Below are 53,569 nucleotides of genomic sequence, written 5' to 3'. Positions count from 1 at the left end.
CGATCGTGTCGGTAGGGTAGAAGAGACTGGCCGACTTGCCGACCATTTCCGCTTCGGTCCAGCCGATCAGGCGCTCGGCGCCATGGTTCCAGATCGTCACGCGGCCTTCCGGGTCCAGCATATAGATCGCGTAGTCCTCGGCCCCATCGATCAGGAGGTTCAGTTCCTCTGCGACGGCTGCGTCACCGCCAGCTTCGGGTGGGGATTGACGGACTAAGGTCTTGCGGCTGGCAAGAAGCCCGAGGGCGACAAGAAACGCGACGCCGCCCATCCACCCGCGCGGCGTCGCAATTTCGCCTTCGGAGGTGACGACGCCAAGGAACGTGATCGCCGCGACCGCGGCGAGGAATGGAAAGGCGAGCGGCAAGCGCAGGCCGATCAGGCCCGTGAGTGCGAGCGCGGCCAGAAATTGCAGCAACGGGTCGCTGAAAACCGGCGGAAGCAGGCGCAGCGCCAGGAAAATCGCGGTAAAGACTATCACCGCAAGCAGGACGGAACCTCGCATGCGGCCCAACGAGGCACCATGCGTGATGTCCGGCAAACCGGATTGGTTCTCTCCAGCTTCGCGGCGTGCTTTGAGGATGTGGCGTCTCCCTTTGCGATAGTGGGAGCGAGCCAGCATTCGAACTCGCCGTCCCCCGCTTGCGATAGTAGCAATCGGGGCGCGGGTCGGCCAAGAGATGTTATGGGATCGCTATGATTTAGCGCGCAAGCGGTGCCCGCCCGGCCGACCGTCACCCGGCGGAGGAGCGGGATTCCGGTGCCACGCGGACACCCGAACGATCACACGGCTTTGCTGAAGGCACCTTCCCCTTCGGCGCGGTGACCATCGAGGAGATAGGCGAGCGCCCGCGCGTAGGGCCGCCCATTCTCCGTCAGCGCGATTGTGTCCCCTTCCCGCGTCGCCAGCCCTCGCGTCAGGAAAACGCCGAGCGGCGGACCGATCACGGCGTTGAGGTCCGCTGGAAGGCTCACGGTCCCGTCGCATAGGATACGCTCGATCAGCCGCCCCCGGCGCTGGTCTTCCGGCCCGCGTAGCACGCCCCGGCGAATGGGCGCCCGGCCGTCGGATACCAGCATGCGATAGCGGCCGGCATTCTTCTCGTTCTGTGCAAGGAGGTCGGGGAAGCTGCTGATCGCGCTCGCCCCGAGACCGATCAGGACATCGCAATCATCGTCGGTGAACCCCTGGAAGTTTCGCCGGAGCCCTCCGGCACCGGCTGCGCGGGCAAGAGGATCGTCCGGCTTCGCATAGTGATCGAACCCAACTCGAACATATCCTGCCTCGAGCAGCAGCCGATCGGCCAGCATGGCCTGCTCGAAGCGCTCCCTGCTTCGAGGCAGCGCGTCGCCTTGAATGCGCCGCTGCCGGGGTATTGCTGCAGGCAGATGCGCGTAGCCGAACACTGAGAAACGGTCGGGTTGGAGCGTCAGCGCCATGTCGATCGTGTCAGCGAGATCCGCGCCCGACTGGTGGGGCAGCCCGTACATGAGATCGAAGCCCAGCGAGCCGACACCGGCACGGCGCAGAAGCTCCACGGCGCTCTCGATCATCTCGAGCGGTTGATGCCTGCCGATCGCCGACTGAACGTGCGGCGCCAGGGTCTGGACGCCAAGGCTTGCGCGCGCGATGCCCAGGCCGGCGATGGCATGCTCCCAGGCGGAGTCGAGTCCCCGAGGATCGAGCTCGAGCGAGAACAACGGACTGAACGCGCGAAAACGTGTCATCAGATGATCTGCGAGGCGAATGAACTGGAGTGCGGACAGGGCGTTCGGGCTACCGCCGCCAAAAGAGATGCGCGCAACTTCGACGCCTGGCGGAAGCGCCGCCGATACGAGGTCTGCCTCCGCGCACAGCGCGTCCAGATAGGCTTGGAGGCGCCCGGCCCGCCCCGCCGCGCCGGTGTTGCAGCCGCAGTACCAGCATATCTCCCGGCAGTAGGGAATATGGACGTAGAGCGAGACTGGCTGTCGTGGATCGACGGCCGCGAGCTGGCGGAGATAGGGCTCCTCAGCCATACCTTCAGCGAATTCAGCCGCCGTGGGATAGCTCGTATATCGCGGGACGGCGCGGTCGAGGAGATCGGGGAAATAGGGCCACATGCCGCGGATATGGCCCCTCTTCCCGGCGCTTGCCTTGATGGCAATCAAATCGGGACGCGCGGGCAATAGGGTAGCGCCCGAATTGACATCCTGTGGCCGGGCCAATCATTGCAGACCGCAGTAACCAAAGCGCGTGAGGGCGCAGGAGCAAGTCACGACGCATGACGCTGTTCGACGATATGATCTTCCGCGGGCTGGCAGCCGCGCTCGCCGTCGGGATACTGATCGGGATCGAACGCGGGTGGCGCCAGCGCGATGCCGCCGATGGCAGCCGCGTGAGCGGGCTGAGGACATTCGCGCTGCTCGGACTGGCCGGCGGGATCGCCGGCTATCTTCCCGACATCGTCGCCGCCGTCATGGCCCTTGCGATCCTCGCCAGCCTGGTGATCGGCTATCGCAACGCGCTGCTGCGGGAAGCCAGCCTGTCGGTGACGAATACGCTGGTCGGAGTCGTGACCTTTGCGCTCGGGATGCTGGCAACCAGGGGCATGGTGACGGAGGCGCTGGCGGCAGCGGCCGTGACGACGCTCATCCTCACGATGCGCAGTCAGGCCCACGCGATGCTGAAGGGCATGTCGCAGCAAGAGGTCGAGTCGATCGCCCGGTTCGCGCTCGTCGCCCTGGTCGTCCTGCCGCTCCTCCCCGATGGCCACTTTGGCCCCTTTGGGGCTTGGAACCCTCGGCAAATCTGGCTGGTGGTGGTCATCGTCCTCGGCCTGTCCTTTGTCGGCTATGTCGCCTCACGCCGTCTGGGATCGGCGAGAGGGATCATGATTACCGCGCTGTGCGGTGCGCTCGTCTCATCCACGGCGGTGACCGCAAGCTATGCGCGGCGTCTCAAGCAGAATGACGGCCCCGAGGGCGCCTTGGTGGCCGGTATTGCGCTCGCGTCGCTGGTGATGTTCGTGCGCGTTCAGGTACTGGCGACGGCGTTGGTGCCTCATGCCGCGGTCTCGCTGGCGATCGCGATGGTGCCGGCATTCATGGTCGGCGGTCTGACGACATTGCTGGCTCTACGCCATCGCCGCGACGAAGCGAACGCCGGCGACATCAGCCTCGGAAACCCGCTCGATTTTCGTCCGGCCTTGATCCTTGCCGGTCTGGTAGCGGCTATGGCGGTCGCGGCGCGCTGGGCGATGCGGCAATATGGCGATCAGGGCATCGTCGTGGTGCTCGGCCTGACAGGGATGATGGACGTCGATGCGGCCGTGCTGACCCTGTCGGGCATGCCCGAAAACACGCTCGATGGCACCGCAGCGGGACTTGTCCTGGCCGTTCCGGTCCTCGCGAACACAGCGTTCAAAGCTGTGCTCGCCCTGGTCCTGGCCGGCCCGCAGCACAAGGGATGGAAGGCCGCGGCTCCTCTCGTGGGCTCGGTGGTCGCCTCGGCAGTCGGCATCGCCGGCGTCCTGGCCGTGCGGTGATCACAGCGTGCCGGGAATTTCGGTCGGAGAGACGTCGGGCTGATCGAAATCGGGTTGATCTGGCAGGATTTCAGGGCCGCCCGGCTGCGGACGTTCTCCCGGATCAGCTGGCGCTGGTCTCTCGGGTGGGGATTGCGGTCGGACGATGTCTGGCTCCGGAGCGCCGGGTTGGGTCGCCATTGCATGCTCCTGCTTTTCGGGTTGAGGGTGCCGGACCGTCCACTGCCGCGCGGACACGGCCGGCTGTTGGGCGCCCCGCCGTCCTCGCGCCCTGGACCGAGTTCGGTCCGAGACGGGAGGGAATCCCGGGTTGGCCGCTTGGCTTCTCGCGCCGAGAAAGAGTGTGACCGGCAAAGCGAGCGCGGCGACGGTGCCGCTCCCCTCGCGGCTGCGGATCAGCAGCCGCCCGTGAGCGGCTTCCGCGAAACGGCGCACCCGCCGAAGCCCCGAGCCGTTCGCGCCGGCCTTCGTCTCGCCCGCCAGGATGGCGTCGAGCCTGGCCCGGCTTGCACCGACGCCGGTGTCTGCGACCAGAATCCAGACACGCCGGCCGATCCGCTTGGTTCGGACATGGATGGTCCCGCCTGCCCGAACGGCCGTCCGGGCATTGGCCACAAGCTCCAGGATGGCGGCGTCGAGGGAGGCAGAATCGAGTTTGACCGGCGAGCGCGAGGTTGAAATGTCGAGGTAGATATCCAGCCCTGGCGCCGCCTGCGCGGCAAGAAGCCCTTCCAGTTTTCCCAGATGTTCATTGAGGTCGAACGGCTTGAGCATGGGATTGGCATCCTTGGCGAGGAGGGCTGTCGTCAAATGTCCGCCACGTCGCGCAGCATCCGAGATCGCATCGAGGATGAGCGATCGCTTTTCGGGAGGCAGCCGACCCTCAAGAAGGTGGCTTGCCGACGCGACGATTCCAAAGAGGTTGCGCAAATCATGAATGTTTTCGCGGCTCGAGATCTGCGTTGCGGCGTCCAGCATGAGGCCCCTCCTCTCTTGCTTGAATCGCGCGCGAACAGTTGGAGGTGAATTCGGGAAGTTACGTAACTCTATCCTCAGCGACGGTCCTAGTAGACTTCCTGATGGAGCCGAACGGCGCGCCACCGTAATCTCGCCGTGACCCGAGGGTCGACGGAGCGCGACATGACGGCATCGACCATCCCGATGGATCCAAGCTATTCCCAGGCCGATGCCGTCGCCTATCTGGAGGCACCGGGGACGCTCTGCCCGGGCGAAGGAGCGCGCCGCATCGATACTCATGCAGCCTATGTTTTCCTTGCCGGCGATCGCGCCTGGAAGATGAAGCGCGCCGTTCGCTTCCCCTATCTCGATTTTTCGGACGTGGGCCAGCGCCATGCGGCGCTGGCGGCCGAACTCGAACTCAATCGCCGGAGCGCGCCTGAGCTCTACCTGGCGGTCCATCCGCTGTGCCGTACCGGGTCTGGCGCGTTTCGGATCGGCGAGGGCGGTGAGGTTGTCGACTGGCTGCTTGAAATGCGCCGCTTCCCCGACGACGCGCTCCTCGAGCATGTGGTCGAGCGCGGAGGGCTCGACGATGCACTCGTTCTGAAGCTCGCGGACACGATTGCCGCCTTCCACGAGACTGCGCCGCCGTCAGTCGGGCAAGCTGGACACACGGTGATCGAGGCGGTGATCCAGGGCAACCGCGAGAGCCTGGCGCGGTATCCGGAGCTTTTTGCCGCAGAAGAGAGAGATCGCCTCGTCGATCGGCAGTTGCTACTTGGCGGGCAATGGTCGGCCCTGCTGGACGCTCGCAGCGAAAGGGGCCGGGTGAGGCACGGCCACGGCGACCTTCACCTCGCCAACATTGCGGTCATCGGCGACGAGCCGGTCCTGTTCGATTGCCTTGAATTCAGCGAGGCACTGGCCACCACCGATGTGCTCTACGATCTCGCCTTCCTGCTGATGGATTTGTGGGAGCGCGGGCTACGGCGCCAGGCCAATGGCCTTTTCAACCGCTATCTGGATATGTCGCCTGGCGACGAGGACGGACTGCCTCTCTTGCCGCTCTTTCTCTCCATTCGCGCGACGATCCGGGCGCACGCGCTCGCCGCCCAAGGCAAGGCCTCTGACAACCCTCAGCCGCTCGTGGCGCGTGCGCAGGCCTATTTCTCGCTGGCGATCGGCCTCCTCGACGCACCCCCACCGCGTCTGGTCGCGATCGGCGGTCTTTCCGGCACGGGAAAATCCACCATCGCGCGGATCGTCGGCGGTGAGCTCGGACGCGCGCCTGGCGCGCGCATCGTCCGGTCGGATGTCTTGCGCAAGCGAATGGCCGGGCTGAAGCCCGAGGATCCGCTCGGCAAGGGCGCCTACACCAAGGAGGCCAGCGACGGTGTGTACCGGGAGATGGGCATGCTCGCGGCACGCGCGCTTGAGGCCGGACATTCGGCGATCGCTGACGCCGTATTCGCCGACCGCGCGGAACGCGACGCGATCGAAGGGACGGCCAGGGACCTGGACGCCTCATTTGCGGGCATATGGCTCGAGGCGCCCCCGGCAACGCTTCAGGCGAGGATCGAGGGCCGAAAGAACGACGCTTCAGATGCGGACCTCGCCGTCGCCCGTCTGCAGGAGCGTTACGATATCGGAGAGCTTGGAACCTGGCACCGTGTGACCGCGGCTGGCCCACGCGAAGACGTCGCGCAGAACGTCCGGGCGCTTCTTCGTGAATAAGGCGCTCCAGGCGGTCTGGGTACCGTCGCCGACACACCAGAGTTTCATGGAAAGGATGGGTGCAGGCAAACCCTCTGCAAGATGACAAGCGGCGCGCGCGAAGGCGCCTACTCCGTCGTCCGACCGTCGAAATGCTCGTGGTGCGTCTCGGCGTCGGCCTTGGTGCGGTGGACGGTTCCGTCGACATGTTCGGGAGGGCCGTAGATCGTATAGAGCTTGAGCGGCGCGTCCCCGGTATTGATCACATTGTGCAGAGCACCAGCCGGGACGATGATCCCGTCATTATCGGCGATCGGGGTCTTTTCGCCGTCGATCAGGACTTCCCCGGCCCCGCTCTCGACGCGGAAGAACTGGTCGCGGTCGTCGTGGGTCTCGAGGCCGATTTCCTCGCCGGGCTTCAGGGACATGACGACGAGCTGAAGGTTGCGGCCCGTGTACAGGACACGCCGGAAGTCGCCATTGTCCGTGGTCAGATCCTCGATATCCGCGACAAACCCTCGCATGGATTTTCCTTTCGCAAATGCGTCAATCGATGCCGTCGGGCGGTTTCGGATCGAGCCCGCCCCTGCACCACACAATTTCGCGCGGCAGCCGGGAAAAGTCTGTCCGGGATGCTACGTAGACGCCTGTCGCCGCGGTCCCGCTGCGTGAGGCCGGCTTGGCAATCGATGCGATCATCTTACCGATCGCGCTTCCTTCCGCAAAATTACGAATGGGGGCGACCGTAAGATTCCCCGAAGGTTGCACGGCGACGACAAAGGACGAGGACATGACCGCCTTCCTAATCAGAACCGCTGCTGCGCCCGTGCGTCGCGCCAGCCAGCCGCAGCTCCGCATGATGGTCGGGCTGGCGCTTCTGTCGCTGATACTCGGCGTGCAGGCGATCTGGTCGCTCGCTGTCCGTTGACCCCTGCGGTGCCCTGCCCCTTTGGGTGGACATGAGACGGCGTTCGGCATAGGTTGCCGACGCCGTTCCAATCTTGATCGTGAGGTTCGGCCCGCTGTCGCGCGGGAAACATAGGCTCTCGACTTCGGTCGGGCGGCCTGCGGAATATAATACCTTCGGGAAATACGCGGGGCGCGTTTTTTCCTTATGTTTGCGCGCGATCAACCGTCCCGACTGGCGGCGGGGGAAACACAAGGTGTGTCGTGTGCGCTGTCTGCCGTCCGAATTTTGAGCATTATCTCGTCGCTCGCCGGCTCGGCCACGGCAAAGCCGATGCATCCATGCTGCCTGTGGAGCTCGCTGACGCGGCAGTGGCGAGGAATGTGTGACGGAGCGGCGGATCGCTTATATCGTCGATGACGAAGACTCTATCCGACGCTCGATCAGTTTCATGCTCAAAACGTCCGGCTACCGGGTCGCGACGTTCGCAACAGGTGCGGCCTTTCTGAAAGAGGTCAAGCATCTCGAGCCAGGCTGCGTCCTTCTCGACATAAGGATGCCCGACATCGACGGGCTGCAGGTTCAGGAGGTCATGATTGAGCGCGGCATCGCGATGCCGATCGTCTTCCTGACAGGACATGGCGATGTCGCGACCGCGGTGAAGGTCATGAAGCTGGGCGCGGTCGAGCTCATCGAAAAGCCGTTCGAAAAAGAGGCCGTACTTGGCGCCCTCGACCAGGCATTCGCGCGCCTGGGCGAACAGCGGCTGCGAGATCTTCGCGCGCAAGAGGCAAGACTGCTCGTCGCGGGTCTATCCACGCGCGAGCGCCAGGTCCTGCGTGGGCTGGTGCAGGGGTTGGCGAACAAGGCCATTGGCCTCGAACTCGGTATATCGCCGCGCACGGTCGAAGTGCATCGCGCGAACCTCATGGTCAAATTCGGCGTTCATACCCTCTCGGAGGCGCTCAGGATCGCCTTCGCCGCTGAACTGGACCGACCCGAGACATGAGACGTTCCTGAGCGATGCTCAGTCTGCCGCGATGGCCTTGAGGCTGTCGGGCTCCTCGACAACCAGCCGTCGTCCGCCGGGCAGCGAGACCACCCCCTTGTCCCGGAGCGCGGTGATCGACCGGCTCACGGTCTCGATGACCAGGCCGAGAAGATCGGCCATCTGCTGCCGCGACAGGGGAAGCATGACCGTTCGGTCCGGTCCGGACGGGCAACGGTCCCACATGTCCAGCAAAAGGCTTGCGACGCGCGCGCTCGCCGATTTGCGGGCGAGGAGAACCATCCACTGGCGTGCCCTGTCCAGATCGTCGAGCGTGCGCCGCAAGAGCGCTTGTCCAAGCTGCGGATGGGTTTCGGCAAAAGCATCGAAGGCCCGCCGGGGAAAGACGCAAATGGTGGAATCGACCAGCGCGGTCACACTGTGGCCGGCATTGGCGCCGAACGGCCTGCCGATGAAGTCGGATGGATAGGCGAGACCGACGATCTGCTCGGTCCCGTTGGCGCTGATGATCGACAGTTTGAGCAGGCCTTCGATCACATTGCCGACCACGAGCGATTCATCGCCCTCCCACACGACCGTCTGCCCGCGTGACACTTCGATACGCCGGCCGAGCCGATGGATCGTCTCGAGCTCGTCGGGGGTCTCGAGGGCCCCGCAAAGGGCATCGATGCGGACCGGGCACGCGGCACAGCCGTGGATCGCGGGATCCTGACAGGTCTGGGCGGGCGCGAGAGCAAGCGCGGTCATGAGCGAACGGCCTGAAGCGGCACCAAGCTCGTGGCGGGTTCAAGGGTTCTTGTCGGCATGAACCGGGGGTAGCTTCGGCTCATGCGGCTCGACATTGGGAACTATACGTAACGAGCCGCTGCTGTGCGGCGACCGCGAAGATCAGGCGATGTCGATCTCGTTCCGGACGTCGGTCACGCCGGGGGCAGCCCAGGCCGTTGCCGCCGCGACCTGCCGATCATGCGGCGTGTGAACCGTCCCGCTCAGGAACACCGTCCCCTCATCGACGCGAACGTCGATCGTCTTGGGATCGAAGAACCAGGAGCGATGCAGCGCATGCATGATGTCGTCGCTGATATGACCGGCGTCGATCTGCTTCTTGATGGCGATTTCATTGGAAATGCCCGTAACCCCGTAGAGCCGCTGCAGCGCCTGCTCTGCATTTTCGCGCTGATAGTGCCAGTCGACATGGCCTCCGAGTGTGACCCATCCATCCTCGACGGTCAGATGGATCGTCCCGTCGGGAATGGTCACGTCCCAGGCCAGACGTTCGAGCGCTGCGGCGGCGATGTCCTCGTCGGTGCGTTGATCATCGGCCGGCAGGCGAACCTCGACGTCGTTCGCGACCGCGTGAACACCTTTGACCCTATGGACGGCGACTTCGGCCGCATGCTTTTGGGCATAGGTGTCGACGTGCCCCGTGAGCGTCACGACGTCGTCATGGACAATCACACCAAGATGCGCCGCTTCCAGCCGAGGCTCCCAGCGCAGTTCATCCAGCACGGCCTCTTGCAGATCGAGATCATCGGACATGAGGTTCCTCCTGCCCGAAAGACCTACGCGGCCGATGTGACAATATCATGAGAAGCCGTCTGCCTCCGCGCATTACAGCGGCGCGGGAGCGCTCCAGTTTGGCCGCGTCGGCAGGTTGCCGTTCGGACGCCTGTTGAGGTCGATCTGGTGGCCCTCCAACTCGGTGAAGGTCATCAGCTGCGCGACGACCTCGTAGGTGGTGGATGACCCGAAGAAGTCCTTCGGCCCATGCCAGCGCTGCCCTTCGACGATCTTCATTCGATAGGTTCCGGGCGGGACGACCGTCGTCGTCTGCTCGTTCTTGCGAACATAGAGCGAAAGGATATGCCGCCCGCTTTCCGGTTCAAAGAGCTGGACGACCGCATTGGCATTTGACGTCGTCACGGTCAGGCGGGCGGTGGCGCTCTTTGGTCTGACCCCAGGGCCTATGGTGACGCTGCCGCTCTCGGGGAACGCAAGGCCCGGCCGGGTATCGGGCAGCCAGCCTTCGCGCTTGAGCGAATAATAGGCGGGGATCGCGATCAGCAGCAGGCTCAACGCGAAAGGCAACCAGCGTAGGAGGCTGCCCCGGCCACGCCGGGCCCCTCGAAACCTGCCCTTCTGATAGTCGAAGCCCCGGTTGACAGGATCGAACCAAGCGCCTTCGACGCGCCCGGCACGATCGCTCCACTTCGTGGCCCCGGAGCGCGCGCGGTAGCGCTCGCGCATGTAGTCGCGATCGTCGAGCCCCATAGCGAACTATCCCTGGTACGCGGCGTCGGCCGCGTTTTCGCGAAGAACGCCAACGACGCCGAGCACGTGCTGGACCGTCGGTCTTGCGCCTGCCGGTATCCGCAGGGTCAGATAGCCCGCCTGCGCCGTCATCGCATCGCGCAACCGATCCTTGTCGGCATCATGCGAGCGGTCGTCGATCTCGATCAATGCGACCACTCTACCCGTTGTGGGATCCTCGATCACGAAGTCGACGATCTTACGGGCGAAGGGATTCCAGTCCGCCGGCGTGACCCTTCGGCCAGGCACGGCAGGCACTTTGAGGAGTGCGCCCATCGCGACCTGCGCGTGAATGCGGTACATCGGCAGCACGTGCTCGAGCGCGGCCAGCATAGCCTGCTCGCGCTGTGTCATGAACGGCCGTGCCACGGGCTCCAGGGGCTTATGCGGCCCGAAGCCCCGGGACATCTTCGACCAGCCAAGCGCCACGATGACGGCCACGAACAGGAGCGAGGCCAGAAATTCGGAAGTGCTCATTGTTGCCTCCCTTCAACCCCAGCCGTCCCGGCGGCCCTCGCCATTGTCGCGAAGGTTGCGGCCATCGACGGCCGATCGGCGGATATTGAGCTGCACCTCGTCGCCCTTGCGCGTGATCTGGACATCGCGCGGATCGAGATTGTTGCGGCGGGCATAGTCATCCGCCGCCTTTTCACTGCCGAACTTTCCGGCTTCTTCAAATTCCCAACCCATCGTTCGTCTCCTTCTCCTTGCCACGGGCACTCCGCCGGCGGCTTTCCAGTTCACAGGTCGAGGCCCAGGCTGCGCTCCGGCAGCGGCGGCAGCGGGTCACCGCGATCGGGCTTCAGATCCGGCGGCGGCTTCGGGTCCCTGGCGGTTGGCGCGGGCGCAGCGCTGTCCGGCAATGGCGGCAAGTCGGTCGGAAGCGGCGGAAGGTCCGAGAGATCGACCCCGTCGATCGGACCGGGGTCGAACTTCTCGCGGGGCTGAGCCCCGGGCCCTTTCTTGCCGTCGATGTCGAGCCGGCCCAGCGTTTCGAGCGCGGATGTCTTGTTGCCGGGATTCATGTCGAGCTGGCGCTCGAGCTTCTCCCGGTCGTCGACGATCATGGTGAGCTCATCGCGCACGCGGGTGACGCCGACGTTGAACAGCCGCTGGTTCGACAGATTCCGTTCATGCGCCGACATGACCGTGATCGCCTTGTCGGTGGTGATGCCCTGCGCCATGTGCATGTTGAGGCTGTAGGCAAGGTCGAGTCTGGACAGCATGGGATCACCGAGCCCTAGCGTCAGGACCCCCTTGTCTGCAGTCTCGACCCTGACCCCGTCGGTATCGCCGCCGATGATCCGCGCGAGCGCGGCATTGTGGAGGCCGCGCTCCTTGTCGTTGGCGGTCCAGCGGATGCGGTCGCCTTCGCGCAGCTGAAGGTCCTTCTTCTCGGAGAGCTGCAGCCGATCGCGCTGTTCCGTCGGCGAGAGCTTTTGCGGATCGAACCGAATCTTGCGTCGGCCGTCCGACAATTCGATCTTGCCGTTGGAGTGGACCTTCAGGACATCGTAGCGTCCGCCCGCCAGGCCGATGTCCTGCGCCCCGCCCCGACCCACTTCGAGCGTCTGGCCCGCCCGGTAGGTCGAAGCGTAGCGCAGCTCTTCGCGGGTGGTGTTGACCCGCTCATAGACAGTGAGATGGATGGCGACGCCCTTGACGCTGCCCTCGGCGATGAGCCCATCCTGTATCGCCGAATTGATGATGGCGCGTGCGTCCCGGCCCGAGGCGAAGACGGCGGTCTGCTCGCGCTCGGCTGGGTCCAGCGCCAGCCACATGTCGGCCGCGGCGGCGGCAGGCTCGGACGCCTCGACGACATGGTCCCCCAGCACCTTCATCGCCGCACCGGCCTTGCCGATATTGGCGAGCGCGGCGACCGTGCGCAGCTGATCGGTGCGCTGGCGGATATTCTGGTCCATGCGTGCCATGGTGCCGCCGCCCGCCTGAATCATGGCGAAGGCCTTCCCGGCGTCGATCGAGGAGAGCTGCTGGCGATCGCCGACCAGGACGAGCTTGTCGACGCCCAGCGCGGCGCTGATCTGGTGGAGCTTGAGCATGTCGTTCGACGACACCATCGAGGTTTCGTCGACGACCAGCATGGTGCCGCCGAGCTTTTCGCGTGCGGTATCGAAGCGCTGGGTCCCGCGCTCTTCGATGAACCGCTCGTTCTCGAGCACGAACGAAGCGATCGTCTGCGCCTTGATGCCGGCCCCTTCGCCGAGGTCCGCGACCATCTTGTTCTGGAACGCGAGGCCCGTGATCGTCCGGCCCTCCGCCTCGGCAACACGCGAGACCGCCTGGAGCATGGTCGACTTGCCGGCACCCGCGACGCCCTGGATCGAGACCGTGCGGTCGGCGGACGACAGGATCACCGTCGCGGCGGCGAGTTGCCCCGGATTGAGGGGAAGTGCGGCGGCATCCTGCAAACGCTGGGGAGCATCGGCTGGCGCGATTATCGGCTCCGCCCTCCCCTTTCCTTCCTCGACGGCCCCGAGGATCTTCTCCTCGGTCCGCAGAGCTTCCTGGGTGGTGACCATGCGGCCGGTCCGGTCCGCGGCGGTCGCGATGCCCGGTATGAGCTGACGGTTCTCGACCAGCCGGTCGATCCGCTTCTCGATCATGTCGACGGTGACGCCCTTGAGGCCAAGATCAAGCGCGGTCTTGCTAAGGAGAGCGACGGGCCAGGCGGCTTCGCGTTCGGAAAGAATGCGCACGGCCGATGCGACCGCGAGCTGAGCGCGCGCCTCTCCCGGAGATTTGACGGCGCGGGCCAGCGCATTGTCGACCAGCGGATCGCGTGGACGCATCAGGCTTCCTAGGCGATCGCGCGCGCCTTCGATGGCATCCGCAATCGCCCGGTAACCGCGCTCCAGCGTGCCTTCTGGCTGCATCATCCCGGCGCGTGCCTCGGCCGCCGCCATCAGATCCTTGCCGTTGAAGCCGAGCGCGGCCGCCCGGTCGATCCAGTCCTGCTTGAGCGCGGCGCGATCCTCGACATCGAGCTTGGGATCGCGCGAACGCTTGGTGATCTCGCGCAGGCCTTCGGGCGACTTGATGCCGAGCTGGGTCGCCCGGTCGAGGATCTCCTCGCGTCGCTGACTATACTCCTCGACCACCGCCTTGGGCACGCCAGCGATCTCGAATGTGCCGTGCTTGCCCTTGAGGTCGAGCTGGTAGCCGATCTGTTCGAGGCCCGCGCGCAGGAAGGCATGGTAGATCGAACCGATGATGCTGTTGTGGCTCCAGATCTTGTCCGCGTGGAGCGCCTGCCATTTGCCATCGGGCATCCGGGTGAGATTGGCGATGACGGCATGGATGTGGGCCTGCGGATCGAGGGCGCGGCTGGTGTCGTGCTGGAAAAGCGCGTAGACGAGGTTGCCGGTCTGGACCGGAACCTTCCGCCCCTCGACGTCGCGGCGGCCCTCGGCGAGGTTCTTTTCGACCCAGGCCATGGTCTTCTGGACGGCCGCCATATTGGCAGCGAGCACGCGCTTGTCGCCGGCGACATAGGCCATGACGGAGGCCGATTTCGGCATCGAGAAAGTAAGGTCGTAGCCGGCGCGCCGGTTCTCGACCTGAGCCACCGCCTCGCCGCTGGGAAGGATGCCGTTGAGCACGCCTTCGAAGGCGTCCTTGGAGACCTCGCCGGAGAGGCCGATCGCATCGGCCCCCTCCCCGCCCCAGGCGCTGATCTCGGACGAGCCCTCGACGGTGTAATAGTCGTCCTTCGCGAAATAGTTCGCGGCACCGGAAGCGGAGCGGACGCCGGCGACGGAGAGCATCAGATGCCCATGTCCATGCCATCATGGTCGCGGCCCGATGAGAAGTCCTGGCGCAGTTCGGCGAGTGTCTGGTCCTCGACCTGCGGTGCAGTGGCACCGTGCCGGTGGCCATCGCGCCGATCGTCACGATCGCGCGTGGCGACGGGCTGTTCCTCGCCGCCGGAGCGCGTTGCTGCCGCCTTGTCCGCGGCATGGGTGGCAGGCGTTGCCTGTTCGTCGCGATCGTCGGCGCGTTGGGCTGCGCGCCGAGCGGCATCGTCCTCCTCCTCCTCGACCTCGGCCGACAGGATCCTCGCTGCCAGATCACGCGCAAGATTGGTGGTCTCGGACACCTCTCCGATCACCTGCCCCGCGCCGTCACGCCCGCCGGCCTCCCCTGCCCCATCCTCCTCGAACGCTTCCTCTCCGCGCTTCGACCGAACGGGCTGAATATCGGGTCTTGGTACAAAGCCCTGGGCGAGCTGGGGATAGTCCTTCCACTCGAGCAGAATGCGCGCGGCGGGAAAGCCGTCGGGGAATTTCACGAAGCCGTGCATCGAGGGCAGGTTGGTGATGTCGTCGGCGATGACGAGCGGCTCGACCTGCTTGCGCGGGGTGAGCGTCGAGGCGTCGCGGGTGTTGTTGTAGCCGTAGCTATAGGCCTCATCCATCTGGCGGACCTCGCGGTTGCCGATGTAGCGCGCGCATTGCTCTGCCGTGTCGAGATCGGCGGTCGCCAGAATAAGCTTGGAGCGCGCGAGCGAGGCGAGATTGCGCGCGCCCTGTTCGCCGTAGACTTCGACCAGTTTTTCGAAGCTGTGGATGCCGAGGATCATCGCGCCGCCGAAGGCGCGGGCGGTCTGCAGGCCGTTTTCGATCGCGGGCAACCGGTGGAGCGCACCGAGCTCGTCGAACATGAACCAGGTGCGCAAGGACCGCGTGCGCGGCAGCGTCATCAGGCGGTTGATGGCGAGGTCCATCCAGAGCGTCAGGAGCGCCCGGTTCATCGGCAAGTCGACGTAGCTCGACGTCACGAAGAGGATCGAGCCGGGCTTCTTGTCGCGGGTGATCCAGTCACGGATCGAGAAGGGCTCCCCGTCATCGGGGAGGAAGCGCAGGACCTGTGCATTGGTGTTGAAGACGGCGCGGATCGATTCCGCCATGCGCGCCGCTTCCGGCGCGGTGAGCGGGTCGGCGATGGTGTTCGCGAGGAAGCGGTGGACCCGCTTGAGGTCCGCGGTCATCAGGTTCTCGGACAGAGCGAGATTGCTGGTCTGACCCCGTTCCTGAAGCCGCACGCACATTTCGATGAACAGGGTGCGCGCGGCGAGCGCCCAGAAGGGTTCGGACGAGCCCCCGTCCGACGGGATCAGCGCCGCTGCCGCGGCGGTGAACTCGCTGTGCGTGCGGCAGTCGTTGAAGATCGACCAGGCGGGGCAACGCGCGTCCATCGGGTTGAGGATGGTGTCGCGCGAGGGATCGTAGAAGGCTTCGACATAGGCGCCGGTCAGGTCGAAGATGACAGCCGTGTCCTGGCGTTCGCGCATCTGGGTGACGAGGCTTCTCAGTTCGGTCGTCTTGCCCGAGCCGGTGGTGCCGATGAGCATCGCATGCGACTGCTCGGTGCGATGCGGAAAGGGGATGCCGGCGAGCGTATAGGGATGATGAATGCCGGCTTCCTTGCGCGCGCGAAACGGCATGGCCAGTACTTGCCGCGACGACATGCCGGGGAAAAGATCGGCGGCTTCCTCCTCGAACTTGATCCGGTTGTGCTCGTTGATTTCCGCGAGCAGAACGCCGCGATCGACGAGCATGGCGCCGCGTTCATGGCGTTCCTGAAGGATCGAACGGCCGCGCCGGTGGGAGATGTCGACGAACCAGATGGCCGCCGGAATGGTGATGAAGATCGAGACCAGAAAGGCGCCGAGCAGGCCCCGCATCGCGACGGCCCAGGCCTTGATAACCTCGGGGATATAGGGGACCGCTTTCATCACGGTCCGCAAGAGCTCGCCATTGGGCAGCGTGACGTTGACGCGCTTGTTCGGATTGAGGTCGACCCAGTTCCAGATGGTCGCATAGAGCTTCATGCAGACGAGCTGGAAACCATGCTCGTCGAGCTTGATCGACATGATGATGAACCAGGCCCCCATGAAGGCGAAGAACCAGAGGATGAAAGGCAGCTTCGCGCCCGAGAACCACATCATCATCTCGTGGGTGAGGAGCTGGCTGCCGCGGGTGAAATTGCCGGCGTTGCGCTGGACGCGGCCACGCGCGGAATGATGGGTGAGCGGGACCGGGCGCCCGTCCGTGCGGATGTCCTCACGCGCCATGATATTGCTCCAGGCGCTTGTCGGTTTCGGCGATGATGCGGTCGCGATATTCGGGAAATTGCTCGCGGATGATGATGTCGAGCGCGAGCTGCTGGAACTCGCTGATGCGCGCGATCCGGCGCTGGCTTGCGCTGATCAGATTGGAGGAGGCGAGAAAGCTCTGAACCGCGGTTCGGATGACATCGGACGGCTTGCATCCGCGCTCCGCCGCGATCGCCGCGAGCCCGTTATAGTGCGCAAGGTCGAGTCTGACCGTGCAGTGCCTTGTGGGGGTTTTCAATGTCAGCCTCCTAGCAGGGAGGCTGGTGGGGTCTCAGAAACCGACCATCTCTATACCGGAGCGAGAGGCCGGGAGCAACTCGAAGCTGGGGGACCAATCAGCCGTGTTCATCGTGGGACGGCCAAGGCATTGGTATTTCGTCCTTTTAGATGGCCCAAATATCTGTCCCACATTGTCCCACAGATACGTTTCCTCGTAACGTGCTGATTTCCGTTAGGATTCCAATGCACCGAGGTGCGTTCGGTGTGCTTCTCTGCACCAGGGCTGTTCCAGTCCCCGGGGCGTCTCGTGACGCGGTCGATGTGAAGGGAAAGCGCTTCCGGCGAGGCGCCAGGCCGTCCTTCGGACGGAACCGTTGCGCAGCGGTCGGACGGATGCGCGGGAACCGGGACCGGGATACCTGCCGTCCAAGTTGCGCTTCCGGTGGCGTGGACCTGCGCCTATAAGGAACGGGTTCATAGCCCGATCAGCGTGAACCAAGAGGCCCTTCATGGCACGCACATTGGAACAGGAAAGAGCAGCGATCGTAGAGGATGAGCGCAAACTCGAGGAACGACGGCAACGGCTCGAGGAAAAGGAGCGCGAGGCCGCGGTGCAGGCGGTCGAAAAGGCTGGCCTGCTCAAGCTCGACGCGAAGCGGTTGAGCGCCCTTCTGACGCGCATTCGCAGTCTCGGCATCGACGAAGTGGAAAAGCGCCTGACGGCGTGATCAGACCCCGCCGCGAGCCTGCTCGCGGCACGGGCAAGGGGGGCTCGATGCCCCTCTTGCCCGTATCACCCTCGCAACAAAAAAAGGGAGAGGCGGCGCGCGCCCCTCCCCTGATCGGGTGTCAATATTCGTCGAGCATCCCGCCCTGCGCGGTGTAGACGATCTGGTCGATCATCGTGGTCGACAGCGCGCCGTAGTCGCCTTCATCGATGGCGAGATACCCAAGCTCCGCATCCTGGATGACGTGCTGGTCGAAGTAGCTGTGAAGCGCCCGGCGCTCGGCGCACGCGACGGCGGCGAAGTAGGCGGCGTTGTCGGCGGCGGCGGCGTTCGTGATCGTCTTCATGATGTGCTCCTGTCTGTCTTGAATGACAGGGGCAGTCGCGTCGGGCGGGCGAGGTCGGGTCAAGGATCGCCGGCTTGCCGGCGACCGCGTGAGCGGCGGTGGGGGTCACGATTTTCTTCGGCGGCCACGGACGCCGAAAGATGAGCGCCGAGCCTCGATCCGCCGAAGAAAATGGTGGGGCCCCGCCGTCCTTGAGGCGGCCTCGTCCGCCCGACATCATGGGAAGACTGTGAGAGATTTTTCCTCTCGGCTGGAGGGTTCCGGCAAGGCGTAGCGGCGCGCGGACCGACGGGTCCGTGCGGCACGCGAGCAAGCCGGAACCTCGCCAGCTTCCCCTCGTCATCGGCCCGTTAACGCAATGTGGCATGGCGCGTCGCGACCAGATCGACTTGGTCGCTGTGGGTGGCTGTGATAGGGGCCCGACTGCGCTGCGAAAACGGCGGCGCCGGGGCTTCAGAACCCTGTCAGGAACGGCACTCGGCGTGAGCTTTCACGGCCGGGGTGCCTGCGCATATGTACAGGAACCCCGGTTCTAAAAGCGTAGGCGCACTGTCCTTGACCGTGTTCTGAAACCCCGGCTCCCGCGCCCAGCGCGCGGGAGCTTCCGGGTCCGAAATGTCCGCCCCGGTGCTGACCGCATTGTTTGAGCGGGCGACAAGCGGCGGAGGGGTTATGGGCGAGCATTCGGGCGATGCGCTGCGGGCGGACCCGCTGGTGCAAAGAGCGCTGGCGGTCGTCCTGCTGCGGCAGGCCCTGCCGCTGCTCGATACGCTGGGTGAGCAGGTCGCCGCAGCGCATATTCAGGCGGTGATCGACGCGCTGTCCGGGAGCGGGACCGTGACGCCGCCACATGCCCTGTCGTGACGGCAGGGCGTTGCATTCCGCAGAGCAGCGGCGAGGTTCAGGCCCATACGAGACGCGCATCGTCGAGATCGGGCGCGCTCGCCAGCAGACGTTCGAGCCGAGGGAGATAATGGTCGACCCGGCGTACCGACGCGCGCGCGGGGGTCGACGGGTCCGACAACCGGATGCGAAGCGTGTCGAGGGCGATATCCCCGACGCTCTCCGCTTCTATTTCGAGGGCTTCGAGCAGCGCATAGGCATTGCCATAAGCGAGGTCGAGTTCGAGGCCGCAGTCGGATGTGAGCGCGACCCGCATGGTGATCGCGGCGTCGGCTTCGTCGTGGTGGACGGCAATGCGGCGTCCCCGGAACTGGGCCTCCTCGACGACGCTGATGACGGCGGGATCGTGGTTGAACTGGGCCGTCACGGCGGCAAGGGCCAGCGGGCAGACGCGCGCTTCGAAGCTGTCCCCGATATACTCGTCGGGTTCGATGAGCGCGATGCCGATCCGGTCTCCTTCCGAGCGGAGATAGCGCCGGAAGGCGGCAAGCTGGCGCGCGGTGATGACCGCCTGCGGGTCGGTCGTGTCGTCGGCGGGAACAGCGATGCGGAAGAGGACGGACATGGCCTTTGACTCCTTGAGCAAACCGCCTGTTTCCTCCCCCTCTCTTCTTGGGTCCGAGGAATTGCGCGGACGCGGCTCAACCGGGCCCAAGCGTCCCCGCGGTGCGCGGGGGTTCGATGCCCCCGCGCACCGCATCATCGGCAGAAAAAGGGAAGAGAGGCCCCGGCGGGTGCCGGAGCCTCTCGGGATGCACGATGCTCAGCCCCGGCGCGCCATGCGCTGGGGTGCGGGCGCTGCCGCGCGCTGCTGATCGAGCTTCACGACATGGAGGGGAACGCCGGCCTGCCGCAGCTTCTGCGCGAGGTTCATCTGAATGCCCGAGCCTTCGCAGACCACGGCTTCCACCGGCTTCAGGGCCAGCAGGCGATCGTTGCGGACGAAGGCGGCCTTGGCTCCCAGCCGGCGGTCGAGCCGGAACATGATGACCTTGACGCCGCGCGCCGCCGCCCATGCCTGCGCGATCGCATCGCAGCCCTTGGTCTGGGCAGTCGTAGCGAGGATCATCTCCGGGATGCGGGCCTTGATCGTGTCGAGGCCCTTCCAGAGCATGTCGTGATCTTCCCAGACCTGACCGCCCGAGAAGGCGACGACGGGGCCTTCGGGCGTGAACTGCTCCCGGCGCTCACGTCCCCTTGCGGCCAGATAATCGCGAGCGTCGATCATCGATGCGGTGACGCCGTGCGAGACCCGGCTGCCGCGCGTCGGCGAATAGGGCCGTCCGGTTTCGACGCGATAGACTTCGGCGGCATGGTCGCGCATGCATTCCATCGCATCGCGGCACCCTTGCAGCGTCTGACAGAGCAGCTGCGCGTCTTCGATCTGCGTCGCGTAGATCTCGCTCGGGTCGAAGCTGCGCGCGAGTTCGCCAAGCTCCTTGGCGGCGTCGTCCTCCCGGTCGCTGATCCGCTTCGCCACGACATGGAAGCTGTTGACGAAGCCCCAGGCGAGATCGCTCGCGAAGGGTTCGAGGCGGGTGTCGCGGAACACGTCGAACAGCGTCGCCATCACCATCTCGACGGCGGCTCGGGCCTGCTCCGGATCGGGCATTTCGAGCTGCTCGCTCTCGTCGACCGGCGACAGCTTGGCGCGCTCGTCATGCTCGATGAACGCGCTTTCGTAGAGGGGGCTGCGCTCGTCGGTTCCGGTTTCGCTGGCGATGAAGCTGGCGAAGTCGGCGAAGTTCGAGAAAGTCTTGGTCATGTGAGCCTCCATGGCTTTTGGATGTCTCATCCACGCGATGAGGCCTTGCTCAGGGCATGCGGTGGTCAGGGAGGTCGGGCACGTTAACCGGGAAGCCGGCCGCTCGCGGCCGGACCCCGGTTAACGCCGCCGCGCGGGGAGCGGGGGAGCCGATTTTTTCGGGTGGGCGCGTAGCGGCCGCGCGCAAAAATTGGGGGGACCGCTCATGCTCGACGGACCGCCAACCCCGCATGCCACACTAGGCAGACACAAGAGAGGAATAGGGGTGTAAAACCTCCCGGGCGTCATCCAACGCAAGCGGGATCGTGACCCGAACGGGCGGAGACGGGCCGGAGGCCTGGCTCCGTGAGCTTGGCCGGGGTCCGCGCCCCGCGCGGGCGGCGGCTTAGCGAATAGAGCCCCGGTCCCGCTCGCGCGAACCGCGCGGGCGGGATGCGCCGAACCTGCCTCATCATCCCGAAAAGAGCATTAGATCGGCATCTGCCACGGGCGCGGCACAAAGCGCGGCACATAGTGCGACACACCTGTGAAGCATCATGATGCCGTCCTGAGAAGTGTCTGTTCCGCAGGGACAGGTTCGCCGATCCGAGCGAGGGAGATACCCTCCCGGTCTCGTTCAGCTCTCCGCGATGATCGCCGCAGATCCGATCGAGCGAAGGTCGGGGGTCAGCAGGTCATGGGCGCATTTGATCGCAGGCGTTCCGGCGAACGAGACCAAGACCCAGCCGTCCGGATCGCACGGGTTGTCGACGAGGCCATAGCCATGATGGCCATGGAAGACCGCGCTCCCGCGCACCCATTGGCGTGAAGGCCGGGTCTCTTCATCGGGTCTGCACATAGGGACTTCCTTCCATCGCGTGAACGAAGGGAAGGCCCCTCTTTGCCCTTTGTCCGGCGAGGGCCGGTGCGCGGGGCGGCGCGGAATAGGCGATGAGGACGCATGGGTTCGAAGGCCAGGCCTCGAGGTCGGAGGCGGCCGGATTCGAGGCAGGGTTGCGAGCTGTTCGCCGCGGGCTCAGGTGGGAGCGATCCATTCGCCGCCATTGCGCCAGCCGATGATGTCGCTGCCGCTGTCGCCGACAGCATCGCCCGAGATGTCCCGCCAGGGCGAGCGCGGGCGATAGGTCGGCATGTGCCGGGCAGTCAGCACCTCGTAGACCGCGCAGGTATAGCCGCTGAGCCGGATCGCGAGCACCGGCTGGTTCTCGGGCGGGAGCGCCGAGAAGACCGAGACGAAGCCGGCGGGGACCGGATGCAATGTCGCATCGATCATCGTGCGCGCGAGCCGGGTCTCGAGTTCGCCGGCTTCCGAGCCCCAGGGATGGGCGTCTATGTCGAAGAGACCGGTCTCGGTGCTGCTCGGCACGGTGGAGAATTCGCCGGACCAGCAGCGGCTCTCGGGATTGAGCGCGGCGACATCGTCGCCGACGCCCGGATCGCCGGTTTCGCTGCGCAGCCAGTCGGCGAGGGCCGGCGTGAGCCGGCCCGAGAGCTTGCGCGCGCGCAGAGGCATGGCGTCGAGGTCGGGGAAATCGACCAGCCACCAGGCGAGGCGATGATGGAGGATGATGCCATAGCTGTGGTCAGCCGGGCGAGGCGCGGAAGATTGGGTGTGCATGGGCGAGGTCCTTGCCTTGAGGAAGCGACGGGTCAGTGGACCGACCCGTCGTGCGCGATGATCGTTTCGGGGCTGATGAGCTGATGCTCTGCGGCGACCAGCGACCAGGCGGCGGCGAGCTCGTCCTGATATTCGCAATCGACGATGGCGTCGGCGCTGGCTTCGCCGAACTCGGCCTCCTCGAAATCGCGGAGGTGCGCCGCGTCGGCGGCCTCGGTGATCGCCTGGCCCAGGCGGGTGGCGATCTCGTAGCGGTTGAGACTGTCGGCGGCCCGGCGAATACGGGCGACCATGTTGGGGTTGGTGACTTCGATCCCGTGGGCGACCCCGGCGATCTCATCGAAGCTGGCGAGATGGAACATTGTGCTGCCTTTCGCAAAAATGAGAAGGGCGGCCCGAAGGCCGCCCGGAGGGGTCAGAGGAACTCGATTTCCTCGGCGACGATGTCGGTGTTGTAGTAGGTGCGCCCGTCGCGCTCGTTGCGGCTGTAGCGGATCTCGCCGACGACCATGAGCTTGTCGCCCTTCTTCTTGTGGTTGGCGACCGACTTGCCGAGACCGTTGAAGGCCTTGATCTGATGGAACTCGTCGTAGGTCTCGGTGTAGCCGTTGTCGTCCTTCTGGACCTGGCCGTCCTTGATCACCGGCTTGGACGTGACGAGGGAGAAGCTGACGCCGCCCTTGCTGTCGGTGCCGAAGCGGCTGATGTCCGAGGTGATGCGGCCCGAGAGGAAAACCTTGTTCATGTGCGTAACCTTTCGCATCTCACGCCAGCGGGCCGATCCCGCTGGGATGAACAATCGCGAAAGCCCGTGATTGAGGGGTCGCCGCACCCGCGCGTCAGCGCGGGGGAACCCCCATTTTTCGAGTGGTGCGGGCAGAGGCCGCCAGGCCTCAACACGGTCGCAAAATGGCGGGTTGCGGTGACCCCGCACGGGCGTAGCGTTCATTCCACCAAGCGGGTGGCCAGGTGGGGCTGCGAAAAGCCGTCGCCGGACACGAGGTCGTTTCGGACCGATCGCCGGACCTCTCGCTCGGATATGCAGTCAGCGGCGTTTCTTGCCCGAAGTGACCGTTGCGGGTCGTCCGATCGGCCGGAAGACCGGGAGGATGGCGCGGCACTGCCGCTACGACAGCTGCCCGTCGCCGGGACGGGTGGGCGTGCGGCGCGACCATGGAAGGGCAATGCCATTCGTCGGCGGAGGACGTCTGAAGTGGCGCGCGCCGGGGCTTCGCCGTGCACGGCAGCGACGGGGAAGCGATCCCGCGCAGCCTCGGCCGCTCTCGCCGGTCGCTTTGCGAAAGGCAGTGGGTTGTCATGCCGGTGAGGCGGGCCGGGGCACGGGCGCGATCAACGCCTGCGCGTTAACCGTGATGCTTCAGCCGGCGAAAACCATGACATGGCCATAAGCATCGGCAGCGGTGCCGCGCGTTCCTGTTGGCGAGCCCGCACGAGACGCGACATGATCGAGAACCAGACATTCCGGCCGGCGCACGTCATTGGACCGCTCGGCGAACCGCTGACGATGGAGACGCTTCCCGCGCCGGACACGCGGCGTTGGGTCGTGCGGCGCAAGGCCGAGGTCGTGGCGGCCGTGAACGGCGGCCTTTTGACCATTGATGAAGTCTGCGAGCGTTACGGCCTGACGCTCGAGGAGTTCGCGGGCTGGCAGCGTGCGGTCGATCGCTCGGGCATGCAGGGCCTGCGGGTCACCCGTACCCAGCATTATCGCGATCTCTACGAGCGGCAGCAGCGCTATTGAGCGCTGGCTCGACACAGCGCGCCTCCAAAGTGACGACGATATCCTCACCGCCAGGACGATCCTTCCCCCATCGTCGTTGACGGGCGGAAGTGCCGCCGACAGAATTTCGGCGGGGCGGAGGAGAGGATAACGATAATGGCAAAAGCGTTTGCAGCCGCCTTGGCGGTAATTCTTCTCGGCGGCGTCGCCGGGTCGGCCGCCGCAAGGGTTTCGGACGCCGCGGTCCTTCGCGGCGAGGATGGGCAGCTGACGCTTCGCTGGAGCGCCAGCGGTCCCGTCGATGTCCTCCAGGCGAGCACGGCGGACGCACGCATCGCCGCGGCGACCCCGGTCTCGATGCGCGACGCCGACGGCACTGCCACGGTGCGTGCCGGGCCGAGCGAGCGTCGCTATTTTCTGCTGAGGGACACGAAGGACGGTTCGGTGACGCGGGTCGCGGAACGACTGGTTCCGCTCCAGCAGGGGTCGAACTTTCGGGACATCGGCGGCTATCAGGGAGCCGGCGGCAAGCACGTTCGCTGGGGCCTCATCTATCGTTCGGGCGCGACCCCGATGCTGACGGCGCAGGACCGCGAAACCGTGAGCGGACTTCACCTGAAGCAGCTGATCGATCTGCGCTCGGACGAAGAACGCGTGCTCGCGCCGACCAGGATCGATGGCGTTACCTATACGGCCTATGGCTATTCGATGCAGCGCATCTTCGAGGGGATGCGCGCGCCTGCCGGCGCGCCGCAGAACGGGAGCGCGCTCTATCACGGGTTGCCGCTTCTGCTGGCGCCGCAGATGAAGTTGCTGTTCGCGGCCTTGCTGAGCAAGCAGGGCGCGATCGAATATAATTGCTCGGCCGGGCAGGACCGGACCGGCTTCGCGACGGCGATGATCCTTTCGGCGCTCGGCACGCCGCGCGATGTGATCGTGCGGGACTATCTGCTGTCGCCGACCTATCGGCGGCCGCAGTGGGAGATGCCGCCGATCGATCCCGCGATGTTCCCGGACAATCCGGTGGCCAAGGTGTTCGCCGGCAACGGCGCGGCGCGGCAGGCGCAGCCGCTCGTCGATGCCGAGGGTCACGCGTTCCTGCTGGGCGCATTCGAGGAGATCGACAGCAAATGGGGTTCGCCCGAGGGGTATCTTCGCCAGGTGGTCGGGCTCAGCTCGGCCGATTTGGCGACGCTGCGCGCCGCCTATCTCGAATGAGGAACGGCTGCCATTAGATCCGCCGGGTTTTGAGTCTCGTCAAAGCGGCGACTCCGCATGTCGTCGCACTGTGCGCGCGGGAGCCCGGCTCGGGCACGTTCGGCGAGGGATCGATGACGGCGAGGATTGTATCGGCATGGCGGTTGGCGCTGATGGCGACTGCGCTGGCGGCCTCGGGGAGCGCCGGTTTCGCGAAGGCGCAGGATGCCGGCAACGAGATCACCGTCGAGGCGCCGCGATCCGTGCCGATCCCGGTCGAGCGTAATCCCTATACGGGCGCTGCGATCGCGACGACGACGGTGCGCATGTCGGTGCTGTACGGGGACCTCGATCTGACGACGCAGCGCGACAGCGATCGGCTGATGCTGCGGATCCGCAACGTCGCGCGCGATGCTTGCAAGCAGCTCGATCGGCTCTATCCATTGAACCCCGATGAGAGCTGTGTGGACAAGACCGTGGAAACTTCAGCGCCGCTTGGGCAAGCTGTCATCGCGGCGGCGCGTGGGCATTAGCCGTCTCCTCCTGGGCGCCGCGGCCCTGCTGGCGGCAGGTGTGGGGAGCTATGGGGCGCTTGCCGCCGGGGCGGCGCCTGCGTCCGGCTCCGCAGCGTCGGTCGCGAGGGGCAAGGCATTTGCGCAGGCGCATTGCTCGGGCTGCCACGCCGTCTTGCCCGACCGGTTCTCGCCCAATCCCGACGCGCCGCCGTTCGAGAATGTGGTTGCGAAGGAAGGGCTGACGGCCGAGACGCTGACCTACTGGCTGCGCCATTCGCACAATTTCCCCGAGATCATGAATTTCGAGGTCGCCGACGATCAGGTCGATGACCTGTCCGCCTATATGCTGACGCTGCGCCAGCCCCCGATGCGGCGGCGGTAACGCCCATCCGAACAGAAACAGGGCCCGCTTCGCGGGAGAGCGAAGCGAGCCCTGCAGGGGTGCGTGCCCGGCCTGGAGGCGTGGGACCGGGCACAGCGGGGGGTCAGCTGACGGTTTCGGGCTCCTCGACCTGCTCGGACGCACGCTGGCGACGCTGCCGGCGTCCGCCTTCCTGCGGCTCACCGCCGCCGAAGGCGTGCTCGGCGGAGGAAGCGCCGAGACCGGCCTCGGTGCCCTGGGTGGCGGGGCCGGCGGTCTCGTCGGCGCCGGGCAGCGGCGGCAGGCTGTCGTCGGTCTTGGGCGCCATCTCCGAGGCCAGATCGCGGCGGCGCGTCGGACGCGACCAGACGACGTTGAAGCTGCCGTCCTCCTGGCGGAACGCCGAGATGTAGAGCGGCGCGGCCAGGCTCGGGTCCTCGATCTTGCCGTTGAGGAACGCCTCGCCGGTGCCGTTCGAGAAGAGCTCGAAGAGCGCGCCAACCTGCACCCACGCCCGTGCCGCCGAAAGCGCCAGCACCTCGTATTTCGGCGCCTTCGGATTGGCCGAGTGCACCTCGCGCAGCGCGATCGTCATGGCAATCGTCAGAGTCGCGATCCGGCCGACGAAAATGCCGGCCTCATTCTGCTTGATCGAACCGATGTTCATGGGAAAGTCTCCTGGAAGCTGGTCTCGAACACCGTGTCCGAGCCATCTTCCCCTTCCCCACTCCTCTCCTCGGCCGTTCGGCCGAGCAGGCGCGAAAGCGCCACATCCGAGGCCCGCATTCGCGGCCTCGGGACGTTCTGAACCCCCGGGACGAACCTGTGATCGGCCATTGTGGGGCCATGGCGGCGCAGTTCAGACCTCAAGATAGCAGTCGTGCGCGAGGAGGAATGCCGCGGCGACGGATTCGCCTTCGGCGAGCATGCGCGGCTCGCGCGAGCCCGCCCAGATCGGTCGCGGGAGATCGTCGCCCATTGCGAAGCGCCAGCGGGTGAGCCCGTTCGCGGCCTCCAGGACGAAGCCGGCCTCGGTCGCCTCGAACCGCTCGATCGTCGCCTTTTCGTCGGCGAAATCGGGCATGTCTCGGACCTGGGCATGGCCGGCAAAGCGATGCTCCCAGGGCGGGAAATCGGCGAGCTGGTCGGGGTGGACGCCGACGATGCGCTGATCGATGACGGCCTTGACCGACCGGAAATCCTGCGCGGGCTCAATCTCCTCGCGAGTGAGCCAGATCCAGCCATCCGAGCCGGTCAGCGGCAGAATGATCCACGAGCCGCGATTGCATTGCCAGCCGGAGAGGCCGACCCCGCCTTGCCCGTAGCTGCCGAGGTGGCTCGAATATCCGGTGAGCATCCGGCCTTCCGGCCATTGCGGCGGCATGGGACCGATGACGCTGTTGCCCCTGACGGCGCTGAACGATCCGCGGTCCCACAGGCTTTGGGGATCGCGCACGCGGCGCTGTGTTCTGCCGCGACGCGGAAGGTCGAGCACGCGGCGCGCCTTCTCGAGCGGATCCTCGCCCTGCCGGACGTTGACGGTGACGGAGACAGCGAGCGTGCCCTTTGTCGGGCTGGCGCTGTCCGCGCAATCGAGGGCGAGGACGGCCTCGTGCCGGTTGAGCGACTGGCCGGACTCGGGCGCCGGCGCCAGTGAACAGGTCCAGTCGATGCGGCGACGCTCGTACCAGCCCTGCGAGAGGAGAAAGCTGCGCGCGCGCCGCGCGTCCTCGGCCTCGGCTTGAGCGAGAATCCGGTCAGGGATGGCCGCCGCGAAAGCGACATGATGGGTCGACATGGGAGGAAACTCCGGTTTGGGGGCCAGGCCTTTGCGCGGTGAAGGCGAGGCGCTGGCCGCGCGCTGCGGCGTCAGGCGTAGTGCGGACGCACGGCGGGGAAGGCGGGCGGAGCGATCCATTCGTAGACGATCGCGGCATGGCGGCCGCCATTGTAGAGGACGGAATCGACGCGGCGGCGATGGCGCTGGAGCCGGTCGAGCAGGCGGTTCGCGCGTTCGGCGAGCGCGTAGGCGCGGTCCTCGGTCGGTGCGAGCGCGAGCAGGCGGACCAGTTCGCCGGTGTCGAAATGCCAGCCCCCTTCCTCGGGGCCGCCATAGGCGCGGTCGATCTCGTAGAGTGCGATGATGTAACGCATGGGCGTCCTCCCCTTCAGGCGAGCGGCGGCGGCAGGGCGAGCCATTCGGGCTGATCGTCCGCGATCGGCAGGTCGGCGTTCGCGGCCTCGGCGTCGGAGAAGACCGTCGCGGTTTCGAGCGCGCCGAAGCCGGTATCGCTGTTCCAGAACAGCAGCCCCTCCTCGGCGTCGCGGGTGGCGATCACCAGGCCGTTCTCGGCCTCGTCGGGGCGGCGGCTCAGCGCCTTTTCGAGGCCTCGGGCCGACCCGCCGAATTCGATATCGTCGGCACGGATGACGACGAAGCCGCCGCCGAACTCGCAGGGCCGCATGCGGTCGCAATCGAGCGCATATTCGAAGCCGAAGGGCAGCGCGGATTTCGCGGCCGCCTGGATGAGTCCTGCCGCGGCCTCGATGTCGACCTGGTCGCCGTGGATCCAGACGCCGACCCTGTCATCCGCGCCGGCGGAATCGACCTGCAGGGTGAAGCCGAGGCGGGGATAATCGGGATCGGGGAAAATCCCGACAAACCCTGAGAACGGGTCGGCGTCGGTTGGCGCGAAAGAGGCCGCGAAGGCCGGGCCGAGCGCCGCGAAGCGCGCAGCGCGCTGTTCGGGTTCGAGCGACGCGTCGTCGAGCGCATCGATGGCGTCATCGACGCGGCGGACCACCTCGGCCTCGGCCGCGGTGACGGCGAGCGTGAAGCTCGCCTTGGTGAAATGATTGGCCATAGGGGAGCCTCATCGGGAAAGGGCGCGCAAGGCGCGCCGCGTGGGCGGCCTCGGAACTTCCCGCGGCCAGCTGCGCCCCTCCCCCTTCCCTTTTTTTGGCCATCGCCGCGCAGCCGGGATCGCCGGCGGCCGGAGATCAGGTCGAACGCCGGGGCGCCGCTATTCAGTCGGTCTCGAAGTCGCGCCAGCGCTGGACCAGGTCGATCATCTCGGCCTTGCGGTCGAAGGCGTCGGGATAGATCGCCCCTTCATGCTGGCCGAGGAAGCCGACGATCGTGGTGATGTGGGTGGCGATCGTGGGATCGACGCCGAACAGGTCGGCGATCGGAAAGTGGCCGCAATCGTCGCCGTTCCACCAGGCGAGGAGGAAGTTCGCGACGCGGCGCGCCTGGCCGGTGTCGGAGCGGGCGATCTCGATGAGACGATCGAGCGCCCTTTCCGTCGCCGCCTTGCTGAACGGTCCTTCCACGCACGCCTCCAAGAGGGAATCGATGGGGTTGAGAATAGGGCATTGGTTCAATCCGGCCGAGCGCTTTGCAAGTCCCGATCGAGACCGGGCGACCCGGCGGGATTTCCGCGCAGGATCCAGGGCATCGGCTGGATGAGCCGCGCCCAATCGGCAAAGGACGGTATCCGGCCCAGATCCTCCTGGACATGCTGTTCGCCGATGAGGCGTACCGGGACATCACGGCGCGCGCTGTTGCGGATCGTCACGCCGAAAACCGTCTCGAGCATGAATATGCCCTCGGCGTGGTGACGCAGTGCCCTGTGGCGCGGGTCCGCGATGATTTTCTTCGACTCGTCGAACCACTGGTGGAGGGGGAGATAATCTTCCGGATCGCCGCCCCAGCGCCGGACCGAGCTCAGCGCGTGATAATAGCAGTGCGACACGGCCTAGATCTCGGCCTCGGTGGTGTCGTAGTCGATGAAGCGGCAGTTGTGCGTCAGCGTGACGGCGCCGCTGGCGACGTCGATCGCGATCGTCCCGCAGGCCCCCTCGCCGTCTTCCCATCCGGCGTGCCGCGCGCAGACGGCGTTCTCGGCAAAGGCGGCGAGCGCATCTTCGAGCTGGATCGTGCGGTTCGTGACCTGCCCGTTATATTCGAGGCTGTGGTGATCGCACAGAATGGGCGGCAAATCGGCCTCGCCGTCCATGCCATAGGCGGTGACGTCGCCGACGGTGCCTTCGTCGCCGCCGCCGTCATAGTGAATCTCGACGCGAACGATGGCGTGCGCGCGCAGAAGCGGGAGGAAGGCCTCCTTGCACTGTGCCTCGACGCTCTGAACGGCCAGCAGCGCCGCCTGCAGGTGGGCGTCGATCGGTGCGGGAGCGGATGTGTCAGCCGCGGGGCTGTGTTCGTTCATGGTCAAATCTCCTCGAGGACACGCTGGGCGGCCTCGGCGCTGCGCGGGTAGGCGGCAGCGAGGTTGCGGTGGAGGATCTCGAAATCGGGAATGGCGAAGCGCCCATCGGGACCCGGGCGGGTCGCCAGGAGCGCGCCCATGACGATTTCGTCGATCGAGGCGCGGTCGGCCTTGGGCGCTTCACCATCGTCATAGCGGACGGGCGGCGCGAACCCGGCCTCGATCCAGGTGGCCAAGCCGTCCTGGACGTTTTCGGCGAAGGCGGCGACGGCGGGATCGCGGCGGGCGGCGCCCGCATCGACCTTGAGACCCAGCGTGTAGTAGACGCCGAAGTCATGGGCGTTGGTCAGCGTGATCAGCGCGCAGCCATCGGGCGGCGGTCCGAAGCGGGCGATGAGCCCGGCGCGGTAGGTGGCGACCTCGAGGCGGTTGAGCCGTTCGAAGTCGGGGGTGTGGCCGAGCTGGGCGCAATCCTCGTTGGCGGGCGCGCCGCCGAGGTCGATGATGTCGGACATTCTGGTCTCCCGTCGCGAGTGGACAGGACCCTCAGCCCCTCTTGTCTTTACGGCCGCAGGCCGGTCGGCCGGGATTGAAGCTGACAGGAAAGGGCCGCGGCGTTAGACATGGCGGCAGCTCCTAACAATCCGGAAAGAGGCTTCGCTTTTGGAAACCATCACGCTCGTCCTGACTTTGCTGTTCGCCGTCGTGCTGAGTGGAATCCTGGCCCGTCTCCTGCCGATTTCGGTTCCGCGACCCCTGGTCCAGATCGCGCTCGGCGCCGCGATCGGTCTGGTTGCCGACTGGCGGGTGACGCTCGAGCCGGACATCTTCTTCCTGCTATTCCTGCCGCCGCTGCTGTTTCTCGACGGGTGGCGGATCCCGCCCGACGACATGTTCAAGGACGGCGTGACTATCCTCGAGCTGGCGCTCGGCCTCGTGGTGTTCACCGTCATCGGCATGGGCTTTTTCATTCACTGGATGCTCCCGGCGATGCCGCTGGCCGTGGCCTTTGCGCTCGCGGCGGTCATCTCGCCGACCGATCCGATCGCGGTGTCGGCGATTGCCCAGCGCACGCCCATCCCCAAGCGGCTGATGCATATCCTCGAAGGGGAATCGCTGCTCAACGATGCATCGGGCCTGGTGTGCATGCGCTTCGCGATCGCGGCCGCGCTGACGGGATCCTTCTCGGTTGGCGCCGCGACACTCAATTTCCTGTGGGTGGCGATCGGCGGCATCGTGATCGGCGCTGGCCTCACCCTGCTCGTCGGACGGGTGAAGGAAATGGTCACGAAAGTGCTTGGCGAGGAGAGCAGCTCACAAATCCTGATCAGTCTGCTCATCCCGTTCGGCGCATATCTGGTGGCGGAGCATCTCCATTGCTCGGGCATATTGGCGGCCGTGGCGGCAGGTCTCGCGATGGGGTTCATCGAGGCGCGCGGCAATGCGCTGGCCGTCACGCGCATTCGGCGGACCACGGTCTGGGATCTGATCCAGTTCACCGCCAATGGCATCATCTTCGTGATGCTGGGCGAGCAGTTGCCCACGATCCTGGCCGGTGCGGCGGACTCGGTCCGCGTGACGGGTCATCACGAGCCATGGTGGCTCGCCGTCTATATCGTCGCGATCAACCTTGGCCTTGCCGCGCTGCGCTTCGCCTGGGTGTGGGTGTCGCTGCGCTGGACATTGTTCCGCCGCAAGGAGGATCGGACGCGTCCGAACTGGCGGCTCGTGGCCGCAATGTCCTTCGCGGGGGTGCGCGGGGCGATCACGCTCGCGGGCGTGCTGACGCTGCCGCTCGCCATGACGGACGGTTCGGCGTTTCCGGCCCGCGACCTTGCCATCCTGCTGGCGATGGGCGTTATCGTCGTGTCGCTGGTCGCGGCCTCGATCGGCTTGCCGCTGATGATGCGCGGCCTCGAGATGCCGCCCGAGCCGTCACGGGACGCCGAGATCGAGGCGGCCCGCAGCGCTGCGGCCGAAGCGGCGATCGCGGAGATCGAGCGCGTGCAGCATCAGCTCGCGGAGGGCCGCAAGGATGCGGACCTCTATGTGCATGCGGCCTCGCGGTTGATGGATCTATACCGCGAGCGCATCGACCGGGAGGCGGTGCTGCCGGAGGATTTCGTGGATCAACGCCGCGAAGAACGCATCGAGCGCGAACTGCGGCTCGCCGCGCTGAAGGCCGAGCGCACGGAGATCTTCCGCCGCGTGAGACGGCGCAAGCTCGGCACCGAGGCTGCACGCAAGCTCGTTCGGGATCTGGACCTGGCGGAAGCGCGTCTGGCCGGCTGATCAATGCGCGGGCGTGCTCGGCCTTGAAACGAGATCGCTGGTGCCCGCGACAGGCAGCCGAGTCTCCGCTTCAGGCGACGGGCATAGTCCGGATCGCCGATAAGGGAGCGGGGCACCTGCTCGATGAGCTCGTTGAAGATCGCGTCCTGAATGCGGGCAAGGGCTTCATGGGAGAGCAAACCCGTGGCCTCGAGCTCGCGGCAGAGCTGGAGCAGGCCCGCGACCGCCGCGTGCGCGCGAAAGCCGGCGAGGTTCAGCGAAGTATGAAGCTGCGCTGCGGCGGTTTTGTCCATGATGACCTCCTGTCTGTCGCGATGATCCGGCAGACCTGCTCGATCATCGCAAGGCGCCGATCTCGCCTCCCGGGGAGGCTCCGGGATCGCGCTTATGTTTTCTATACGCGCAGGCAGCATGCGCCGTTCCCGCAACCGCGCGGTGAGCGGGGATGGAAGCATGGAAAAAGCCCCCGCGTCGCAAGAGGACGCGAGGGCTTTTTCAGGAAGTGCCGGAGTGCGTCAGCCCGCGAAGGCGTGTTCGGCGGAGGAAGCGCCGAGTCCGGCCTCGGTGCCCTGGGTGGCGGGGCCGGCGGTCTCGTCGGCGCCGGGCAGCGGCGGCAAGCTGTCGTCGGTCTTGGGCGCCATCTCCGAGGCCAGATCGCGGCGGCGCGTCGGGCGCGACCAGACGACGTTGAAGCTGCCGTCCTCCTGGCGGAACGCCGAGATGTAGAGCGGCGCGGCCAGGCTCGGGTCCTCGATCTTCCCGTTGAGGAACGCCTCGCCGGTGCCGTTCGAGAAGAGCTCGAAGAGCGCGCCAACCTGCACCCACGCCCGTGCCGCCGACAGCGCAAGCACCTCGTACTTCGGCGCCTTCGGATTGGCCGAGTGCACCTCGCGCAGCGCGATCGTCATGGCAATCGTCAGCGTCGCGATCCGGCCGACGAAAATGCCGGCCTCATTCTGCTTGATCGAACCGATGTTCATGGGAAAGTCTCCTGGAAGCTGGTCTCGAACACCGTGTCCGAGCCATCGTCCCCCTTCCCCACTCCTCTCCTCGGCCGTTCGGCCGAGCAGGCGCGATAGCGCCCCATCCGAGGCCCGCATTCGCGGCCTCGGGACGTCCGCCTCAACCGGAGGTCGACGTATCGGGAGGCGCGAGCCCGACCGGGGCGACAGTGAGGCGCCCGGCCGCCTTGGTCGCGACCTGTTTTTCGCGCAGGAAGCGGTCGCGCATCTGCATGAGCTTGAGCAGCGTGTCGTAGCCGCGCGCGGTCTCTTCGTCGTCTGCGCGGAGCGCCGCCTGCATCAGATCGACGACATGTTGCTGGGCGCGGCGACCATGCGTCGCAACGAGCTTATGGGCTTCGATCCAGTGCTCGGACTTGAAGCCGAGCCCCTGGAGAAGCTGGTCGGTCTGATTGGGTTCGGCGGTCATATTGGGCACCGTCAAGCCGCGAGGCGAAGGCTGGAGGCCTCGGGCTTCGCGTTGCCGGTTTCCCGGAGCCAGGCCCTGGCGGCGCGCTGCGCCTCGGCGATCTCGCGGGCGGTCATCTCCTCGGAGATTTCAGCGCGCGATACCTGGCCTTCCTCGCTGCCGGCGAGCGCGGCGAGATTAAACCATTTGTGCGCCTCGATGAGATCGATGGCGATACCGAAGGATCCGCAGGAATAGACGACACCGAGCGCGTGGCGCGCTTCCGCGTCGCCGGCGGCGGCATCGCGCAGATGTCTTTCAAGATCGAATGTGCGTTTCGCGTACTGTATTGCCATAAAAGAGGCCCCGACTTCCTAATAGAGGCCTGATTTCAACATGCGGCGGCAAATGGATGGTTAATAGCCTCGCAGTTGCAGCAAGAATTTACACGGTTTTACATCCGCTGATTTGCAGGCGATCCGTTCAAGCCTCAGCCGGAGCGGCGTGCTCGGTCGCACTGCGTGTCCGAACGGCGGCGATGAACCCGCGCAGCGACCACCGCGAAGGCGGCGCTCCGGCTTTGCGGCGCTTGCGGATCTCCTTCAGGCAGAACTCGAAGGAATAGCGCTCGGGATAGCGATGATGGGCGAGCTGCTGGGCGATCACATCCTCGGCATTATAGCCGAAAAGCTCGATCGCCTCGTCGGCCCAGCCGGGCGCGGCGTCGCGTGCGATGCGCTTGAACTTGAGGCCGTCGAACATCGGATTTGTCCCTGAAATGCGTCGCGGCGACTATCGCCACGTCATGGTTAACGAAATCCTGCGGCGGCCACGGATCCACAGTCCTTGTCGGGAGGCATGTCCGCCGCGCTTGTCTGCAAGACGCGGATCATGGGCGAAGGTGCCACCAGGCTCCGACAGCAGGAAAAGGCGCGGTTTTCCGAACCTTTTGCGCGGTGGGAGGTGACCATCGGACCGCCACAGTATCGATCGGGCAAAGAAGTCGGCGTGACTTGTCCAGCATTGCGCAGTGGTGAGACCCGCCGGTAATTTTACAAGTCTTTACATGGCGCCGACTTCAAAATTGCCGCGTTTCAGCATCGCCAGTCCGGGCTGAACTAGTGGAGCGAGCCGAACAGGCGCTGCTTGGCCTCGGCCTGGTGTGCGCCGTCCTTGACGCCGATGGTGGCGTCCCTGTCGGCCCCGAGATCGGCGGCGAGCGTCTCGGGTATGTCGGCATAGGCTTCGACCACGCGGATGGCGGCCTCGGGGCTCGGCAGCTCGCCCGGCTCGGTTCCGAGCCAGATCGTTGCCTCGCCTTCCTCGGGATCTTCCTCGGTGGGCGTGAATACCTGCGCGAAGAAGGTCTGGAGGGGACGGTCCCAGCCGATCACGGCCTTGATGACGCCGTTTCCCGGCCTCGGCTTCAGTTCGTAACGGCTCATCGCTGGCTCCTGCGGATACGGTGGTCGATATGGCGGGCGGCGCCTTCGGCGCTGCGCAGCGCCTTGCGAACCGCCGCGGCGGCACGCGGCGCACCGCTGCTGGCGAGAAGGTGACGCGCGCGGCGCAGATGGTCAATCGCGGTCCGCACCGCCATCCGGTCTGCGGGCGCCGCGGGCTTGATCGATCGCATGGGCTGGTCCTTTCGAAAAGCTGCGGTCAGGATGCAGGCGCTGGGCTGACGGGCTCGATGCGGATGTCGATCGCGCTGCGGCCGATGACGGCCGCGAACTGCCGCCCCTCCGGCACGAACCACTGCGCCCTGTAGGAAATGATCGCGCGCAGCCGCTCGACCAGCGCCGCGTCGTCGCCGAGCAGCAGGCGGGTCGCCATTTCCCGTGCATCAAGGAGGAAGCGATCGTTCTGCGTGTCCCAGCTGTCGGCCTCGCGATCGTCGCTCGCGCAGAAGCAGGACGCCTCGAGCAGGTCGACGAGTTCGTCGGGGGAGAGCGCGTCGCGGGAGGCAAGCAGGACATTCGCCTCCTCGAAGCCCCAGTGATGCGCGTCGTCATATTCGACGACAACGGGGGCGGAGACGATGAGCGTCTCGGGCCGCGCGCCGCCGATCTCGATCACGAGATCGAGCCGGTCGACCATCCCGCTCTCCAGGCCCGTCAACGTCTCGCTGTCGAAGACATGGGCGGTGCCCTCGCGCTCGATCTCGAACCTCAGCGATGTGATCCGGGGCAGAGCGTCGTACCAGCCATACCCCGCCATCGCATCGTCGGGATCGGCGAGAGCGCCTTCCAGGCGTCCGTCGCGGACGAGTGCGAGGGCCGCGCATTGCTCGAGCGGTGCGCCGAAATGCTCCATCAGGACGAGCTCGCCGGCGGGTATCAGGCCGGGACCATCGCTTACGCTGTTGAGATCGGCGTTGGCCGGGGTCCATCCGCGCAGGAGCGGCGTCGCCTCGGGCAGATCGACGCCGAGCTGCCGGGCCTCGGTCCACTGGACGAAGGACAAGCGATGGCTGCCGAGCGAGGCGATATGGCTGTAGATGGCCTTCCGGACGGTATCGCGAAGCGCATCGAGAGCATCGTTCTCGACCATTTCGCCTCGGGCGGGGAGCACCAACTGCAGGGCGGGTGCGTCGACGATGTCGACCCGCGCCCACCAGCTCCGGTCCTTTTCGTCGACCGAAGGCAGGGTGCAGGGAACGGTGAGGCCGTGGAAGTTGATGCGCGGCTGATAATGGGCGGTGCGCGGCGCGTTGAAGAGGCCGATCCGGACCCCGTCGGTCTCGACGATGACGGCTGCGTCGGCGAGCCAGTCCGATTGCGCCAGCGGTAAGCCTTTGAACCGGATCCGCGTCGGGCAATAGCGGGCCGCACTGATGGCCGCAGCTTCCAGCGTCTTCGCCCATTCGTCGTCGAGCAGCAGCCGGGTTTCGGTGCCGAACGGATGGTCGCAGGCGGTGACCGCGATCGGGGCACCCGATTCCCAGTCGCCGGGCGCGATGGCGACCCGCCAGCCGTCGCCGGAGGGGCGCGGGCGGGACCGGATCTCGACACGACGGCCTGCGAGACTGAACACGCCCATGCCGGCGGGGTCTTCGCGGACGGCGACTTCGTCGTCCCATCCGGAGCGCCCGAGCGCGAGGATTACCGCGGGATCGGCGATGCCGGCGCCGTCGTCCGCGATCACGAGCCACTGCCCGTCCTCGGCCTCGGCGACATCGAGGTCGATGGTTGTGGCGCCGGCCCTGCGTGCATTCTGGATGAGTTCGGTCAGCATGGAACCGAGCGTATTGTTGAACAGCCTCGTCACCTTGGTGATCGCGGCCGGATCGACCTGGCTGTGGATGACGGTGGGAAGGGGCATCGGGGTCTCCTGGGCAAGAGCGAACAGGCTCACCTCCCCCGCCCTTCTCCTCTTTCGCTCGGGCTCGCGCTCGCGCGGCCGGCGTCGGCGCAAAGGAGTCAAACGCCCACGAAACCCACGCTACGCGCAGCGGCGTTCCTTCTCGGCCGGCGTTTCGATGTTGACGTAACGCTTGCCGCCCCTTCGGCGTTTGCGGATGCGGCCATCGACGAAGGCCTGGGCCCACCGGCTGGCTTCGTCCACGCGGGCGGCCACGGCGCATTCGTCAGCCTGTTTGAACAACGCATAGGCGAGCGCATATTGGGCGCGCTCGGGCAAGCCGAGCAGCGTCGCGGTTACGGGCAAGGCTCCCTCGTAGAATTCGAGGATATGACGGCCGCCGCCATGATGCATGAGGATCGCCAGGAGTCCGGCGCTCCCGGGACCTGTCGGGCGTGCGATCTGGATATCGTGCGAGCCGTAGGTCACCGCAACATGGGAAGCTCCCGGCTGACCGCGTTGGAAGACGCGCTCCTCGCGATCCGGCAGCGGATGCGCGAGGACCTCGTAGCCGTCGAAATTGTCGACGCGGCGGATGCGGTTATGGCCGATGACGGTCATGGCAGTTTCTCCTGCTGGGCGCGCGGCGCCGATGAGGCGAGCGCGGTGTTGATGGCTGCGGGCTCAGCGATCGCGCGGCAGCGGGATCGGCACGGTCTGGCCGCTCGCGATATTGAGGAAGGCCCCGGCGTGTCCGATGGAGCCGCGTCCGAGCAGATCGAACAGCAGCGCGAGCGCATGGCTCGCGAGGACGCGATTGACGAACAGCGATTGCCGCTCGAGCGCCTCGGCCACAGAGCAGGACGGAGCATCGTCGTCGGCCTGGCCTTCGTCGGCGAGTTCGGGAAAGGCTTCGAGGACGCTCGGAAGGCGGGGCTGGTGGGAGGCCGCGTCCCGGTCCGGACAGCCGATCAGATATTGTCCGTCGCGCGCGCGGTTGCCGAGATCCATCCAATAGGCGGGCGAGGACTTTCCCTCGGCGATGGCAGCGCCGAGCGCGCGGCGCGCCGAGGCGGTGTCGACGCAGCTGATCAGGATATCGACGCCGTCGAGCCCGATCGCTTTGGGGGCGCGGCCGTGGACCGCCTTCCAGGCAAGGCCATGCGCGAGGTTGATCCGCTCGGTCAGCGTGCGGGCCTTCGAATGGCCGATGTCGCAGCGGTAGAAGGGCTGCCGGCCGAGATTGGCCTCGGTGACAATGTCGTCGTCGACCACGGTGACATGGAGCGAGCGCGAGGAGATGGCGCGCAGCGCCGTATCGAGCGAGGCGAGGCCCATCAGCATCTGCGCGCCGTTCCCGCCGCAACCGACCAGCAGGATCCTGATCGCACGGTTGTCGAGGGTGGCGGGAAGATAATGTCGTTCCTGGGTTTCAGGCTGCATCGCACTCTCCTGAAAATGGGCTGCGCGGCAAAGGCAGGAACATGCCGACGGCGCACAGGCGGGACGCCATTACGGGACCATCGGAAGCATCGAGCCGGCCGAAGACGAGCGATATCTTGGTTGCATGGGCGTCGTCGGCATCGTCGGTGGCGCTGAAGAAAGCCGAACTGTGGCCGTGGCTGTGGATGTCGCAGACGAGGTGCCAGTCTGGCGGTAGCGCCGGTGTGCGATAGACGAGCCGCGTTGGCGTGGCCTCGTCGATCGCGGGCAGGTTCACCGCGAATTCCCCGCTCGCCTCGTTCCACAGTAGGAACGCCGCCGCCTCGTTGGGAAGCGCGGCACGGAAATGGTCGAGGATCCCGGCGAGATGAACAGCTGGAATGAGGCCGCAACGCAGATCGGCCCTTGGTGCGCCCATGCCGCCATAGGGCAGATAGGCAGTGATCGGCCCGCTGATCGGCACGTCGAGCGCGAGCCAGGGCCGGCGCAGGATGAGCATCACGCCGTCGTTCCCCACGGCAAGCCCGTGGCCGGAACGCGCGCCGCGCAGCGCGTCGAGGGCGGGCGAGCGGCCGTGGGGCGGGACGGGATAGCAGGGCACGGCGGCGAGCACCGCGGCGGCGGTCGGATCGTCGGTGAGCATGGTCATGCCCTGGCGCTCGCCGCGATCAGCCGACCGAGAGTGATCGCGCTCGCCGGTCGCCGGGTCTGCCGCCGGCCCGAAGAGCCGAAGGGTTTCAGACGGCTGGCCGGAAAGCGGGTCGCACGGCGCGCAGCCAGATCGTCCCAGAGCCTCACGAGCCCGCCCTTGCCGCTGACGGTCAGCTCCTGGCCCGGATTGGGGTGCGTCGACCAGCTGTCGAACACGGCCCGCTCGAATTCCGGGATGGCGGCAACACCGAGGGTCTTCGGCCTCGGGACGTTGCCCCAGCAGAGCCTGCCATCGATGAAGACATTGAGGATGGGCGAGTGCAGGACCCGGGTGTCGGCGGCCGGGCGCTCGCTTGCCGCAAGGGCATAGACGCCGAGGCCGGAGCGGGTCGCGATGAACAGATGCGCCGGATAGGGGACCATCACGGTCGTTCGCGCGGACAAGGCGCGGAGCCCTTCCGGCGGAGAGGACAGCGCGAAATAGGCGGCACGCACCTGTGCCGGCACCCACCAGGCGAGCATGTCGGGATGGGCGACGAGGATATTGTCGGACAGGAGCTCGGGCACGACATTGCGGCCGAGCGCCTCGGTCCATTGGCGAAGATGCGCGCGCGACAGGGGCGTGCCGGCTGCTATCATCGGCTGGCCCTCGCGGTCGTGATCGACCGCATGGATGCTGGCGAACGCCGGCGCGTCCTCGTGCGAGGCGCCGTAGGGCTTGAGGTTGCGGGGCGCCTGGTTGCGGTAGAGGAGGATGGCGTTGGTCAGGACAAGACCGCCGCCGCTGGCTTCGAAATGGGTGCTGTGGTCGGACATCATGGCCTCACGGATTGGCGGGGTCGAACTGGAGGAGGTTCTGGGCGGCGATCAGGAAGTCAGCGCCGAGGCGGAGCGAGGCGAACCAGTCGTCGATGCGGCCCGCGTCCGGGAGCGGACAGATGCCGGCGAGGTCCATGAAGCCCATCTCCATGCCGTGGCGCGCGACGTCGTCGAGCTCGCGCGCGAATTGCTCGAAGGGGACGAGGGTGAGCGGGGGCAATGAGGCGCACTCCTCGATGCCGGGGAGATATTCGCAGGCGACCTGGAAATCGAAGTGCCAGGCGTCGAGATCGGTCGGGATGGCAGCGAGCGCCTTATGCGCATCCCGGAGCGCCGCGAGCCGGCGCCGCAGCTCGGCAGGGAGCCGCCGCGCAGATGCCGCATTGGCCGCGATCATCCAGTCGGGCCGACGCGCGTTCATCTCGGATGGCAAAACCTGCTCGTCGAGCTCGTCCGGTTCGGCGCCGTGATAGTCGATCAGGCTCTGACGGGCGGCTTCGTCGTCGGTTTCGCCGTCCCAATAATACATCGCGATCTCATCGAAGAGATCGCCATAGCCAAAGACCGGCAGCGCCTGGTTCAGGCATTGCTCGAGCGCGCGATAGGCCGCGGCGCGCCAGCCGGTGGGCGCATCGCCGGTCTCGATCCATCCGAGGTCGAGCTGTCCCATGCTCTCGCAGATGATGGCGATCGCCGGGGGGCCGTCCTCCTCGCTGTGAAGCACCGCGACCCTGAAATCCGCGAGGTCGACGGGAGCCAGGATCTCAAGGACGGCGGCATCGAAAACGCGCTCGATGTGCTGGCGGGCCTCGACACGGCTGCAGATGCCGGACGCGTCCTGCCGGGCGACCGCCCAGCGGCCGATCAGCTTGTGATGGGCCGCGAGCGGAGCGTCGAAGATCACTGGGATATCCGGGGAGAGCGCGATGCCGCGCCCTGCCAGGTCAGCCGAGGGGCGGAAGGCGGAGGCCGCTGGGCGGCTGGAGCGGTTCGCAAGGATCGCCCCTTGCCTCGTGCGGGTCGAGGACGATCCGCGCATGGAGGGCCTGGGCCTGCGGGCTGCAGGCGGGATGGGTAAAGCCGGTAGGGTCGCCATCGTCGAACTCGATCCATTGGAGGAGGGTCTTCCGGGGCGTCGGCGCGATCGCCGAACCGCGTGCGAGCGCCATGATCAGCCCTTGGTGCCGACGGCGCGCCGGTATTCCATCACGTGGGCGTTCCCCGACACGCCGGCATCGACGATCTCGGCGTTGAGGATCGGGGGATAGAGGGTGGCGTGATAGGCGCGCAGGGCGCCCGGTTCACCGGCGAGATGCGGCGGCACCGGAAGGTCGATGCCGTCATATCGATAGGTTCGCGTGAGGTGATTGATCTGCATTGGGGGTCTCCCGGCTGATGGGTGTTGAGGGGTTCGAAGGGCCTGTCTCACCAGAGGCTGGCAGGCTCCTCGGCCTTGGCGTCGGCCGGCGGACTGGTGGGCGCCGCAACCTTCGTCCCCGTGGAGGCGGGCTTGGGCGTGGGGGTTGCCGCTTTGGCCTTGGCGGCCTCGGCCGCGGCGGTGCGGGCGGCATCCGCGGCCTCGCGCTGTTCGGCGAGCTGGTCGGCGAGCGTCTTGCGCGCCGCGATGAGCTGGCCCAGCGCGCCATCTTCGCCCTTGGCGAGTTCGGCATCGATCTCCGTGGCGCTGGCGGTGAGCGAGATCGGTCGGGTTTCGCCGGCTTCGAGCTTGTGCGCGGCGCCCTCATGCCTGCGGGGGATCACGGTCAGGGTGACGGTGTCGTCGGGACCGGCGACGAGGTCGAAGCCGAGCGAGTAGCGCGCGAGCAGCGGGAGCAGGTTCGAGATCAGCATGGGGGCAAATCCTTGTCTATGTGAGCGTTGGGGGGATCAGGCGGCGAGCTGCGTGACCGGGGCGTCGGCCGGCGGCGCGGCCTTCACGGGCGGCGGGCCATATTGGCCGTCGAGCGTCATCGAACTGGGCAGGCGGCCGGCCCAGTCGAAGCCGGGCCGGTTGAGCATGCCGGCGATGAGATCCGCCTTCTTGGCGCCGAGCAGCTTGGCGAAGCCCTTTTCGCCCATATGCGCGACCAGGCCGGATTCCTGGGCGATGAACTTGAGCTCGTCCTTGGTGTAGCGCTCGAGAAAGGCCTTATCGACCTGCCAGACATCGCGCAGGTCGACGCCGAAAGCGCGGGCGAGGTCGGCGACATGGCCGAAGGTCAGCACGTCCTTGGCGTAGGCCGCGCCGACGGCGGAAAGGACGTTCGCCGCCTGCGGCTCCGACAGTCCGCAGATCGCCGCGATCTTGTCGGCATAGGCGAGATCCGGGAAGGAAGCGCCGACGAGCAGGCCGGCGCGGGCCTTCAGGGTCTCGGCCTTGATCTGCGGGAGCGTGCCCGACATAGCCGCTACGAGGATGGCGCTATGGGCATGGACGGCGTTGGCCGCGAGCGCCCGGGCCAGCGCGGTCCGCCAGGTCGCTTCGCGCAGGTCGCTGGTGCGGCCGGCGATCGATTTGACGGTGACGGTGGGCTTGTGCGCGATCGATCCGCCGCCCGGCGACTGGACCGGCGCAACCGGCGGGGGAGTCCGGGGTTCGCTCCGGCCGGGGGTCTCGGCGCGATCAACAGGCGAGACCTCGATCCCGGCTCCGTCGAGATCGTAGTCCTGCTCGCCATCGTCTTCCTCGTCGCCTTGATTGTCGGCATCGTCATCGGCGGGCGGAGCCGCGGCCCGTGCCGCTTTTTCGGCGCGCTCCTGCTCCTCGAAGCGGATCGCCTCGGCGGTCTGGGTCTTGAGCTCGAAGCATCTGGGATTGGTGCAGTGTCCGTCGTCGATGTGGGTCTCGAAGAGGGTTCGCTGCGCGCCCGAGTTGAACGGGCAGGTCGTGCATTCGGTCTTGTCGAAGCACGCGGTGGCGAGATTTTGCGTGACCCGCATGAGCAGCTCGCGCGTCTTGCCGACGTCGAGCCCCGAAGCGAGGATCGTCTCCAGGGCCTTGTCCTGCTTGTCCGCAGGGACGGCCGCCAGCAGCTCGGCATGCCCGACCTTGATCCGGCGTTCGTCGAGCGCGAGCTTTACGGTTTCGGACAGCTCCGCGAGCGCCAGACGGCGATCGAGCTTGGTCCGTGACCAGCCGAGCCGCCGGGCGGCCTCGGAGCGATCGTTCTGGCATGCGGCGAGGTAGCGGACGGCGGCGTCGGCCTGTTCGGTTTCCGAAGGATCGTCGCGGTCGTCATTTTCAGCGATCGCGGCATCGAGCGCTTCCTGGTCGGTCATCTCGCGGATGATGACGGGCACTTCGCCATCGGGGCCGTAGGCTTCGAGGCCGGCCCGGTAGCGGCGCTCGCCGGCGACGATCGCGTAGACCTCGCCCTTCGGGCGCAGCAGGATAGGCTGCAGGATGCCGCGCAAGCGGATCGACGCCACAAGCTCATCATGCTTCTTGCGGTCGAAATAGCGGCGCGGATTGTCCCCCTTCGTGATGAGGGAGAGCGGCAGCGTGGCGCGGATGGGGTCTGCAATGGTCAAGGCTGATCTCCTCGTGGAATGGGGAAGGCGAAGATCCGTCGGGGCCCGCGCGCCTTCGGTTCGGCGAGCCTGATGCTCGCTTCCCTCTCCCCTCTCGCTGCCCGGAGGGCTGGGGAGCCGCTGCGTTCGTTTGCGAAGGGGCAGAGTGCGGGGGACGCCGGGCGGCGGTCAGTAGTCCTCGGCGAGCATGACCGTGAGCACACGCCGCGTGATCGACGCGTCGGCCGGGTCCTCGGACCCGAACTCGAGGGCCATGTCGTAATAATCGATCTTGAAGAGGATCCGCTGGTCCTGCAGGTCGAAGGCGCCGAAGTCGCGCTCGGGTCCGTCGCCGGGCTTGAAGGCATAGCGGCGGACCGCTGCGAGCAGTTCGGCCTGAGCGAGCACCTCGGCGATTCCCTCGCCTTCGCCGGAAAGCCGGGCGAGGCAATTGCGGGTGACCATGATGCGGGCACTGGGATCGAGACCTTGCCGGCAGCGGTCGTTGAGCCGGGCGATGCGTTCGGTGGTGGGGACTGTCATGCTGCCTCCAGCAAGCCGGCGTTGAAGGTTTCGAGCCACTCCGCCATCGCCGGCCGTTCGGGGAGCGGAACATGGGCGGCGACGTCCTGGAACCGGATGAGGTCAGCGGGCGCGTCGCGGATGATCGCGTCGATGTCGGCTGCGGGGAGCAGCTCTTCGGCGCGGATGAAGTCGGTCATCCGGCCCGGGCGGGTCGAGGTCGACCGCCGCCAGAGCCCCTCGACGGTGCGCAGCCGCGGCGCCGCGCGCGCTTCGACAAGCACGATGAGACGCAGGCACCAGACGGGCAGCGCCCGGACCTCGTCCGGTTTCATCGCTCCGCATATGAAGCAGCTCGATTTTGGCGGGACGGGAAGTCCGGCTGCCTCGATCCGGGCGATGCAGCGAGCGCGGTCCCATCCCCATTCCCGCAGGGGGTAGCGGCATTCGAAGAGATCGTGCTCGATCGCGGAAGCATGGGCATGGCGCCGCGTATCGGCGGGGGATGCATCGTAGCCGATCAGGCGGATGACCTTCTGGCCACGTGCCCAGGCCGCCTTGGCGGGCTCCCATTGCTTGAGGAAGGCGTCCTGGGGCGCCACCTTCCATTTGAGGCTGCACGAATGACGCCCCAGCGAGATGCTCGGCAGCGTCGCGTTGGTGAGGACGTTGGCGAGCAGGTCGTAATAGGGCGGCCAATGCTTGAAGCGGCGCGGCGTGTAGCGCACCGTTTCGTAAGGGATGCCGCGGGCGGCCATCCAGGCGGCGATCATCTGCTTATAGGCGTAGGTTTCGGGCTTCTCGACGCCCGGGTCGCCGGTCAGGACGAGGTCGGGCGGGGTGCCGCGGCTCTCCAGCTCGACGAGCAGCGCGGTGCTGTCAACGCCGATGCCATAGGCGAGCACGACCGGCGCTGGTTCGGCGACGCGGATATAGTCGATGTCGCGGGGTTGGGCGGCCAGCATGGGGTGCTCCGTTCTCGCGCAGTCCATCTGCGCGCCGAACGCCCTCCCCCTCTCCTCCCAGTCACTTGTCGCCGATGTCGCGACGTCAGTCGGCGTCCTGCAGGCTGGACTCACGATCGTAGAGATCGAGATGGACTCCGATCGCGGCCGCCTCGGAGGTGGTCAGATCGTGATGGTCGTCGCTGGTATCGGCGCTGGCCATTTCGATCACCGGATGAACCGACACGATCTCGCCGGTCGGCAGGCGAAAGAGGTTCGGCAGTCCCTCGACCGGCTGGGTTCCGACGGGCACCTCGAAACTTCCGTGGATTTCGAAATCGACATGCATCACAATGCTCCTGCTTACGCGATGGATAACCGCCGGGCCGCGTGGCGAGATGGCGGCAAGGATGAGCGCGGAGAGGTCTCCCTGAAGGGCACGAAACTGGGCGATCGCTCGCGCCGGAACCGTAACTCTACGTAGCGCTACCGTGTGGTTCGCGGTGTACGAAACGATGCCGGAATCGATGGATCGCCGGCATCCCGGACCTCGAACCTCGGAACGCGCAGACCATGGAGACCAAGCTGATGAGTGACATAGCCGATCAGGTGACCGAGCTTGTGGCGGATCAGCTCGGTGCCGATCGCGAGAAGGTGGTTCCCGATGCCCATTTCATCGACGATCTGGGCGCCGACAGCCTCGACGTCGTCGAGCTCGTCATGCGGATCGAGGAGGAGTTCGGGGTCTCGATACCAGACGCCGACGCGGAGACGATTCAGACCGTCGGCGAGGCGATTGCCTATCTCGAGAAAGCCAAGGCCTGAGACCAGGGTCCCGCGCTAGAATCACGCCGCCGGGAGGATCCTAGGATAGGGAAGCCTCGGCAGCGTCAGGCCACGTCGACGCGCATCGCGGGTGAGCTCGAAGCAGTAGGTGTAGAGTCCCGCGTGCCGGTGTCGGGTCAGCAGTTGTTCGGTCTGCAAGCGCTGGAGCCACGCGGCAGGATCCTCGCGGAGGCCTGGACCGGGAAGGCCGAGCCGGACCAGCTGGTCGATCGCGCCGTCCATGCCGCGCTCGCGCAGCCTGATCTTCGAAAGCGTGCGATCGGAGATGGTGCGGGTGCCGGCACGAAGCACGATGCGCGGCCGCGTGGTACCCCGGTGCGCGCCGGACAAGGCGGCATAGACGCGGCCGATATGGCCTGCTTCGGGGTCGCTATAGGACACGACGGCCTCGATCCCGGGCCGGGCCTGGCGCAGCAGCCGGAAGGCGCGCGCGCAAAAGAAGCTCTCGCCATTTTGCGGGACACTGTCGAGCAGGATCAGCCGGGCGAGCACGGTGCCACTGTCAGGGTCGGTGAACCCGGTGTGGCGAGCGATGACGGCAGCGGTCGCGGGCACGGCGAAGACGGCGACGCCTTCGAGCCGCGCGCAGCGCCCGAAGAGGCCGACGGCGACCTGTGCCGCGGGATAAGTGGGCAGATAGTGATGCTCGGCGATAAAGGCGCGCGCCAGGCCGTGATCGATGATGTCGACGCAATAGGCTCGGGGATTGATGAGGCGGAAATCGGTGGCCCAGAGGGCGCGCCGTTCCCGCCAGCGCTGGCTGCGCGATGTGTCCATGCCGGCCTCGGAGATGAGGGGGTGTCGGGGGTCAGGCTGTGCTAAAACCCACGGAGCGGGCAAGCCTGTCCGGCGATCCTGAAGCCGTTTCACGGGCAAATGGCGTTGGCCGAGAGCGACCAACGCCCGAAATTAGCCGGCCGTCTGTTGAAAACCGGGGTGCAGCCGGGAAGCGGAGTGGCGAATCTAAAGCGCCGGCTTTGGAATGGCCACCGTTTCTGAAGTCGGCTTCCTGCCGTGCATGAACGCCTGGACCATGAACCATGCGAACGCGAAGACGCCGAATGCGAACACGACATCGCCGGGCACCCTTGCCCAGACCAGCGCCTGCATGATCGGGCTATGGATGAACTCCGCTGAGCGCGCATAGGCATAGCCGTGCTCGATGCTGGCATAAGTTTGCAGGATGCCCTGCGGGAGCAGCGACAGGAAGGTCATCATTCCAAGGCCGATATTGAGCGACCAGAAGGAGATCCTGATCCATTTCAGGTTCCATCGCGTGACGTCGGTCAATCCACGCATGCAATAGAGCGTGAGCCCCAGGCCGAGCATGCCATAGACGCCGAACAGCGCGGCGTGGCCATGGTTCGCCGTCGTGTTCAACCCCTGCATGTAATAGAGCGCGATCGGTGGGTTGATGAGGAAGCCGAACAGGCCGGCGCCGACCAGATTCCAGAACAGGACGGCGGCGAAAAACATGAACGGCCAGTGGTAAATCCGTTCCCACTCGGCTTCATGCTCGACCTTGTGCCGCGTATAGGCTTCGAAGCCGACCACCAGCAGCGGCACCACTTCCAACGCCGAAATCATCGCGCCGACCGCGATCACCGACGTCGGCGTCCCGCTGAAATACAGGTGATGGAAGGTCCCGAGCACCCCGCCGAACAGGAAGATGATCGTTGCGAACAACACCATCACGGTGGCGGTGGAGGTTCGCAGGATGCCCATCTGGACGAACAGCAGCGAGATGATGGCCGTGGCGAAGACTTCGAAAATGCCCTCGACCCACAAATGCACCACCCACCAGCGCCAATATTCCATGATGGCGATGTTCGTATGCTGGCCCCACATCAGCCCCGCGCCGTAGAGCAGCCCGATGGCGAGCGCTGACACCAGCACGAGATAGATGAGGGACTTTCCGCCCTCCCGTCGCAGCACGGGCCAGAGCGCGCGCACTACCAGCGCCACCCAGAGGAACAGGCCAATCAGGAGGTAGATCTGCCAGAAGCGGCCGAGATCGACATATTCATAGCCCTGATGCCCGAACCAGAAATTCGCCGTCAGACTGGTGAAGAAGCGGTGGACGGCCGCCCATTGCCCGGCAAAGGAGCCGATGACGATGACCAGCAGGCTAACGAACAGGAAATTGACGCCGAGCCGCTGGAACTTGGGGTCGCGTCCCCCGAGCATCGGCGCGACATAGAGCCCGGTCGCCAGCCATGCCGTGGCGATCCACAGCACCGCGAGTTGCGTGTGCCATGTGCGGGTGATCGTGTAGGGAAGATATTCTGCAAAAGGCAGGCCATAGAGCCCTTGTCCCTCGACCGCATAATGAGCGGTGACAATGCCCAGCAGCACCTGCCCCACGAACAACGCGCAGACGACCCAGAAATATTTCGCGGTAGCCCGCATCGACGGTGTGATTACGGCCTGTCCCAGAAGATCAGAGGTCGCCATGCCGCCCTCGGGCAGGATGTCGCCGCGCCAGACGTCGAACTGCTTGGCGTAATAGGCGATGAGTGCGCCTGCCGCTGCAAGCAGCAGGATGACCGAAGCAAGGCTCCACAACAGAGTGCCGGTGGTTGGGCTATTGCCCACCAGGGGTTCGTGCGGCCAGTTGCTGGTATAAGTGATGTTCTGGCCCGGACGATCGGTGGTCGCCCCCCAGGCCGTCCAGAAATAGAAGGCGGTAAGCTGCCGGGCTTCCGCGGCCGACAGCTCGCCATAGACCGGGAAGGCATAGTCGCGGCGGAGCTTAAGCGAGGCAGGATCGCCGCCATCGTACAGGCTGACGAAATGCTGCTGCACCTGCCGAATTGCGCGCGCGCGGGTGTCGCTGACCGTGATAGCGCCGGACGCGGGGTCATAGCTGTTCCTGCGCATTTCCTCTTGCAGCGCGGCCTTTCGCATCGCTTCCGCCTGCGTGGGGGACACGCCCGCGGGGAGCGGAGTGGCCGATAGGGCGAGCAGTGCCTCCGCCTCGCGGTGCAGCCAGTCGGCGCTCCAGTCGGGCGCCAGATAGCTGCCATGGCCCCAGATCGAGCCCTGCTCCATGCCGCCGATCGACTGCCAGATATTCTGGCCGGTCTCGATGTCCGCGCGCGTGAACAATGTCTCGCCGCTTTGGGACTTCACTGCTTCGGGAATGGGCGGCGCCTGCTGGTAGATCTGCTGCCCGAGCAACAGTAGGATTCCGAACATGACCACCATGCCGACCGACAGGATGATCCACAGCCTTTTGATGCTGAATGTCGTTTGATAGCTCTTCATGCCCCAAACCCCCTCTGTTCAGAATAGTCCGTGACTACCGCCTACCGCGCCCAAAATTGTTATGATGCTGACTGCAAGTAATAACTGATGCAGCCGGATCATTCGAGCGAAATCCGCCTCTGGTGACTGTGTATTGCCGAGGCGGCGATGGAGATGCAGCGGCTCGATGACGAACAACATCAGCGCAAATACGGTCCAGAGCGCGACCATCAGGTGCATCCACCAGAACCGGCCGTCGAGGAAGCGGCTCCACAGATCGGCGCGCGCCACCAGCCACAGGCCACTTGCGCCGGCAAGTAGAACCCACACGCGTGCCTGCCAGGCAAAGCGCGCCTCCATCTGCTGAAAACGGCGCAAGCGATCCTGCGGCAGTTCCGTTGCCTTAAGCGTCGGCATCAGCACCCAGGTGACGAAACCGACGCCGCCTATCCAGAACAGGACCGCGATGACATGCACCGTGCGAGCAAGGGCGAAGTCATCCACGGTCCGCGTCTTCGACAAGCTCTGGGCGTTCCCGGTAGAACTCGACCTGCATCGTCATGGGGCCGAGCGGAACGACATGATGGGTTGCTTGCGGCGGGATGATCGCGGGCCTGTCGGGCGTCACGAGCTGCTCGCTCGGCGGATCGACGAAAACGAGCCGCACTTCGCCCTCCAGCATCCGCAGGAGGCCCCAGGTGCCTGCTTTGGTGCGATGATCGTTGCGCAGCGCGTCGGGTAGGCTTTGCTCATCGAAGATCGGCGATGCGCCGTAGGGGACCGGTGTCACGACGCGGCCCTCGCGGAAATGGCGGCCAGACCGCCCCGGTCGATCTTGATGCCGGTCAGCAAGCTCTCGCCAATGCGTTGCGCCGCTTCGCCAAACCGGTCCGCGACCGCTGCGTTCGGCGCGATACGGTCAAGCGTCTGGTCCCAAAGCGACTGCCAGCGCGCGAAATGCGCCTCATCAAGCTCGCCGATCGCGATATGCTTGCGCATCGGATTGCCGCTGAACCGACCGGATTCGAGCATGATCGAGGCCCAGAAATCCTTCATCCGCGTCAAATGATGCGGCCAGTCGCCGATGCGTTCAGCAAAGATCGGACCGAGCATGTCGTCCTGCCGGACGGTGTCGTAGAACCTCTCCACGAGCCGCGAGATGAAAGCATCATCGATCCCGCAGGCGAGCGCATCCGCCATCTTGCGCGCCCGCGCCTGCTCGGCATGGTTCGACGTCATTGCCTGCCTCGACTCGATTAAGATGAATTTCCTATGCATGGTTTACGCGCCTTGGCGGATAAAACCAATATATGATATGCATCTTTTATGAGATTGTCCGTCCAGACCGACTATGCCCTTCGCACATTGATGTTCCTGGCCGTGAAGGACGGCCACCATTCGATCGCCGAGATCGCACACGCATATGGCATCTCGAAGAACCATCTGATGAAAGTGGCGCAGCGACTGGCCGCGGAGGGATTTGTCGAGGGTGTGCGGGGCCGGAGCGGGGGCCTCAAGCTCACGCGGCCCGCCAATGCCCTGAACGTCGGTTCGATCATGCGCATCATGGAAGACACCGGGACATTCGTCGAATGCTTCGACGCGGCGACCAACAGCTGCGTCGTGACGCCCGCATGCGGCTTGCGCCATGCCTTGGCAGGCGCGCTGGAAGCTTTCGCGCGACACCTCGATCAGTTCACCATCGCCGATCTCGTACCGGATTCCAAAAGCTACGGGTGGCAGCTCGACGCGCAAGCGGCCACTGCTTCGACGTAACGGAGAACCCGGCGCTTCTGACCTGATCCTTCTCGGAAGCCCGCAACATCTGTAATGAGTTATTACGCCACCTGGCGCAGATGTTCAAAGCCAATAACAAGCTTTTACTCATGAACCTGTCAGTGTAGAATCCAATTATCTTCCCATCTTCCGCGCCGGGGTGTGCATGAGTTTTATTGAGGGACTCGCGCGAGATCAGGTCAGCCTGCTTCCTCCTTGTGTTGATGACTATGTTTCCCCGGACGCATTGGTCCGAGTCGTCGATGCTTTTGTTACCAGCTTGAACTTGGCTGAGCTTGGCTTCGGTCGCGCTATCGCTGCGGTCACCGGCCGCCCTGGATACCATCCAGGCGATATGCTCCGGCTGTACATCTGGGGCTATCTCAACCAGGTTCGGTCCTCACGCCAATTGGAACGAGCGTGTGTCCGCGACCTCGAAGCGCTTTGGCTAATGCGCCGGCTTGCCCCCGATTACCGAACGATCGCCTCCTTTCGTCATGACAATCCGGAAGCCATTGTCGGCGCCAGCGCTGCATTCATCCAGTTCTGCCGCGAAACCGGCTTGATCAGCGGTCGATTGGTCGCGCTGGACGGGACGAAGATGCGCGCGGTCGCGAGCTCAAAGAACATCGCTGGCGCCGACCGGCTTGCCCGTGACGTTGCGCACACCGAAAAGGAGATCGCCTACTACCTTGAGCGGCTCGACATCATAGATGAGGCAGTGGACCAGGGGTTCGACGATCAGCCCAAACATCGGGAGGCGTTCACCACTGCGATCGAGACCCTCGGGCGCCGCAAGGACAGGCTCGTGCGCCGGCAGGACATCCTGAAGGATCGCGACGAGACGGCTTTGGTCTTTGGCGAGTCCGACGCGCGGCCGATGGGCTATGGACGTTCTCCCAAGACACCCTGCTACAACATGCAAAGCGTGGTCGATGTAGATAGCGGCCTGATCATACATCACGACGTGACCAACGAGGCAAACGACAGCCAGCTCCTGCATCCAATGTCAATGGCGACGATGGAGGTGCTTGAGGTTGACGAGCTCAAAGTCCTGGCCGACGGCGGTTACTCCAACGCCCAGGCGGTCGCGCAATGCGAGCGCGACCATATTGAGGTCGCGGCGCCGATCAAACGCGGTGCCATGAGCACCGATTTTTTCCGGCCAGCGCAGTTCGTGTATGATGAGGAGACCGACACAATCCGGTGCCCCGCCGGCAAGACGTTGAGACCATCCGGCAAACATACCCGCAACCGTGCGATCCGATATAGAACGTCTGCATGCAAAGACTGTCGGCTGAAGAGCCGATGCACGTCCGGCGCCCAACGGACCATCCATCGGTTGTTCGACCAGGCGGCGCTGGATCGTATGGAGGCCAGAATCTACGCGGATCCGAGCTTGATGGTGACCCGCCGATGTACTGTAGAGCACCCCTTCGGCACGATTAAACGGATGTCCGGCGGCGGAAGGTTCCTCGCGCGAGGTCTCAGAGCGGTAAAGGCCGAAGCGGCTCTCTCGATTGTCGCCTTCAACATCCTCCATGCAGTAAATGCCTTCGGTGCCGAGCGACTGACGCCAGCGGGGTGAGGCGCGCGTCGCGGTGCTGGCGGCGGCGGATTAGACGAATGAGTTTTTGCACAGCCTGGGGTGCTTCGCCCCCCAACTTGTCATCCCGACCCATTCCCTCTTCTTTCCTGTGATCGCGCAATTATTTCGGGCTCGGAGATGTTGCCGGTATCGCCGCCGCCGATAACCGTTTCGGCAAGTCCTTTGGGAGAGGCGAACGACGTTTTAAGGGCCTGCGTGCTTCACAAGGCGCCGCGATCCCGGTAGCGAGTGCGCGTCCGGGGCTTTCCTGACTTCGAAGAAAGCAGATCAACATGACCGACGCGTCCGAAACCGACAGCACGCTGATTACCCTGACCGCCGACATCGTCGCCGCGCATGTGACGAACAACAGCGTGTCGGTATCGGATCTTCCAGCCCTGATCAGGAATGTTCACGAGGCACTGAGCGGTCTTGGCAAGACCGATGCACCAGCGGAAACGAGGCAGGAACCCGCCGTTTCTGTGCGCGCTTCGATCAAGCCCGACTACATCGTGTGCCTCGAAGACGGCAAGAAGCTGAAGATGCTCAAGCGTCACCTGATGACGCACTATCAGATGACGCCGGCCGACTATCGCACGAAGTGGAACCTTCCGGCGGACTATCCGATGGTCGCGCCCAACTATGCCGAACAGCGGCGCACGCTCGCCAAGAGCATCGGGCTCGGACGCAAGCCCAGGACGGCCTCGGCTCCAGCAAAGGTTACCAAGGGGGCGCCCGCTCGGCGTGGCCGCCCGAAGGGTGGCGAGGATCAGCCCCCGAAATAGGCAACTGGCGGCCGTCAGGCCGCCTGGGCGGGCTTTTCGGCAAGGCAGATCTGGTTGCGGCCGCCCTGCTTGGCCGCGTAGAGCGCTTCATCGGCGGCCTTGAGCGCGGATCGCGGATCGGGAAAGTCGAACACGTCGGCGACACCGGCGGAGAAAGTGATCTGCCCGAACGTGTAGCGCGACGATTACGGAGTCCGGTCGGCGTCAATTTTGATGGCCGATAGGTGGCCGCGCCGGTTGGTGAATTCTG

General features: G+C 65.8%; 66 protein-coding genes (1 of these 66 cut by a window edge). 15 read left to right on the top strand and 51 right to left on the bottom strand.

Features of this window, described 5'->3' with window-relative positions; all coding sequences use genetic code 11:
- Both CV103_RS21585 and CV103_RS21580 read right to left on the bottom strand, forming a co-directional pair.
- Positions 1–271, bottom strand: the start of a protein-coding gene (locus CV103_RS21585; RefSeq protein WP_107396200.1) for a PAS domain-containing sensor histidine kinase. It extends 1,322 nt beyond the left edge of the window; only the first 271 of its 1,593 coding nucleotides appear in the window; it begins with the start codon at positions 269–271; the stop codon falls past the left edge of the window.
- A 512-nt stretch (positions 272–783) separates the two neighbouring features.
- Positions 784–2,151, bottom strand: a complete 1,368-nt coding sequence (locus tag CV103_RS21580; RefSeq protein WP_342749186.1) for a radical SAM protein — start codon at positions 2,149–2,151, stop codon at positions 784–786.
- 113 nt (positions 2,152–2,264) lie between these two features.
- On the opposite strand from CV103_RS21580, the gene CV103_RS21575 reads away from it, so the two are divergent.
- Positions 2,265–3,527 (top strand): MgtC/SapB family protein, encoded by a 1,263-nt coding sequence (locus tag CV103_RS21575; RefSeq protein WP_170112697.1) that lies wholly within the window; start codon positions 2,265–2,267, stop codon positions 3,525–3,527.
- Here CV103_RS21575 and CV103_RS23275 read toward each other — a convergent pair whose 3' ends face one another.
- Positions 3,528–4,505, bottom strand: coding sequence for a sensor histidine kinase (locus CV103_RS23275; protein ID WP_170112696.1), 978 nt, complete (start codon positions 4,503–4,505; stop codon positions 3,528–3,530).
- A 162-nt stretch (positions 4,506–4,667) separates the two neighbouring features.
- On the opposite strand from CV103_RS23275, the gene CV103_RS21565 reads away from it, so the two are divergent.
- Positions 4,668–6,221 carry a bifunctional aminoglycoside phosphotransferase/ATP-binding protein gene (locus CV103_RS21565; RefSeq protein ID WP_211314445.1) on the top strand — a complete coding sequence of 518 codons (1,554 nt, stop codon included), beginning with the start codon at positions 4,668–4,670 and terminating at the stop codon, positions 6,219–6,221.
- Positions 6,222–6,328: 107 nt separating this feature from the next.
- Here the strand turns inward: CV103_RS21565 and CV103_RS21560 are convergent, their stop codons facing one another.
- Both CV103_RS21560 and CV103_RS22270 read right to left on the bottom strand, forming a co-directional pair.
- Positions 6,329–6,724, bottom strand: coding sequence for a cupin domain-containing protein (locus tag CV103_RS21560; protein ID WP_107396182.1), 396 nt, complete (start codon positions 6,722–6,724; stop codon positions 6,329–6,331).
- Between the two features lie 22 nt (positions 6,725–6,746).
- Positions 6,747–6,992 carry a hypothetical protein gene (locus tag CV103_RS22270; RefSeq protein ID WP_146163470.1) on the bottom strand — a complete coding sequence of 82 codons (246 nt, stop codon included), beginning with the start codon at positions 6,990–6,992 and terminating at the stop codon, positions 6,747–6,749.
- Here CV103_RS22270 and CV103_RS22590 point away from each other — a divergent pair.
- Positions 6,991–7,128 carry a hypothetical protein gene (locus tag CV103_RS22590; protein WP_170112695.1) on the top strand — a complete coding sequence of 46 codons (138 nt, stop codon included), beginning with the start codon at positions 6,991–6,993 and terminating at the stop codon, positions 7,126–7,128. The genes CV103_RS22270 and CV103_RS22590 overlap by 2 nt on opposite strands.
- Positions 7,129–7,492: 364 nt before the next feature.
- On the top strand, positions 7,493–8,116 hold the full coding sequence (locus CV103_RS21550; protein ID WP_107396180.1) for a response regulator transcription factor: 624 nt from the start codon (positions 7,493–7,495) through the stop codon (positions 8,114–8,116).
- An 18-nt stretch (positions 8,117–8,134) separates the two neighbouring features.
- On the opposite strand, the gene CV103_RS21545 is transcribed toward CV103_RS21550, so the two are convergent.
- The 8 genes from CV103_RS21545 to CV103_RS21510 all read right to left on the bottom strand — a co-directional run bounded on the left by CV103_RS21545 (position 8,135) and on the right by CV103_RS21510 (position 16,800).
- Complete coding sequence (locus CV103_RS21545; RefSeq protein ID WP_245897002.1) at positions 8,135–8,863, bottom strand: Crp/Fnr family transcriptional regulator; 729 nt, start codon at positions 8,861–8,863, stop codon at positions 8,135–8,137.
- Positions 8,864–9,004: 141 nt separating this feature from the next.
- The gene (locus CV103_RS21540) at positions 9,005–9,655 is read right to left on the bottom strand and encodes a BON domain-containing protein (protein WP_107396179.1); all 651 of its coding nucleotides are present in this window, start codon (positions 9,653–9,655) and stop codon (positions 9,005–9,007) included.
- A 72-nt stretch (positions 9,656–9,727) separates the two neighbouring features.
- Positions 9,728–10,387, bottom strand: coding sequence for a hypothetical protein (locus tag CV103_RS21535; RefSeq protein ID WP_107396178.1), 660 nt, complete (start codon positions 10,385–10,387; stop codon positions 9,728–9,730).
- A 6-nt stretch (positions 10,388–10,393) separates the two neighbouring features.
- Positions 10,394–10,903 carry a DUF2726 domain-containing protein gene (locus CV103_RS21530; RefSeq protein WP_107396177.1) on the bottom strand — a complete coding sequence of 170 codons (510 nt, stop codon included), beginning with the start codon at positions 10,901–10,903 and terminating at the stop codon, positions 10,394–10,396.
- 12 nt (positions 10,904–10,915) lie between these two features.
- Entirely contained in the window at positions 10,916–11,116 is a 201-nt protein-coding gene (locus CV103_RS21525; RefSeq protein ID WP_107396176.1) for a hypothetical protein, read from the bottom strand.
- 50 nt (positions 11,117–11,166) lie between these two features.
- Entirely contained in the window at positions 11,167–14,211 is a 3,045-nt protein-coding gene (gene mobF, locus CV103_RS21520) for a MobF family relaxase (protein WP_107396175.1), read from the bottom strand.
- Complete coding sequence (locus tag CV103_RS21515) at positions 14,211–16,520, bottom strand: type IV secretion system DNA-binding domain-containing protein (protein WP_107396174.1); 2,310 nt, start codon at positions 16,518–16,520, stop codon at positions 14,211–14,213. Before CV103_RS21515 ends, mobF begins: the two co-directional genes overlap by 1 nt.
- Positions 16,510–16,800: a hypothetical protein gene (locus CV103_RS21510; protein WP_107396173.1), complete on the bottom strand. Its 291-nt coding sequence runs from the start codon at positions 16,798–16,800 to the stop codon at positions 16,510–16,512. Before CV103_RS21510 ends, CV103_RS21515 begins: the two co-directional genes overlap by 11 nt.
- Before the next feature lie 490 nt (positions 16,801–17,290).
- Between CV103_RS21510 and CV103_RS21505 the strand changes: the two genes are divergently transcribed.
- Entirely contained in the window at positions 17,291–17,509 is a 219-nt protein-coding gene (locus CV103_RS21505) for a hypothetical protein (RefSeq protein WP_107396172.1), read from the top strand.
- Positions 17,510–17,630: 121 nt separating this feature from the next.
- On the opposite strand, the gene CV103_RS21500 is transcribed toward CV103_RS21505, so the two are convergent.
- Positions 17,631–17,855 carry a hypothetical protein gene (locus tag CV103_RS21500; RefSeq protein WP_107396171.1) on the bottom strand — a complete coding sequence of 75 codons (225 nt, stop codon included), beginning with the start codon at positions 17,853–17,855 and terminating at the stop codon, positions 17,631–17,633.
- A gap of 672 nt (positions 17,856–18,527) precedes the next feature.
- On the opposite strand from CV103_RS21500, the gene CV103_RS21495 reads away from it, so the two are divergent.
- Positions 18,528–18,719: a hypothetical protein gene (locus CV103_RS21495; RefSeq protein ID WP_107396170.1), complete on the top strand. Its 192-nt coding sequence runs from the start codon at positions 18,528–18,530 to the stop codon at positions 18,717–18,719.
- A 37-nt stretch (positions 18,720–18,756) separates the two neighbouring features.
- On the opposite strand, the gene CV103_RS21490 is transcribed toward CV103_RS21495, so the two are convergent.
- The 6 genes from CV103_RS21490 to CV103_RS21465 form a co-directional block, all read right to left on the bottom strand.
- A complete protein-coding gene (locus CV103_RS21490) occupies positions 18,757–19,323 on the bottom strand; it encodes a hypothetical protein (protein WP_107396169.1) in 567 nt (188 codons plus the stop codon).
- Positions 19,324–19,521: 198 nt separating this feature from the next.
- Positions 19,522–20,523, bottom strand: coding sequence for a DUF2493 domain-containing protein (locus CV103_RS21485; RefSeq protein ID WP_107396168.1), 1,002 nt, complete (start codon positions 20,521–20,523; stop codon positions 19,522–19,524).
- A gap of 616 nt (positions 20,524–21,139) precedes the next feature.
- Complete coding sequence (locus CV103_RS21480) at positions 21,140–21,361, bottom strand: hypothetical protein (protein WP_146163469.1); 222 nt, start codon at positions 21,359–21,361, stop codon at positions 21,140–21,142.
- Between the two features lie 177 nt (positions 21,362–21,538).
- Entirely contained in the window at positions 21,539–22,141 is a 603-nt protein-coding gene (locus tag CV103_RS21475) for a hypothetical protein (protein WP_107396166.1), read from the bottom strand.
- A 32-nt stretch (positions 22,142–22,173) separates the two neighbouring features.
- Entirely contained in the window at positions 22,174–22,503 is a 330-nt protein-coding gene (locus tag CV103_RS21470) for a hypothetical protein (RefSeq protein WP_107396165.1), read from the bottom strand.
- A gap of 53 nt (positions 22,504–22,556) precedes the next feature.
- Positions 22,557–22,886, bottom strand: coding sequence for a single-stranded DNA-binding protein (locus CV103_RS21465; protein ID WP_107396164.1), 330 nt, complete (start codon positions 22,884–22,886; stop codon positions 22,557–22,559).
- Between the two features lie 717 nt (positions 22,887–23,603).
- On the opposite strand from CV103_RS21465, the gene sciP reads away from it, so the two are divergent.
- The 4 genes from sciP to CV103_RS23135 all read left to right on the top strand — a co-directional run bounded on the left by sciP (position 23,604) and on the right by CV103_RS23135 (position 25,976).
- On the top strand, positions 23,604–23,903 hold the full coding sequence (gene sciP / locus CV103_RS21460; RefSeq protein WP_107396163.1) for a CtrA inhibitor SciP: 300 nt from the start codon (positions 23,604–23,606) through the stop codon (positions 23,901–23,903).
- 135 nt (positions 23,904–24,038) lie between these two features.
- Complete coding sequence (locus CV103_RS21455; protein ID WP_107396162.1) at positions 24,039–25,100, top strand: tyrosine-protein phosphatase; 1,062 nt, start codon at positions 24,039–24,041, stop codon at positions 25,098–25,100.
- 152 nt (positions 25,101–25,252) lie between these two features.
- Positions 25,253–25,612, top strand: a complete 360-nt coding sequence (locus CV103_RS21450) for a UrcA family protein (protein ID WP_245897001.1) — start codon at positions 25,253–25,255, stop codon at positions 25,610–25,612.
- Complete coding sequence (locus tag CV103_RS23135) at positions 25,533–25,976, top strand: c-type cytochrome (protein ID WP_107396161.1); 444 nt, start codon at positions 25,533–25,535, stop codon at positions 25,974–25,976. The genes CV103_RS21450 and CV103_RS23135 overlap by 80 nt, the downstream gene beginning before the upstream one ends.
- Positions 25,977–26,079: 103 nt before the next feature.
- Here the strand turns inward: CV103_RS23135 and CV103_RS21440 are convergent, their stop codons facing one another.
- The 8 genes from CV103_RS21440 to CV103_RS21405 form a co-directional block, all read right to left on the bottom strand.
- Positions 26,080–26,622: a DUF736 domain-containing protein gene (locus CV103_RS21440; RefSeq protein ID WP_107396160.1), complete on the bottom strand. Its 543-nt coding sequence runs from the start codon at positions 26,620–26,622 to the stop codon at positions 26,080–26,082.
- 192 nt (positions 26,623–26,814) lie between these two features.
- Positions 26,815–27,873, bottom strand: coding sequence for a hypothetical protein (locus tag CV103_RS21435; RefSeq protein WP_245896999.1), 1,059 nt, complete (start codon positions 27,871–27,873; stop codon positions 26,815–26,817).
- Complete coding sequence (locus CV103_RS21430) at positions 27,825–28,109, bottom strand: hypothetical protein (protein ID WP_107396195.1); 285 nt, start codon at positions 28,107–28,109, stop codon at positions 27,825–27,827. Before CV103_RS21430 ends, CV103_RS21435 begins: the two co-directional genes overlap by 49 nt.
- A 14-nt stretch (positions 28,110–28,123) precedes the next feature.
- On the bottom strand, positions 28,124–28,759 hold the full coding sequence (locus CV103_RS21425) for a hypothetical protein (protein WP_245896998.1): 636 nt from the start codon (positions 28,757–28,759) through the stop codon (positions 28,124–28,126).
- A gap of 223 nt (positions 28,760–28,982) precedes the next feature.
- Complete coding sequence (locus tag CV103_RS21420; RefSeq protein WP_107396194.1) at positions 28,983–29,288, bottom strand: DUF7673 family protein; 306 nt, start codon at positions 29,286–29,288, stop codon at positions 28,983–28,985.
- A gap of 47 nt (positions 29,289–29,335) precedes the next feature.
- Positions 29,336–29,710, bottom strand: coding sequence for a DUF6915 family protein (locus CV103_RS21415; protein WP_107396157.1), 375 nt, complete (start codon positions 29,708–29,710; stop codon positions 29,336–29,338).
- A 3-nt stretch (positions 29,711–29,713) separates the two neighbouring features.
- A complete protein-coding gene (locus CV103_RS21410; RefSeq protein ID WP_107396156.1) occupies positions 29,714–30,184 on the bottom strand; it encodes a DUF6878 family protein in 471 nt (156 codons plus the stop codon).
- 2 nt (positions 30,185–30,186) lie between these two features.
- The gene (locus CV103_RS21405; protein WP_107396155.1) at positions 30,187–30,699 is read right to left on the bottom strand and encodes a hypothetical protein; all 513 of its coding nucleotides are present in this window, start codon (positions 30,697–30,699) and stop codon (positions 30,187–30,189) included.
- 148 nt (positions 30,700–30,847) lie between these two features.
- Here CV103_RS21405 and CV103_RS21400 point away from each other — a divergent pair, with 148 nt between their 5' ends.
- Positions 30,848–32,476, top strand: a complete 1,629-nt coding sequence (locus CV103_RS21400; RefSeq protein WP_107396154.1) for a Na+/H+ antiporter — start codon at positions 30,848–30,850, stop codon at positions 32,474–32,476.
- 515 nt (positions 32,477–32,991) lie between these two features.
- On the opposite strand, the gene CV103_RS21395 is transcribed toward CV103_RS21400, so the two are convergent.
- From CV103_RS21395 to CV103_RS21305, 18 genes are all read right to left on the bottom strand, one after another.
- Complete coding sequence (locus CV103_RS21395) at positions 32,992–33,456, bottom strand: DUF736 domain-containing protein (RefSeq protein WP_107396153.1); 465 nt, start codon at positions 33,454–33,456, stop codon at positions 32,992–32,994.
- A 142-nt stretch (positions 33,457–33,598) separates the two neighbouring features.
- Positions 33,599–33,907 carry a hypothetical protein gene (locus CV103_RS21390; protein ID WP_146163468.1) on the bottom strand — a complete coding sequence of 103 codons (309 nt, stop codon included), beginning with the start codon at positions 33,905–33,907 and terminating at the stop codon, positions 33,599–33,601.
- An 11-nt stretch (positions 33,908–33,918) separates the two neighbouring features.
- Entirely contained in the window at positions 33,919–34,242 is a 324-nt protein-coding gene (locus CV103_RS21385) for an SEL1-like repeat protein (protein WP_107396151.1), read from the bottom strand.
- Positions 34,243–34,369: 127 nt separating this feature from the next.
- Complete coding sequence (locus CV103_RS21380; RefSeq protein WP_107396150.1) at positions 34,370–34,648, bottom strand: hypothetical protein; 279 nt, start codon at positions 34,646–34,648, stop codon at positions 34,370–34,372.
- 356 nt (positions 34,649–35,004) lie between these two features.
- On the bottom strand, positions 35,005–35,331 hold the full coding sequence (locus CV103_RS21375) for a hypothetical protein (RefSeq protein ID WP_107396149.1): 327 nt from the start codon (positions 35,329–35,331) through the stop codon (positions 35,005–35,007).
- Positions 35,328–35,522: a hypothetical protein gene (locus CV103_RS21370; RefSeq protein ID WP_107396148.1), complete on the bottom strand. Its 195-nt coding sequence runs from the start codon at positions 35,520–35,522 to the stop codon at positions 35,328–35,330. Before CV103_RS21370 ends, CV103_RS21375 begins: the two co-directional genes overlap by 4 nt.
- A gap of 26 nt (positions 35,523–35,548) precedes the next feature.
- A complete protein-coding gene (locus CV103_RS21365; RefSeq protein ID WP_245896997.1) occupies positions 35,549–37,123 on the bottom strand; it encodes an ATP-binding protein in 1,575 nt (524 codons plus the stop codon).
- A 207-nt stretch (positions 37,124–37,330) separates the two neighbouring features.
- Positions 37,331–37,810, bottom strand: a complete 480-nt coding sequence (locus tag CV103_RS21360; RefSeq protein ID WP_107396146.1) for a hypothetical protein — start codon at positions 37,808–37,810, stop codon at positions 37,331–37,333.
- A gap of 63 nt (positions 37,811–37,873) precedes the next feature.
- Positions 37,874–38,632, bottom strand: a complete 759-nt coding sequence (locus CV103_RS21355; RefSeq protein ID WP_107396145.1) for a PRTRC system ThiF family protein — start codon at positions 38,630–38,632, stop codon at positions 37,874–37,876.
- Positions 38,622–39,281 carry a PRTRC system protein A gene (locus CV103_RS21350; protein ID WP_170112693.1) on the bottom strand — a complete coding sequence of 220 codons (660 nt, stop codon included), beginning with the start codon at positions 39,279–39,281 and terminating at the stop codon, positions 38,622–38,624. Before CV103_RS21350 ends, CV103_RS21355 begins: the two co-directional genes overlap by 11 nt.
- Entirely contained in the window at positions 39,278–40,099 is an 822-nt protein-coding gene (locus tag CV103_RS21345) for a PRTRC system protein B (RefSeq protein WP_107396193.1), read from the bottom strand. Before CV103_RS21345 ends, CV103_RS21350 begins: the two co-directional genes overlap by 4 nt.
- A 7-nt stretch (positions 40,100–40,106) precedes the next feature.
- Positions 40,107–41,141, bottom strand: coding sequence for a hypothetical protein (locus CV103_RS21340; protein ID WP_245896996.1), 1,035 nt, complete (start codon positions 41,139–41,141; stop codon positions 40,107–40,109).
- 132 nt (positions 41,142–41,273) lie between these two features.
- Positions 41,274–41,480, bottom strand: coding sequence for a PRTRC system protein C (locus CV103_RS21330; protein ID WP_107396143.1), 207 nt, complete (start codon positions 41,478–41,480; stop codon positions 41,274–41,276).
- A gap of 47 nt (positions 41,481–41,527) precedes the next feature.
- The gene (locus CV103_RS21325; RefSeq protein WP_107396142.1) at positions 41,528–41,953 is read right to left on the bottom strand and encodes a PRTRC system protein E; all 426 of its coding nucleotides are present in this window, start codon (positions 41,951–41,953) and stop codon (positions 41,528–41,530) included.
- Between the two features lie 36 nt (positions 41,954–41,989).
- Positions 41,990–43,633: a PRTRC system ParB family protein gene (locus CV103_RS21320; protein WP_107396141.1), complete on the bottom strand. Its 1,644-nt coding sequence runs from the start codon at positions 43,631–43,633 to the stop codon at positions 41,990–41,992.
- Positions 43,634–43,801: 168 nt separating this feature from the next.
- Positions 43,802–44,155 (bottom strand): DUF3768 domain-containing protein, encoded by a 354-nt coding sequence (locus CV103_RS21315; RefSeq protein WP_107396140.1) that lies wholly within the window; start codon positions 44,153–44,155, stop codon positions 43,802–43,804.
- Positions 44,152–45,099: a hypothetical protein gene (locus CV103_RS21310; RefSeq protein ID WP_107396139.1), complete on the bottom strand. Its 948-nt coding sequence runs from the start codon at positions 45,097–45,099 to the stop codon at positions 44,152–44,154. Before CV103_RS21310 ends, CV103_RS21315 begins: the two co-directional genes overlap by 4 nt.
- Before the next feature lie 85 nt (positions 45,100–45,184).
- Positions 45,185–45,427, bottom strand: coding sequence for a hypothetical protein (locus tag CV103_RS21305; RefSeq protein WP_107396138.1), 243 nt, complete (start codon positions 45,425–45,427; stop codon positions 45,185–45,187).
- Positions 45,428–45,666: 239 nt separating this feature from the next.
- Here CV103_RS21305 and CV103_RS21300 point away from each other — a divergent pair, with 239 nt between their 5' ends.
- Complete coding sequence (locus tag CV103_RS21300) at positions 45,667–45,903, top strand: acyl carrier protein (protein WP_107396191.1); 237 nt, start codon at positions 45,667–45,669, stop codon at positions 45,901–45,903.
- Between the two features lie 21 nt (positions 45,904–45,924).
- On the opposite strand, the gene CV103_RS21295 is transcribed toward CV103_RS21300, so the two are convergent.
- From CV103_RS21295 to CV103_RS21275, 5 genes are all read right to left on the bottom strand, one after another.
- Positions 45,925–46,701 (bottom strand): Mom family adenine methylcarbamoylation protein, encoded by a 777-nt coding sequence (locus CV103_RS21295; RefSeq protein ID WP_107396137.1) that lies wholly within the window; start codon positions 46,699–46,701, stop codon positions 45,925–45,927.
- A gap of 186 nt (positions 46,702–46,887) precedes the next feature.
- Positions 46,888–49,191: a nitric-oxide reductase large subunit gene (locus CV103_RS21290; protein ID WP_107396136.1), complete on the bottom strand. Its 2,304-nt coding sequence runs from the start codon at positions 49,189–49,191 to the stop codon at positions 46,888–46,890.
- 18 nt (positions 49,192–49,209) lie between these two features.
- Positions 49,210–49,674, bottom strand: coding sequence for a hypothetical protein (locus tag CV103_RS21285; RefSeq protein ID WP_107396190.1), 465 nt, complete (start codon positions 49,672–49,674; stop codon positions 49,210–49,212).
- The gene (locus CV103_RS21280) at positions 49,667–49,960 is read right to left on the bottom strand and encodes a TehB family protein (protein ID WP_012115018.1); all 294 of its coding nucleotides are present in this window, start codon (positions 49,958–49,960) and stop codon (positions 49,667–49,669) included. Before CV103_RS21280 ends, CV103_RS21285 begins: the two co-directional genes overlap by 8 nt.
- Positions 49,957–50,409, bottom strand: coding sequence for a group III truncated hemoglobin (locus CV103_RS21275; protein WP_107396135.1), 453 nt, complete (start codon positions 50,407–50,409; stop codon positions 49,957–49,959). The genes CV103_RS21280 and CV103_RS21275 overlap by 4 nt, the downstream gene beginning before the upstream one ends.
- Positions 50,410–50,496: 87 nt before the next feature.
- Between CV103_RS21275 and CV103_RS21270 the strand changes: the two genes are divergently transcribed.
- From CV103_RS21270 to CV103_RS21260, 3 genes are all read left to right on the top strand, one after another.
- Positions 50,497–50,946, top strand: coding sequence for an RrF2 family transcriptional regulator (locus CV103_RS21270; RefSeq protein ID WP_107396134.1), 450 nt, complete (start codon positions 50,497–50,499; stop codon positions 50,944–50,946).
- A gap of 166 nt (positions 50,947–51,112) precedes the next feature.
- Positions 51,113–52,534, top strand: a complete 1,422-nt coding sequence (locus CV103_RS21265) for an IS1182 family transposase (protein ID WP_107396133.1) — start codon at positions 51,113–51,115, stop codon at positions 52,532–52,534.
- 293 nt (positions 52,535–52,827) lie between these two features.
- Positions 52,828–53,319, top strand: coding sequence for a Ros/MucR family transcriptional regulator (locus tag CV103_RS21260; protein WP_107396132.1), 492 nt, complete (start codon positions 52,828–52,830; stop codon positions 53,317–53,319).
- Positions 53,320–53,569 lie beyond the last annotated feature (250 nt).

Source organism: Edaphosphingomonas fennica, assembly GCF_003034225.1.
In the GTDB taxonomy this organism is placed as follows: domain Bacteria; phylum Pseudomonadota; class Alphaproteobacteria; order Sphingomonadales; family Sphingomonadaceae; genus Sphingomonas_E; species Sphingomonas_E fennica.
The sequence above is the reverse complement of the archived record's forward strand: the minus strand, read 5'-3'. Positions and strand labels throughout refer to the sequence as shown.

Bases quoted from the DNA above. Each gene is read 5' to 3' on its own strand.
- CV103_RS21575 (WP_170112697.1), top strand. From the start codon at position 2,265: ATGACGCTGTTCGACGATATGATCTTCCGCGGGCTGGCAGCCGCGCTC.
- CV103_RS23275 (WP_170112696.1), bottom strand. From the start codon at position 4,505: ATGCTGGACGCCGCAACGCAGATCTCGAGCCGCGAAAACATTCATGAT.
- CV103_RS21565 (WP_211314445.1), top strand. From the start codon at position 4,668: ATGACGGCATCGACCATCCCGATGGATCCAAGCTATTCCCAGGCCGAT.
- CV103_RS21560 (WP_107396182.1), bottom strand. From the start codon at position 6,724: ATGCGAGGGTTTGTCGCGGATATCGAGGATCTGACCACGGACAATGGC.
- CV103_RS22590 (WP_170112695.1), top strand. From the start codon at position 6,991: ATGACCGCCTTCCTAATCAGAACCGCTGCTGCGCCCGTGCGTCGCGCC.
- CV103_RS22270 (WP_146163470.1), bottom strand. From the start codon at position 6,992: ATGTCCTCGTCCTTTGTCGTCGCCGTGCAACCTTCGGGGAATCTTACG.
- CV103_RS21545 (WP_245897002.1), bottom strand. From the start codon at position 8,863: ATGACCGCGCTTGCTCTCGCGCCCGCCCAGACCTGTCAGGATCCCGCG.
- CV103_RS21540 (WP_107396179.1), bottom strand. From the start codon at position 9,655: ATGTCCGATGATCTCGATCTGCAAGAGGCCGTGCTGGATGAACTGCGC.
- CV103_RS21535 (WP_107396178.1), bottom strand. From the start codon at position 10,387: ATGGGGCTCGACGATCGCGACTACATGCGCGAGCGCTACCGCGCGCGC.
- CV103_RS21530 (WP_107396177.1), bottom strand. From the start codon at position 10,903: ATGAGCACTTCCGAATTTCTGGCCTCGCTCCTGTTCGTGGCCGTCATC.
- CV103_RS21525 (WP_107396176.1), bottom strand. From the start codon at position 11,116: ATGGGTTGGGAATTTGAAGAAGCCGGAAAGTTCGGCAGTGAAAAGGCG.
- mobF (WP_107396175.1), bottom strand. From the start codon at position 14,211: ATGCTCTCCGTCGCCGGCGTCCGCTCCGCTTCCGGTGCCGCGAACTAT.
- CV103_RS21515 (WP_107396174.1), bottom strand. From the start codon at position 16,520: ATGGCGCGTGAGGACATCCGCACGGACGGGCGCCCGGTCCCGCTCACC.
- CV103_RS21505 (WP_107396172.1), top strand. From the start codon at position 17,291: ATGGCACGCACATTGGAACAGGAAAGAGCAGCGATCGTAGAGGATGAG.
- CV103_RS21500 (WP_107396171.1), bottom strand. From the start codon at position 17,855: ATGAAGACGATCACGAACGCCGCCGCCGCCGACAACGCCGCCTACTTC.
- CV103_RS21495 (WP_107396170.1), top strand. From the start codon at position 18,528: ATGGGCGAGCATTCGGGCGATGCGCTGCGGGCGGACCCGCTGGTGCAA.
- CV103_RS21490 (WP_107396169.1), bottom strand. From the start codon at position 19,323: ATGTCCGTCCTCTTCCGCATCGCTGTTCCCGCCGACGACACGACCGAC.
- CV103_RS21485 (WP_107396168.1), bottom strand. From the start codon at position 20,523: ATGACCAAGACTTTCTCGAACTTCGCCGACTTCGCCAGCTTCATCGCC.
- CV103_RS21480 (WP_146163469.1), bottom strand. From the start codon at position 21,361: ATGTGCAGACCCGATGAAGAGACCCGGCCTTCACGCCAATGGGTGCGC.
- CV103_RS21475 (WP_107396166.1), bottom strand. From the start codon at position 22,141: ATGCACACCCAATCTTCCGCGCCTCGCCCGGCTGACCACAGCTATGGC.
- CV103_RS21470 (WP_107396165.1), bottom strand. From the start codon at position 22,503: ATGTTCCATCTCGCCAGCTTCGATGAGATCGCCGGGGTCGCCCACGGG.
- CV103_RS21465 (WP_107396164.1), bottom strand. From the start codon at position 22,886: ATGAACAAGGTTTTCCTCTCGGGCCGCATCACCTCGGACATCAGCCGC.
- sciP (WP_107396163.1), top strand. From the start codon at position 23,604: ATGATCGAGAACCAGACATTCCGGCCGGCGCACGTCATTGGACCGCTC.
- CV103_RS21455 (WP_107396162.1), top strand. From the start codon at position 24,039: ATGGCAAAAGCGTTTGCAGCCGCCTTGGCGGTAATTCTTCTCGGCGGC.
- CV103_RS21450 (WP_245897001.1), top strand. From the start codon at position 25,253: ATGGCGACTGCGCTGGCGGCCTCGGGGAGCGCCGGTTTCGCGAAGGCG.
- CV103_RS23135 (WP_107396161.1), top strand. From the start codon at position 25,533: ATGAGAGCTGTGTGGACAAGACCGTGGAAACTTCAGCGCCGCTTGGGC.
- CV103_RS21440 (WP_107396160.1), bottom strand. From the start codon at position 26,622: ATGAACATCGGTTCGATCAAGCAGAATGAGGCCGGCATTTTCGTCGGC.
- CV103_RS21435 (WP_245896999.1), bottom strand. From the start codon at position 27,873: ATGGATCGCTCCGCCCGCCTTCCCCGCCGTGCGTCCGCACTACGCCTG.
- CV103_RS21430 (WP_107396195.1), bottom strand. From the start codon at position 28,109: ATGCGTTACATCATCGCACTCTACGAGATCGACCGCGCCTATGGCGGC.
- CV103_RS21410 (WP_107396156.1), bottom strand. From the start codon at position 30,184: ATGAACGAACACAGCCCCGCGGCTGACACATCCGCTCCCGCACCGATC.
- CV103_RS21405 (WP_107396155.1), bottom strand. From the start codon at position 30,699: ATGTCCGACATCATCGACCTCGGCGGCGCGCCCGCCAACGAGGATTGC.
- CV103_RS21395 (WP_107396153.1), bottom strand. From the start codon at position 33,456: ATGAACATCGGTTCGATCAAGCAGAATGAGGCCGGCATTTTCGTCGGC.
- CV103_RS21390 (WP_146163468.1), bottom strand. From the start codon at position 33,907: ATGACCGCCGAACCCAATCAGACCGACCAGCTTCTCCAGGGGCTCGGC.
- CV103_RS21385 (WP_107396151.1), bottom strand. From the start codon at position 34,242: ATGGCAATACAGTACGCGAAACGCACATTCGATCTTGAAAGACATCTG.
- CV103_RS21380 (WP_107396150.1), bottom strand. From the start codon at position 34,648: ATGTTCGACGGCCTCAAGTTCAAGCGCATCGCACGCGACGCCGCGCCC.
- CV103_RS21375 (WP_107396149.1), bottom strand. From the start codon at position 35,331: ATGAGCCGTTACGAACTGAAGCCGAGGCCGGGAAACGGCGTCATCAAG.
- CV103_RS21370 (WP_107396148.1), bottom strand. From the start codon at position 35,522: ATGCGATCGATCAAGCCCGCGGCGCCCGCAGACCGGATGGCGGTGCGG.
- CV103_RS21365 (WP_245896997.1), bottom strand. From the start codon at position 37,123: ATGCTGACCGAACTCATCCAGAATGCACGCAGGGCCGGCGCCACAACC.
- CV103_RS21360 (WP_107396146.1), bottom strand. From the start codon at position 37,810: ATGACCGTCATCGGCCATAACCGCATCCGCCGCGTCGACAATTTCGAC.
- CV103_RS21355 (WP_107396145.1), bottom strand. From the start codon at position 38,632: ATGCAGCCTGAAACCCAGGAACGACATTATCTTCCCGCCACCCTCGAC.
- CV103_RS21350 (WP_170112693.1), bottom strand. From the start codon at position 39,281: ATGACCATGCTCACCGACGATCCGACCGCCGCCGCGGTGCTCGCCGCC.
- CV103_RS21345 (WP_107396193.1), bottom strand. From the start codon at position 40,099: ATGTCCGACCACAGCACCCATTTCGAAGCCAGCGGCGGCGGTCTTGTC.
- CV103_RS21340 (WP_245896996.1), bottom strand. From the start codon at position 41,141: ATGCGCGGATCGTCCTCGACCCGCACGAGGCAAGGGGCGATCCTTGCG.
- CV103_RS21330 (WP_107396143.1), bottom strand. From the start codon at position 41,480: ATGCAGATCAATCACCTCACGCGAACCTATCGATATGACGGCATCGAC.
- CV103_RS21325 (WP_107396142.1), bottom strand. From the start codon at position 41,953: ATGCTGATCTCGAACCTGCTCCCGCTGCTCGCGCGCTACTCGCTCGGC.
- CV103_RS21315 (WP_107396140.1), bottom strand. From the start codon at position 44,155: ATGACAGTCCCCACCACCGAACGCATCGCCCGGCTCAACGACCGCTGC.
- CV103_RS21310 (WP_107396139.1), bottom strand. From the start codon at position 45,099: ATGCTGGCCGCCCAACCCCGCGACATCGACTATATCCGCGTCGCCGAA.
- CV103_RS21305 (WP_107396138.1), bottom strand. From the start codon at position 45,427: ATGCATGTCGATTTCGAAATCCACGGAAGTTTCGAGGTGCCCGTCGGA.
- CV103_RS21300 (WP_107396191.1), top strand. From the start codon at position 45,667: ATGAGTGACATAGCCGATCAGGTGACCGAGCTTGTGGCGGATCAGCTC.
- CV103_RS21295 (WP_107396137.1), bottom strand. From the start codon at position 46,701: ATGGACACATCGCGCAGCCAGCGCTGGCGGGAACGGCGCGCCCTCTGG.
- CV103_RS21290 (WP_107396136.1), bottom strand. From the start codon at position 49,191: ATGAAGAGCTATCAAACGACATTCAGCATCAAAAGGCTGTGGATCATC.
- CV103_RS21275 (WP_107396135.1), bottom strand. From the start codon at position 50,409: ATGACGTCGAACCATGCCGAGCAGGCGCGGGCGCGCAAGATGGCGGAT.
- CV103_RS21270 (WP_107396134.1), top strand. From the start codon at position 50,497: ATGAGATTGTCCGTCCAGACCGACTATGCCCTTCGCACATTGATGTTC.
- CV103_RS21265 (WP_107396133.1), top strand. From the start codon at position 51,113: ATGAGTTTTATTGAGGGACTCGCGCGAGATCAGGTCAGCCTGCTTCCT.
- CV103_RS21260 (WP_107396132.1), top strand. From the start codon at position 52,828: ATGACCGACGCGTCCGAAACCGACAGCACGCTGATTACCCTGACCGCC.